The organism is Kiloniella sp. (assembly GCF_048259265.1).
Taxonomy (GTDB): domain Bacteria; phylum Pseudomonadota; class Alphaproteobacteria; order Kiloniellales; family Kiloniellaceae; genus Kiloniella.
In genome coordinates this window covers 115,344-173,014 of record NZ_JBLXHT010000002.1, presented here as the reverse complement: position 1 = coordinate 173,014, position 57,671 = coordinate 115,344, and the positions used below count along the sequence as shown (strand labels likewise).

The following is a 57,671-nucleotide window of genomic DNA, read 5'->3' as shown; positions in this document are numbered from 1 at the left end:
TATTCAGAGACAGCATAATCACCTGATTAACACCGACCATAATACCTGGCGCAGCAGAGGGAACAAGAACCTTCCACATCAACTGTCGCTTGGTGCATCCCGCCATATTACCGAAGTCAATAATCTCGCTTGGCACACCTTTTAACGACATAATCGCAATACGTGTCATTGGCGGCATGGCATAAATAATGGTGGCAATCATCGCCGCAACTGGACCAAAGCCAAACAAGAACAGGATCGGTACCAGATAGGCAAAAACAGGAATTGTCTGCATCAAATCCAGAACAGGAGAGATTGTTTTCTCGAACCAAGGAAAGCGATAAGCCCCTATCGCCAATAGCAAGCCCCCGACAACACCAAAGGGAACGGCAATGACAATGGAGGCCAAAGTCACCATTGCACTATCCCACTGACCAAAAATAGCCAGATAGAGGAAACACGCCCCAATAAAGCTTGCGAGTTTCCAATCCTTGGCATAATGCCCCATTGCAACCACTGCAGCGATCACCGCAATCCATGACATTGGTGGAATAATTTGAATAGCTTGCGACCCTTGGCCTTCCATAAATCCCGTTGAAAAAAGACTTGTGGCAAAAGACAAAGGAAGATCAAGTAAACCAGATATACCCCGCGTTAATTCTTTGAAGGTAAAAAAGCCAAAATTAGCTTCCTGGACTAACCAATTCATAAAATCGGATATGTAATTCTTTACAGGGATTTGTGATTTTCGCGGAACTTTGAACATCCACTTGGGAAACAGTCCCTTGCCTTCTAGATAGAAAAAAACTGTTACAAGAAGCGCCAATATCCAAAAAATTTTCGCTGAACCAAAAGGCCGGACATCCAAAACCTTATTCTTCATTGCTGAAATCACAACGACACCTCGCGCCCCACGAGGACGTCCATAACCCTTTTACGGCTTAAAAGACCAACAGGCGTGTCATCGGCTGTTGTCACAACAAAAGGCTTATCAGAGCGTTCGATATCATCTGCGATATCAGCAATTACAGTATCGTGCGCGACTGTTCCCGACGTTTTAATTGAAGAATCATAAGCTTCTTTCAACAACCCTGCTGTCAGAACCTTTGCCCTTGGGATGTGTTGGGTGAATTCTGCAACATAATCCGTTGCGGGGTTCATCACGAGATCTTCAGGTGTACCAATCTGTATCACCTTACCGTCTTTCATAATTGCAATTCTGTCAGCAAGACGAATGGCTTCGTCAAAATCGTGAGTTATGAAAACAATGGTTTTTTTGAGCACATTCTGCAGGCGGATAAATTCGTCCTGCATCTCGCGGCGGATTAGGGGATCCAGCGCAGAAAAGGGCTCATCCAAAAACCAAATTTCAGGTTCAACAGCAAGTGAACGCGCGATACCAACGCGTTGCTGCTGTCCACCGGAAAGCTCGCGAGGATAATAGTTCTCTCGTCCGGACAAGCCGACAAGTTCAATTATTTCCAGGGCTAACTTTTCACGCTTCTCTTTTGAGATCCCTTGTATTTCCAGAGGGAAAGCAACGTTACCTAGAACAGTTAGATGCGGTAGTAGCGCGAAGTGCTGAAAAACCATCCCCATTTTATGGCGACGGATCTCAATCATTTCATCATCACTAGCCTTTAAGAGGTCTTGTCCATCAAAAAGTATCTCGCCACCGGTTGGTTCAATCAACCGAGATAGACAGCGAACCAGTGTGGATTTACCAGATCCAGATAAGCCCATGATGACAAAGATTTCACCAGAATGGATATCTATATTCACATCCCGCACGCCACCAACAAGGTTGGCTGCTTTCAAATCACGCGATCTAGGTTTGTGATTGTGATTTACGAGAAAGTTTTTTGCATCGGGCCCAAATATCTTCCAGACACCACGGCACGACAATTTAACTGATGAGCTCATACCCACAGGACCTATTACAGAAAAGATTTTATGTTTCGATATTCAATAATTGCTCGGGGATAAGGAGGAGTAAAAAGGATTCCTCCTCTTCCCCGATCAATCTACATCTTATTTAATCCAAGATGCCCAACGGTCTTTATTTGCATCGACCCAATTACTCACGACGGCATCCATATCTTTGCCATCGAGATCGACTTCAATAATCATCTGAGACATTTCATCGTTGGAAATGTTAAAGTCTTCAATTGCCTTATGAGCACCAGGCCATTTGTCTTTCACACCAGACCACGCAACTTTCCAAATCGGTCCCGTAGGCTTACCACAGTCATAAGCAGCATCTTCGTTCGATCCCCATGATGGATCATTATAACATTCAGCTGTATATTTTGGGAATTCGACCCATTCGCCATCAAATTTAGCTGGTGCCCAGTGTGGAGCATAAACCCAGAGCAGCACAGGCGCCTTTCTTTGATATGCAGATTCCAGTTCTGCAAAAAGAGCTGCATCTGTACCCGCATGGATGACTTCAAAATCCATCTCGAGCGCTTCAACACGCTCATCATCAAAGCCTCCCCAAGTTACAGGGGCCCCAAGATAACGACCTTTTGGCGCGGTCTCAGGTGTGGAAAAAGCCTCGGCACATTCGTTGAGAGCTTCCCAATTCGGCAGGCCTGGGCAGACTTCTTTCATATAGGAGGGATACCACCATTCTTCGATGGCCACCATACCTGACTCGCCCAAATTTTCCACCTTGCCAGTCGCGGTCGCTTCATCCATAGCCTCACGACCTGTGGTTTCCCAGATCTCCATAGCAACGTGAAGATCGCCTTCTTTGAGACCTGCAAATTGAGCGATATAATCAGCCTGAACATATTCAATATTATAACCGGCTTCTTGTAGAACTGACCCCATGATTTTGGTGGTCAGAAGCTGTCCCGTCCAATCATGTAATGTCAGTTTAATAGGATCATTTGATTCAACATCAGCAAAAGAAGCTGTTGTTGTAAAATTTGACAGTGCAAGGCTTCCTAGTAAAGCCAATGCAAACCTTGATGTTTTAATCATAAACCTACTCCCTGTAAGGATTTCGAGTTTTTATTATTTATTTTGGACACATCAACACTTTCAATATCCAAAAATATCAACATACATCATCACAAGTCAACACAAAAACAACATTTACACCAAAATCATAACCCCTTCTGACTACATTGTGGATTTTAAAGGATTTAACCAACGCCAAATAAAAAAGGCAGTTCGGAATAATCCAAACCGCCTAAACTTTAGATAGATGATTTTTAATAATTTACGACTAAAAATTTAATGCCTCAGACAGTCACAATCACTTCGATTTCCGCGTCTCGTAAACAGGCGGCCAAATCCGGATCAGGTTCGCCATCAGTGATCAGCACATCAATTACATCCAGAGGCGCGACCTTAACCAGACGAGATCGATTGAACTTACTCTGATCGACCACAACAATAGTTTTTTGCGCCTGTTCCATCACGGTACGTGAAAACTCGGCCTCTTCCAGATGATCAACCATCAACCCCTTGACTGGGTCCACCCCCCCCAGTGACAGGACAGCATACTTCACGTCAAATTGCTTGATAAAAGCTATTGCAGAAGGGCCAAAAGCAGCGGCGTCATCGGCACGCAACTCTCCCCCGGCGATATAAACTCTGTTTCCGTTTCGGGTTGCCAGTGCTCTGGCGGTTTCCACAGAATTGGTCACAACCAGCAAATTTGAGTGCTCTTGCAGCGCATGTGCTGCAATAGCGGTCGTACTCCCTGTATCCATGATCAATGAATCGCCGCTCTGAATTATTTTTGAAAGCTCAAAACCAATACGTTGTTTGGCTTCGTGGTTTTCAACCATCCTGTGCTGAAAAGGAGGCTCATGCCCTTCGTCAGGAACAATAATACCACCATGTACCTTTTCAACCAATCCAGCATTAACCATTGGCTTTACATCACGCCGAATGGTCTCGTCAGATACCGAAAATTGGTTGGCAAGCTCAAGGATGGTACACAACCCTTTTTGCCGAACTGCTTTCAAGATTTCTTTTTGTCTTCTTGTTGGATGCATGAAACCCGCTACCCTCTCTCAACTGATTTAAGCAATAGGTTAATTCACACTAAAAATCAAATTCCGGAAATTACCCAAGCTTTAACCACCCCGTATCAAAGAAAACACACTCGAGGAACACGACCTCCTAACGACGTGTTTTATTCATGTTCTTTTTGGTTTTTGATGTTGGCTCTGCAATCAAGGGATCATCAGGCCAGTAATGTCGCGGATAGCGTCCCTTCATATCCTTTTTCACATCGTGATAGGTATTGGCCCAAAAACCGGCTAAATCGCTGGTAACTTGTAACGGACGTCGCGCAGGGGATAACAAATGGAGACGCAAAAGAATACGACCACCAAAGATTGATGGCGTTACGGATAAACCAAAAAGCTCTTGAAGCCTGACTTCAAGAACAGGCAACATTGAATCACTATAGTTGATTCTGGCTGTATTCCCGGTCGGGAGCTCAATCCGGCTTGGGAAGTTTTCATCCAAAAACTGTCGCTTATCCCAATCCAGAAATGAAAGTAGAATACTTTTAAGATCCAGTGCCTGTAATGCCTTCAGTGTCGTGACATCATCAAGATAAGGCAACAGCCAAGTCTCAACACTAGAGATCAACCCAGCTGTAGAAAAATCAGGCCAATCAACCTTCTCTGCCAGCATCCCAGCAGAGATAACCCGACAGCACAGATGTTCAAAGTCAGCACCTGGGTCAAGGATCGTCAAGCCTTTCCCCCTAACTAACGTCAGAATTTCCTGTTTGATTGCGTCCTGATCAGGTTCCTTAACGCGTGTTTCCTTGAGAATAACTTCGCCACAACGCTCAACCTTTTCCCCCAGAAAAACACCTTTTAAATCATCCAGTCTCACCCGATCTTCGGACACGATGCTTTCAGCATGAAACTTCCGAATTTGACTATCATACACCTCAATAGCCTGATAGACTCGCGCTGAGCCCCCTGCACCTCCAATATTTGTCATCACAAGATAAGATTTTGACGCCAAGGGGTCTAACTCATCCAGCTCGGCCCCCTTACCGCCAGAGAGTTTAAAGCGACCCACTGCATTTTTGCGGAGCTTTCCAATGCGGTCAGGATAGGCAAGAGAAGCCAAACCTCCGGCATACTCTGTATCAATAGCTGTGCCCGGCTTCACACCCAACGCTCTGGCATATTGTTCTGCGGTGCGTTTAACCTGTTTCAAACGATAAGAATCAAATTTGAAACCTCTATCCATCGACTTTCGTGTGAAAGCATCAATCCGAACCAAAAGATCAGTCTGCGTTTTGGTCGATCCATCTTGTAAGATATCCCTTTCAGTTAACAACGCCGCCATAAGGCAACCAAGCCAACCTGCGCCCTCCTCCTTCCCTCTGACAAGCATGTGCGCAAGCCGAGGATGAACAGGAAGTCGGGACATTTTTTTACCGTGATCTGTAATATGATCAGTCTGGTCAATAGCACCTAAAGATCGGAGCAGTTCCAGCGCCTGATTCCAAGATGATTTTGGAGGTACTGTGCACCAATTTAACTCTTCAGGATTTGTAGTCCCCCAGTTCAGCAATTCAAGCACAAGCGAACAAAGATCAGCTTCTTGAATCTCAGGGCGATCCTGTGACACTAACCCGCCATTTTGGGATTCCGGCCACAAACGGTAACAAATCCCCGGTTCCAACCGCCCAGCACGACCAGCTCTCTGATCAGCTGACGCTCTTGAGACACGAATAGTTTCCAACCTCGTTAAACCCGATGAAGGATCAAACCTCGGACTACGCCGAAAACCACAGTCTATTATTATTCTGATGCCCTCAATGGTTAAGCTTGTCTCGGCAATAGAGGTCGCCAAAACAACTTTCCGTTGCCCCCCCTCGACAGGTTCGATTGCTTTTCGTTGTTTCGCCATAGGTAAATCACCATAGAGAGGATAAACCTCGACGTCTGCCGTCGTTTTCTTTGATAACAAAAGGTTTTCTACCCGTTTTATTTCCCCAACACCGGGCAGGAAAGCAAGGATACTTCCTTCCTCTTCCTGAAGAACCCCTTCTATCTTGTCAGCCACATCAAACGGAATATTCTTGCGCTGAGTTTCTCGTCCGTAATTTATATCAACAGGGAAACTCCGACCTTCGCTTGTGACAATTGGCGCATCATCCATCAGGCGAGAAACTGTCTGACCATCCAGCGTCGCAGACATAACAAGAAGCCGAAGATCATCTCGAAGTGCTGCCTGAACCTCGAGACAAAGCGCAAGTCCCAAGTCTACCTGTAAACTACGCTCATGAAACTCATCAAAGATAACCAACCCGACACCAGATAGCTCAGGATCGTTTTGTAGCATTCGAGTTAAGATACCCTCTGTGACAACCTCAATCCTTGTTCTGGCGCTCACTTTCTTTTCCAGTCGGATACGATAACCAACTGTATTGCCAATACCCTCACCCAAAAGCTCTGCCATTCTGGTCGCAGCAGCTCGCGCCGCAAGACGCCGAGGTTCAAGCATGATAATTTTTTTATCACCAAGCCAATCTGAATGGAGAAGGTGCAAAGGAACACCTGTTGTCTTACCGGCACCAGGGGGGGCTTGAAGCACAAGCGAGTTTTTTTCAGCAAGTTTTTGCGCAACTTGTGGAAGAACGGAATCTATGGGTAAGCCAGTCATAACAGGCTTATATCATTACTATCTCTGAGATATCTAGAACTTAGACAAGAAAAGGATTATGCCCTCTACCCAGAGGTCTCAAGACAATTAGCTGTTCCATTGACCTTACAATTAAAGAGCTTGATAGCCTCATCCCCCTTTAAACGCGCTTCATTTTCAATACATTTGGACCAAATATCCAAGCTCTCAAGAAAGTATGTCACTTCTCTTTTGCATTTTTCAAAATCTTTAGCGTCTAAAAACTGAATTTCAATATACTGTTTTGTGCATTTTGGAGGGTCATAACTTGGCTTTTGGCACTCAGCAAGAACGGGGCCAGACCACAATACCCCACCCATAATCAGCGGGAGATACATTTTTTTTAAAATACCTAGCATATCAAGATTTCCGTGGCTTCTGGACAAAAGGAAACCACACATTTCGTACGGCTATCCTTTTCTTGATATCCCAGAATGGTAAAGGAACCGATAACACCCAGATTTCGCCCCCTATATCCATAATGAAAAAAGGGCACCCGAATGGATGCCCTTCTACAATCATCAGCGGTGCAATTAACCAGCTTTTTTTTCTGCTTCCTGCCCACCGGGATTAGGGTTGAAAAATTTCTCGTATTTCCCAGGCAATCCGTTGAATTCATCTGCATCAGAAGGGGGTTGTCCCTGCTCAGTGATATTTGGCCAGATCTCCGCGTACTTGGTATTCATTTCCAGCCATTTTTCAGCTTCTGGATCTGTATCAGGCAAAATCGCTTCTGCGGGACATTCCGGTTCACAAACACCGCAATCAATGCATTCATCAGGGTGGATGACCAGCGTGTTTTCCCCTTCGTAGAAACAATCTACAGGACAAACTTCTACACAATCCATGTACTTGCACTTAATGCAATTATCCGCAACGACATAAGTCATAACGCACTCCAGTAATCAGCCCATTGTCAAAATGACTGAACAATAAAATTAAGATGCTTTATTGTAGCCCAGTTCTTGGTGGCTTTCGATCAAACGCTTACGTAATGAAGACGCCGTTACTTCACCATCCACAGTAGGTTGGTAAAACACATTCACATCGGCAGACTTATTCCGGTTCAAAGAACGAAGCGTCGCATCACTTTTGATCTCAAGCGTATCAAAGCCACAGCGTTGCATAAGCTGGATCTGATCATACAGTACATCACCTATAGCTCTGACCTCCCCTTCAAACCCATAACGCTCTTTTAGAATACGTGCATAGGAATAGGCTCTGCCATCGCCAAAGGCCGGGAAGTTCAAGGCAACCAAAGAGAGTTTATTTAAATCATCCTCGATCAACTCAGGCGACTCATTGCTCTCTAGAAACACACCAAGTTCTAGACCAAGATCGACCAAAGTCTCTTTTTCACTGTTCCAGCGATCAAGTGACACGATGATAGAATCTGCGGCAGGAACTTCAGCTTCGTTATCCAGCTTGGTCCATTTATCAGCAATCTGACGTCCATCTCTTATGAGCGGCATTTTACTCTCTTTTCTTTCAATCTGCCTGACTAGTACGTCCTAAAAACTTCTAAGGACTTTATGCTAGCGATGGCTAGGTTAAACTTTAATCAACAAAAGCTGGCTTGCTTATGCGGTCGTATTCCTTGCGGCACCTGTATCAAGAAAGTGAATACCACACTCGGTCTTATCCTGATTTTTCCAACGTCCGCTTCTTGGGTCTGCGCCTGCCTCAACCTTATCCGTACACGGCATACAGCCTACTGATGGATACCCCTCAGCTTCTAGCGGGTGACGCGGCAGGTTATGCTTGTTGAAATAAGCCGTAATCTCATCACGCTCCCAATAGGCAAGCGGGTTGATTTTAATTCGCGAACCTTCTGCTTCAACAAGCTCCAACTTGGCACGTGTTACAGACTGGAACCTCTTACGCCCGGAAATCCAAGCGTCGAGATCATCAAGCGCACGGTTCATAGGCTCGACCTTGCGCACCCAACAACACATATCTGTGTCTTGATTCCAAAGGATACTCTTGGGATCTTTTTCAGACAGCTTTGCTTCATCGGGCAAGATCTGACGTACATCAGTAAGACCCAAAAACTCGGTCAGTTGACGCCGATACCTATGCGTTTCACCAAATAATTTCCCTGTATCCATAAAGATGACAGGTGTGTTTGGATTAACCTGAGCAACAAGATGCAAAAGGATGGCTGACTCTGTCCCAAAAGAAGAAACAAGAGCAACGCGACCTTTAAATTCATCTTCAATGAGTCGGACAAGGGCATCATGAGTCGACAAATTCCGAACGCTGTCCAGCAATTCTGCTGCGCGGGATTTTGTCGTTTCCATACGCTCTCGTGCGCTTCCTTCTTTTGGTAACAAGGTCGATGCCTTAAGCATAAAGTCTTTCCTTGAACGGAGCCATGCCAACCCGATTATAAGCATCAAGGAAACTTTCCTCGGCACTGTCACGGATTTCCAAGTAGGTGTTCACTACGGTCTCAACCGCATCGACAATTTTATCATAGGCAAATGATGGCCCGATAATTTTGCCGATCGCAGCATTTTCGTTCGCGTTTCCACCCAGCGTAATCTGGTAATACTCTTCACCTTTACGATCGACACCCAAAATACCGATATGACCGACGTGGTGGTGACCACAGGCATTGATACACCCAGAAATCTTTAGCTTTAGTTCACCAATATCATACTGGCGCTCGATATCAGCAAAACGCTTGCTAATGGCCTGAGCAACCGGGATTGAGCGGGCATTTGCAAGGGCACAATAATCAAGACCGGGGCAAACAATCATATCAGAAATCAAGCCAAGATTTCCTGTTGCCAATCCCGCTTCCCGTAAACCAAGGAAAACATCATAAAGATCGTCAAGCTTCACATGTGGCAAAACAAGGTTTTGTTCATGTGTCGCCCGAATTTCATCAAAGCTGTATTTCTCTGCCAGATCAGCAACAACTTCCATCTGATCATCCGTGATATCGCCCGGCGCTTCCCCTTCGGGTTTCAACGAAATATTCGCAATGGCATAGCCAGGCTTCTTATGCGCAATAACGTTCGCACGCACCCAAGTTGCAAAACCGCGATCTTCAAAGCGTTTTACTTCGAACGAACGGGATGTCGCATCAAGCGTTTCAAAAGTTGGTGGCGCAAAGTAATCGTTAATACGATCAACTTCTTCCAACGGTAAGTTCAACGCAGTATCTTTGATCCGGTTCCATTCTTCTTCGACCAGACGACGGATTTCATCAATACCCGTTTCATGCACCAAGATTTTGATCCGGGCTTTGTATTTGTTATCGCGACGACCAATCTGGTTATACACGCGCAAAATGGCTTCAAGATAAGATAACAGATGTTCCTTAGGCAGGAATTCACGAACGACCTTACCAATCATTGGTGTACGTCCCTGACCACCACCAACGTGAACTTCAAAGCCAACTTCACCTTCATCGTTCTTAACAATCGCCAAGCCAATATCGTGAACACGAATGGCAGCACGGTCAGTTGTTGCCCCCGTCACAGCGACCTTGAACTTACGGGGCAAGAAGGTGAACTCTGGATGTAGAGAAGACCACTGGCGAATGATTTCGCAGTAAACCCGCGGATCTTCAATCTCGTCGGCTGCAGCACCAGCATACTGGTCAGACGTTGTGTTTCTTATGCAGTTACCACTGGTCTGGATCGCATGCATCTCAACTTCGGCAAGTTCCTTGAGAATAGCAGGAACATCCTTAAGCACTGGCCAATTATATTGTATGTTCTGACGCGTCGTAAAGTGGCCATAGCCTCGGTCATATTTACGGGCAATATGGGCCAGTTTACGCATCTGCACTGAATTGAAAGTCCCATAAGGAATAGCAACACGGAGCATATAGGCGTGTAGTTGCAGATAGAGACCATTCATCAAACGTAATGGTTTAAATTGATCTTCGGTCAAATCGCCTTCGATACGGCGTTCTACCTGATCCCCAAACTGAGCAACACGTTGTTGAACAAAATCATAGTCAAATTCATCATAGCGATACATTGCGTTATTCCTTAACTGACCCGGATGAAACTGACCCCGATGAATTCGCCGGAGTATTATGACCATACTCAACGGTTGGGCCTTTTGCCCGAATACCTTCCTTGACTGAAAGTGGCTGAAGACCAGATTCATTGCGCCCCACTTTAATCAGGTAAGGACCAACTATAATCTGGTTCGCTTCTGCTTTTTCAGCCTCGGCCAACAACAATGCTTCGCCATCTTTATCTTCAACGGCCTTTGCAGATGAAAAATGATCTGTCCATTCTGCATCTTCACCAAAATAAACAACACCACCACCAAGCAGTCTGTTCGCAGTCATAATTTGCAATGACATATTCTTTACTCTCTCCAAAACGTGCCACTTATTGCGCGGCAACGGCGACTTCATTCAAAAAGGAAGCCGTATTTGTATTTTCCATCGCAGCAGTCGTAATCTGCTGTAAATCTGATGTATCGGCATAGGCCGCAACTGATCCGATAACGATCAGTGAAGGACCAGTCACCTGATGTCGCTTAACCATCTCAGCAGCATCAAAAAGCTGTCCGGGAAGAACCCTTTGATCGATACGCGTACCATTCTCGATGATCGCAATTGGTGTCTTTGGATCCTGGCCGTGTTTAATCAAGCGATCAGATATTTGCCCAGCATTCTTTAGCCCCATATAGAAGACCAATGTTTGGCGACTGTTGATCAAGCTTGACCAATCAGCGGCGGTCATATCATCCCCCGTCTGCCCAGTCACAAAAGTGACCATCGATGCGTGTTCACGATGGGTCAGCGGTATGCCCGATGCTGCTGCGCAACCAACCGCAGCCGTAATCCCCGGAACAACATCAACTTCAATCCCTGCAGATTGCAGTACATCCATTTCTTCACCACCACGACCAAAAACAAATGGATCGCCGCCCTTCAGACGAACAACACGCAGTCCCTTACGTGCTTCACGCACAAGAATGTTATTAATCTCGTCCTGGGTATGGCTGTGATGCCCCGGTTCTTTGCCCACATAAATACGATCTGCATCGCGGCGCACATAGTCGAGAATTTCATCACTGATCAATCGGTCATACACAACAACATCAGCCTGTTGCATAAATCTCATGGCGCGAAAGGTAAGAAGATCCGGATCACCTGGGCCCGCACCAACGATGGCAACATGACCCTCTGCATTTTCCTGTTTCCAGTTCCGGTTAATCAGCCCAAGCATACTCTCGCGGGCAGAAACTTCACGCCCAGACAGAACAGACTCAGCGATGGGGCCATCAAAGAAATTTTCCCAAAACTTTCTACGATCATTACCGTTAGAAATGGTTCCCTTTACCGCCCCGCGAAAACTGTCCGCGAAAGAGGCAAGACGTCCGAGCGCTGGGGGTAACATCCCTTCAATTTTCTCGCGAAGATTACGTGCAAGAATTGGCGCAGAACCACCACTTGAAATACCAATAACAATCGGCGAGCGATCAACAATCGCAGGCATAATGAAATCTGACAGTTCCGGGCGATCAACGGCATTAACCTTAATGCCCAGTGCTCGTGCAGCTTTCGCAACCGCTGCATCAATTTCTTCGATATCAGTTGCCGCAAAAACAAGACTTGCACCTGTAACGTCTTCATTCAGAAATTTACGCCCCAGATGAACAACCTCAGCCTGCGCAACCAGCTCTTCGATCTCGGTACAGAGTGAAGGTGCGATCACAGTTACCGCAGCATCAGCTTTACGAAGCAAACGCAGTTTTCTTGCAGCTAAGTCGCCGCCGCCAACCAAAACAACTTTCTGCCCCTTAAGAGACAGGAAAATCGGAAAGTGATCCATGACACCCTCACACTTATTTCACACATAATTACGAGAAATTATTTTCTCAATCACATTAACTCACAGTGAATAGATGACATGTTTTGAAAAAATTACAAGTAAAAATGAAATTTTTTATTATTTAACACAAAAAATATGTTTTATTTGATTTTAACAATAAACACCAATTATTGAACATAAAATCCATTTTAAAGAATATTTAAATTTCTACAATAAATACAATACACTAGGAAAATTAAACGATTTCAATAACGAATAAATTTACCATACAAGAAAAGGATTTTTCACATTTCTCGTCGGGAAAAAGATAAATACAGGAGAGAAATAAATTTTATATTCACACTTTATTTCGTGTAGTTACTCGCATCAAATCAATAATACACTTCTGGTGTGTGATTACATCCAGTTCTTTTAGATTAGATGTCACAGTGTGCTTTATTATGGAATATACAGCATTCAAAGATAAGTCGGCGGCTTCCATTTCATTTTGCCCCATGAGTATTCTTGCTATGAACATTCCTGTAAACAGATCACCCGCTCCCGAAGGGCCATTTTGTAAAAATGGTGTAGTGTATAACGTTGCATCTTCTCGACGAACGACAAGTGTATGTGTTGTTTCTTTTTCACCAAAATCAGCAGACGTAATCACCACACAACGTAGATTGAAATCTCCCATCAGCTTGCGCGCAGCGGCAACCATATCATTATGGCTCTGGCAACTTGTTGCGGTAAGAGCATCAAACTCAAATTTATTTGGTGTGATAATATCAGCAAGGGGCAACAATTTTTGTGCAATTAATTCTGGTATTCCCGCCTGGACAAAAAAACCTTTTCCGACGTCCCCCATAACAGGATCAAGACAATATATTCCCTTAGGGTTACATACTTTAAACCGCTTTACGGCTTTCTCAATAACATGCCCATTGTCCAGTGTTGCAAGGTAACCGCTCTGAAATCCTGCACTTCCATGAAAAGCGCCACGCTCTTCCAGTCCGGAGAACAGGCCCCGCAAAAGGTCACTCTCTATCGCCTGTCCATAAAAGCTAGAGTGCGCTGGATGGTTGGATAAAATTGTCGTTGGAACTGAATGCACAGATACTCCAAGCTTCTGCATCGGAAATGCCGCCGCAGAATTCCCAACATGCCCATAACAAACATGGGATTGGGCAGAGATAATTGATGGCATAGCTTTTCCCCTACACGAATTCCTCAGGCATGACATGCCTTGCTAAAAGATCTTCTTCAAAAGCCCTTAAGACAAAAATTATTTAAGACAGCGAAACAGGAAAGTCTTCCGTTAGAATAGCTAATTTGATAACCTTTTGTTGATCAATAGTTTCAGCCTCTAATTCAACGACATAATCCGGAAAGTATTTATCGAACCAGCTCTTTACAGGCCCCAGAATACTATTCTGCAAAGAAATGCTCATTAAACCACTCACACGCTTTATATGCTTTAGATAAGCATCCTTTTGATCTCGCGAGTAGAGACGCGTAAACAATCCAAGTACCTTGGCATGGCGCTGCGCAGAAAGAGCATAGTACCACGACATAAAGGCATCTCCCGCGTCACTATCACGATCAATTTCCATCGCCTTGAGATAACGATTGATCATCCTTGTTCTTAACCTGTCATCAATATCACGACGAGCATCTTCAACCAGAGACATCAGATCATAAGGCGCAACACCAAGTACAGCCGTCTGAAAATCCAATAGACCACATGATGCAACACCTTCGCGCCCATTTAAAATCATAAGATTATCAATATGGAAATCCCGCAGAACCAAAGTCGTTGGTAGCAAAGGAAGCGATTTAAAAACCTGACACCAAGCCGACACATAGGCCTGCCGCGCCTCAAGAGACAGAGCTTCACCTTTTATGCTTGGCACATACCAATCCGCCATAATAAGTGCCTCCTTTATCAAAAAGGTTAGGTCATAAGGCGGCATATCGATTTGAGCTAACTTTTCAGATGAATGCATTGTAACCAACACATCAACAGCAAGCTCATAGAGCTTTTCTTCATCCCATCCTGCATTCAAAAGTTTTGCGTAGGTATTATCGCCAAAATCTTCCAGCAACAGAAAACCGTTTTCAATGTCTTCTCGATGGATAACAGGGGTCGAAACACCACAGGATAATAAATGCCGCCCAACCTTTGCAAACACGGCAACAGGTTCAGCAATACCCGGCGGCGCATCCATAACGATCTTTGTCTCATCGCCCTTGGACAACCTGAAGTAACACCGCGCAGAGGCATCAACAGGTAAAGCCTCAACAGCAGCACCTTCCCAACCGGCGTTTTTTATAAAAGCGATTCTCTGCTGCTCTCTTTGATCGGGGATAATGCTCACCAATAGCTCCATTTAACAAAACGCATGTATTCTCAATAGCTTTTCACCTTATATCCGAAAGAGAAAAGGAAAAACAGAAGATGTAACATTCTGGATATTGACAAGATGTATAGACAAGTTATTTTGTATATACATATTCCTGAGTTGGAAAGTTGGAAAAATGAAAAAGAACACACGCACAATCCGCGCGCCACACGGCCCAGAACTTTCATGCGAAAGCTGGTTGAGTGAAGCACCGCTTAGAATGTTGATGAATAACCTCGATCCGGATGTCGCCGAACACCCAGAGGAATTGGTTGTTTATGGCGGGATTGGCCGCGCGGCACGAAACTGGGAATGTTACGATAAAATTGTCGAGAGTTTGAAGAAACTCAAAGACGATCAAACGCTTCTTGTACAATCCGGTAAACCCGTTGGCATTTTCCCAACGCATTCGGATGCCCCTCGCGTTCTGATTGCCAACTCCAACCTTGTTCCAAACTGGGCGAACTGGGAACACTTTAACAAACTGGATAAAGCTGGCCTGATGATGTACGGCCAAATGACCGCTGGATCATGGATCTATATCGGCAGCCAGGGTATTGTTCAGGGCACCTATGAAACTTTTGTCGAAGCAGGACGTCAGCACTATAACGGCGATCTTTCTGGCCGCTGGATATTAACAGGTGGCCTTGGTGGCATGGGCGGCGCCCAACCGCTTTCCGCAACAATGGCCGGCGCCTCTATGCTGGCCGTTGAGTGTCAGGAAGACCGTATTGATATGCGTATCCGTACGGGTTATCTGGATAAAAAGTGCACTGACCTTGATGACGCGCTTAACATTATAAATGATGCCGTTGCCAACAAAAAAGCAATCTCTGTTGGCTTACTTGGCAATGCTGCTGATATCTTCCCGGAACTCGTCAAACGCGGTGTACGCCCTGATATCGTAACCGATCAAACCTCAGCACACGATCCCCTTAACGGATACCTTCCACAAGGTTGGACCTGGGGTGAGTATGTCGAACGATCTCAAAAAGATCCCAAAGGCACAACAACTGCAGCAAAGAAATCCATGGCTGTCCAAGTTCAGGCGATGCTCGATTTCCATGCACAGGGCATCCCGACAGTTGACTACGGTAATAATATCCGTCAGATGGCCCTAGAAGAAGGCGTGGAAAATGCCTTCGATTTCCCGGGTTTTGTTCCAGCCTATATTCGCCCCCTCTTCTGTCGCGGTATAGGCCCCTTCCGTTGGGCTGCACTTTCCGGTGACCCAGAGGACATCTATAAAACGGATCAAAAGGTCAAAGAACTTATTCCGGATGATCCACATCTACACAACTGGCTGGATATGGCGCGTGAACGTATCCACTTCCAAGGGCTTCCATCCCGTATTTGCTGGGTTGGACTAGGGCAACGTCATAAACTTGGCCTCGCCTTTAACGAAATGGTCCGCAATGGCGAGCTTAAAGCACCCGTTGTTATCGGGCGTGATCATCTTGATTCAGGGTCTGTTGCAAGCCCAAACCGTGAAACAGAAAGCATGATGGACGGATCTGATGCTGTGTCAGACTGGCCTTTACTTAACGCGCTTCTAAACACTGCGGGTGGCGCGACATGGGTATCCTTACATCACGGTGGCGGTGTTGGTATGGGCTTCTCGCAACACTCTGGTGTGGTTATCTGTGCTGATGGTACAGAAGCCGCAGACAAACGCTTAGGCCGTGTTCTCTGGAATGATCCCGCGACAGGTGTTATGCGTCATGCAGATGCCGGATATGAAATTGCTAAAAAATGTGCTCGGGATAACAATCTCGACCTTCCTATGGAGTCAGATAAATGAAATCACTAGCCCTGACACCTCGTCAACTAACACTCTCTACTCTTCGCGCCCTTACATTTGATGATGTAAAGATTGAACTGGATCCAGCCTGCAAAGAGCAAATTGCAGCTTCGACCGAAACGGTTCGCGATGTATTAAGAGACGGCAGAACCGTTTATGGCATCAATACCGGTTTTGGACGCCTTGCCTCAACACGCATTGATGACGAGCAGCTGGAAGAGTTACAGAGCAACCTTGTCTTGTCCCACGCGACGGGTATGGGTCCATTGCTTGATGATGAAGTTGTTCGCCTTATTCTTGCACTCAAGGTCACATCACTAGCCCAAGGGTTCTCAGGTATCAGACAGGAAGTTCTTGATTACCTGATCACCTTCTACAATGAAGGCCTTTACCCTTGTATTCCATCAAAAGGATCCGTTGGTGCCTCTGGCGATTTGGCTCCGCTCGCCCATATGTCCGCTTTGATAATCGGTGCAGGAAAAGCCCGTTATAAAGGCGAGATTATGCCTGCCAAGAAAGGTCTGGAGCGCATTGGGTTAAAGCCAATGGTTCTTGGGCCCAAAGAAGGCCTCGCCCTGTTGAACGGAACTCAAGTTTCGACAGCCCTAGCCCTTGTTGGCCTGTTCAGAGCAGAAAACCTGATGAATGCCAGCACACTTATTGGTGCAATGAGTGTTGAAGCGGCCAAAGGATCACATGTTCCCTTTGATCCCCGTATTCAAGAAGCGCGGGGTCAAATTGGACAAGCAGACATCGCATCTGTTTTCAGAACCGTTCTGGATGGTAGCCCGATCAAAGACAGCCACGCAGACTGTTCAAAGGTTCAAGATCCATATTCTCTTCGCTGCCAACCCCAAGTTCTTGGTGCCTGTTTGGACCATATGCGTTTTGCAGCTAGCATTTTCGAACGCGAAGCCAATGCCGTGTCTGATAATCCACTGGTCTTCACAAAAGAGGGCGACATCCTATCAGGCGGCAACTTCCATGCTGAGCCTGTGGCCATGGCATCTGACGTTCTCGCTCTTGCCATTTCGGAAATGGGCGCTCTGTCTGAACGCCGGATTGCTCTCTTGATGGACAGCTCAATGTCAGGATTGCCACCCTTCCTTGTTGCGGGAAGCGGCCTTAACTCTGGCTTCATGATCGCACAGGTTACCGCAGCAGCCTTAGCGTCCGAGAATAAATCCCTCGCTCACCCGGCCTGTGTGGATAGCCTACCAACATCAGCCAATCAGGAAGATCATGTTTCCATGGCAACCTTTGCCGCGAGACGTCTTTCTGATATGGCAAAAAATACGTCGGGTGTTTTGGCTGTCGAGCTTTTATCAGCAGCCCAAGGCATTGACTTTCTCAAGCCACTAAAGACATCACCAACACTTGAAACTGTTATGGAAAGATTGCGCAAAGACGTCGCCTTTTTCGAACAGGACCGTTATTTTGCCGATGATCTGGAAACTGCAGAAAGTTTAGTTTGGGACGGAACCTTTAACAAAATCTCTAAAGCAGACTTCCTACCAAGCCTAGAGAAGAAATAAACGATCATTTTTTCTGCTACGTTTGGCAAAATATTACCCTTAAATATTCATAGCTCCCTTCTAGGGAGCTATGATTGGGTTGGCTATTTATTTTACTGTAATGATACATTCATTTATTTTTCTCAAGCGGCTGACTGATAATAGAAACTTCTCTATCTTTAACAGCATAATAAAAACAATTTGGCCGACCTGTGTGACAAGCTGGCCCGGTTTGATCAACCAACATCAAAACCGTGTCTTCGTCACAATCAAAACGGAACTCGATTAATTTTTGACAATTGCCCGAGGTTTCCCCTTACGCCAAAGCTTTCTACGAGAGCGCGACCAGTAACATACCCGGTTAGTTTCCAGAGTTTCATGGATAGCATCATAATTCATCCAAGCAAGCATTAGCACCTCACCAGTATCATGCTGTTGCGCAATCGCAGGAACCAGCCCTGCATCGTTATAGTTAATTAATTTTGCAATATCAGCACCCATGCCACGACCTTGTATTTATAATTCATCTCAAACTAAAGGTAGAATTTTCTATATTTGGACAGCTCGGTTACTAGTTTTTGGTTGCCAGCCTTCGATTAACTCAATAACAGTACGTTATAACATTACACAACTTAATCAATGGCAAAAAGACATATGACAAAAGAAGCAAAAACCAAGAGCCTCTCAGAAACTCGACAAACTCCTAGTCGTGAGGAGGCTATGCAAGCCGTAAAAACACTCATTTCATGGGCAGGTGACAACCCTGATCGTGAGGGGCTAATTGATACCCCTAAACGCGTCGTAAATGCATATAAGGAATTTTTTGCGGGTTATGAAATGAATCCAGATGAGATCCTTGCCAGAACATTTGAGGAAGTTGAAGGCTATGATGAAATGGTCATCATAAAAAACGTGCGGTTGGAATCACATTGTGAGCACCATATCGTGCCGATACTTGGTAAGGCACATATTGCCTATATCCCTGATAAGCGTGTGGTCGGCATCAGCAAACTAGCTCGTTTAGTTGATGTTTATGCGAAACGCCTTCAAACCCAAGAAACTCTTACAGCCCAGATTGCTGACACACTCGAGCGTGTACTTAAACCTAAAGGTGTTGCAGTTGTCATTGATGCCGGACATCAATGTATGACAACACGTGGTATACATAAGACTGAAACCAGTACGGTCACTAGCCGAATGCTTGGCCTATTCCGTAAAGACCCCCGTACGCGTGCTGAGTTTATGAACCTAATAACTAAAATTTAGAAACTTTATTGGCAAAGATTCTATTCTACATAAGAGTAGCAATTCTGTGGCAGCCTCAATGACTGCGTGCATCCGGAGGAATTAAAATTCACACCCCACCAGATGTGTGCCTCCTAAACCTATCTTTTATTAAACAGAGCTATGGCAAGGCAACAGAAGATGTGACCTTCATTTGCGCAGGGCCGTTATTTTACCGATGATCTGGAAGCTACAGATGATTTGGTTTTGGGCGAAACGTTCAATAGGATTTCCAGCCCTGATTCCCTGCCTAGCTTTGATTATAATGATAAATTGCTCTTTTAAAGTTCCAAATTGAAGCAACTTGTTGACACAAATACAGTGTATTTCCGGTTGAATAGTAAGTTTCGACTGGAAATATGCTGTAAAACCATGCATCTATAGTTTTATTATTAATAATAACAAGAAACGATCAATAACGCTTAAAGCGTGCGGGGACATATAATGGATGCCGACAGCTGCGATAAGAAAGTACCTCTTTACCAAAAGGTAAAAGAGTACATTATCAATCATATTCAATCTGGCCAGTGGCAACCAGGATTTCAAATACCGTCAGAAAACGAACTAACCCAAAGCCAGAATATGTCACGTATGACAATTCACCGGGCTTTACGGGAACTCACCACAGACGGATGGTTGATGCGTGTTCAAGGTGCAGGAACCTTTGTTGCGGAACCCCGCCCCCAATCGGCAGTACTTGCAATAAAAAGCATTGCTGAGGAAGTTAGATCTCGTAATAGCCAATATAGCAACGATGTTATCCTACTTACACAAGAACAAGCTTCTGCAAACGTTGCGGGTGTGATGAATCTGGAATTAAATTCCCCAGTTTACCATTCTGTTATTCTTCACATGGAAAACGGGACACCTATTCAGCTGGAAGATCGCTATATAAATCCTGCGGCAGCTCCCGATTATCTAAATCAGGATTTTAGGGATATCACTCCCTATGATTATCTGGTGAAAGTCGCTCCGTTAGATAATGCCGAACATACTATTTTTGCCATTTCTCCAGAGGAAAACCAGGCTGAGTTACTGCAAATTTCCGAAACTACGCCTTGCTTGTTATTAAGAAGACGCACCTGGTCCGAGGGGAAAGCAGTTACCTATGCCAAACTCATCCACCCCGGGGATCGATATAGTCTGGGTGGGACATTTCAAGGATAGAGATCCTTTAACGTAGCAGCTTTCACTAATTTGTAAGTCACAAACCTTTTTTGATATCTCTCATCAAAAATCGGGCAGGATGTATTGCATCTCTAATATCCGTAGAAATCGGCAGGGCATCACAGCCACATATCAATTTCACCAAATAATTTGCCATCAAAGGTGCCGTCAAAAACCCACGAGACCCAAAACCAACAGCACAAAACAGGTTTTCGTAATACTCACCCCGTGGCCATGAAAGCTTACTTTTCTGCCCATTTTTCAGCCCAACATAATCATGACGATATTGCTGTTCCTGATAGACAGGACCGACAAGCGGCAACCGATCAAAGGTTGTTCCCCGAACGGATGTCCGCCCCCCTAGATCTAGCGGATCTATTTGTGCTGAAATTTCGGGAACAATTTCATTAAGAAGCAACAAGTTATGATCATGGCGCTCTGCTGTAACAGACCTGTCTTTAGCTTCATCGTAACAATAGAGCCGCTCAAAAGTGGCACCAAAGACGTGCTGCCCTTTGATAGCGGGTGTAATATATCCGCTACCATTAACAATGGTCTTTAAATTTGCACTGACCTTGTTCGGCGGGCAAGTACTGACTTGTCCTCGGTTCATAATCACTGACAAGCTTTCAGATTGTGCGAAATTCCTAACATTAAATGCGTTGGCAAGAACAACGCTATCAAACTCAAGATCCTCGCCAGATTCCGACATTGAGAGCTTCCATTTACGCTGTCCTTGATCTGTAAACGGCTCAAGTAATGTCACTTCACAATCGAGCCTGAAATCAATCCCACGGGTTAAGGCCATTGCAAGAGCAGTCGTATTGAGGCATCCCGCGTAGGGATACCAGACACCCGGCGATATCAGATTAATACCAGCGATCTCAGAAGCACGATTCGCATCAACAATACAAAAATGATCCTGTGGTAGAACGTTCGAGGCCACAAAAGACTGTCGGCGTTGAAGCTCTTTGTTATCGCCAATAAGATCCAAAGATCCGCACTGATGATGCCAGATTTCCTGCCCTGTCTGTTCTTCCAGTTTCCGATAAAATCTCAAAGCGTAGAGATAACAAGATGCTAAATACTGCCCCAATACAGTACCGCTACGCATCAACTTAGGTTCAAATACCGCAGCCGGGTTTCCTGACGCCCCTTCGGCAATAGAAGATGCCTTATCAATCAAAGTAACATCGACACCTGCACGTGACAGGCTATAGGCCAGACAATTCCCGACAATTCCAGCGCCAACAACGGCTACTTTTTTAGGTTTGCTTTGTACTTTAGGGATATCAAACCAAGGTAGCGATCCGGGATAAAATCTTCTTTTATCCTCATCAACTTTATCAGGCGAGAATACCCCAACGATGCGTTCTCGTTTAAAAGCGTACCCTTTGCGTCTATCAATCTTAAAACCAGCATCTTCTAATCCACGGCGAACATGTCCAGCCGCTGTAAAGCTGGCCAACTTTGTACCCGATTTGGATTTCGCCGCCAGCAATTCATAAACCTCTGCATTCCACATGTCGGGATTTTTCTTAGGAGCAAAACCATCCAAAAACCAGGCATCAGCCTGCCCCGAAAAACACGTTAGAACTTCCCTAACGTCGCCAAAGAGAAGAATGAGCGTAACATTATCTCGTTCAAACTCCAGCGTGTGAAAACCAGGGCTAAGATCTGGGTAAGCCTTAATAAGCTCATCACGATTTTCTCCAAGCTCATCCCAAGGCTTCAACGATTTTTGCAGCTGAGTACGGCTAAGGGGAAAACCTTCAACAGAAACAAAAGTTAGATGCTGATCTGGTCGAGAAGTTTTTTTCCACTCTTTCCAAGTAACTAAGAAATTTAATCCCGTTCCGAACCCTGTTTCACCAATAACTGTATTCTGTTGATTCTTCCAAAGTTCACTCCCACCAACAGCATTTAGAAAAACAAACGCGCTTTCCGCTAATCCATTAGAAAGGGAATAATACACATCATCATGTTTGCTAGATACCGGAACAAGATTATCCCGCCATTCCAGTTCGGCTGTACTAAATTCAGTCATTCAAAAAACCGTTAAAAGAGTTCATGACTTTTAGCTTTTTGGGATCTTAAAGAAAAGTACTGTCGTCAGAAATAGAAAAAGCCAGCTACTTTGGTTAGTAGCTGGCTCTTTTTTACGAAATAAAAACTTAGTTACCAAAAAGCTTTTTCAAAGCATCTTTTGGCTTTTCAATAACTTCATCGACACCGCCGGCAGCATCACCATCGCCAAGAGGTAATTTTACTCCCCCTTCGCCACTCGTAACACCTTCGATAAGAGCGGATGGATCTTTCAGTTGGTCAGTCAAGGCCCCTGCAAGATCTGGAGCAACTTTAGGGTTACTCCACGTGCCCGTAATCATTAACGGTACAGCAAGCCCTTTGGCACCACTATCGCCACCTTGCCCTTCGAGATCACCGACAAGTTTAGGTTCGACACGATAATTCAATGTTTTGGGCGGCATTGGAACTGTGCCTTTACCAGAAAGACGGAACAAAGGTGCAACCATGCTCAAGTCCTGGTTATTCACAACACCTTGCTGAATTGTATAGCTACCAGATAGTTCAGCAAAGTCAGTAGACTGAGCTTCATCAAAGGAATTTTGCAAAGCATCCAAAGAAACATTGCGGATCAAGCCAGGAATATTCACGCCCTTGACGGCCCCGTCCTGAAAAATGAAATCTCCGGTTCCGTTGAGATTAGAAACCATCGCTTTCTGAGAAGCCCCCTGTGTCGTCAGGTTTGCTTTGGAACTAAGAGTTCCCAAAAGTTTTTCGAAATCTGCACTATCAGACAACAGTGGTTCAGCCTGAACACCGGAAAGATCAAAATTAATTGCAGTTGTCGGCGTTGCTTTTGAGCTATCCAAAACAACTTTACCACGGGCTTGACCATCATAGAGCGCAAGTTGTTTCAAGTCTGCGGTTAACTTGCCACCTTGAAGTAGGATACCAAGCTCACTGACACCAATTGTAATCTTGCGGATTTTTACACCCTCGGATTTAAGGGCTAGATCAGCATTCACAGATTTCAGCCCAGAGAAATCAATTGGCGTATCATCCCACCCCTGATCAGCACTTGCACTCTGCGCCGTTGCAGCTTCACCAGATGTGTTTCCAGTAGACGCATCATCCGTAGCTGCTGTTTCTGGCGGTAGGTAAGGCGTAATATCCAGAACCCCCGTAGAAAGTGCGGCAACTATATTTGGTACAGCACCAGAACTATCAATTTTCAACGCACCCTGAGCAGTCAGCGCATCAAATGCAAGAGATACATCATCAAACGCAACCACAGAACCGTTTAGATCAAGTTGCCCTTTCACGGACAATTGACCAAAGGTTTCTTCATTTTGACGCTCAATCGGTGCACCGACCCAATCGGTCAAACCTTTAACAGATGGAACATCAAGATCAAGAGCGCCAGCAAGAGCAAAAGCACTTGCCTGTTGCGCTGTTCCATTGAAGCTAAAGTTTACCGGGGATGAACTAACAGATGCTTCAAGAGCTGTACTTGCACCGTTCATCAGGCTTTCAAGGTTAGCAATATCTGCTTTTAAATTAATCGTTTCTGCTTTCCAGTCCAAACGACCATCCACAGACAAAGGTTTGCTCAAGGCATCCAGAGAAATTTCAAGGTTTAACGCCTCAATATCTTCTTTTGTTCCTGAAGAGAGGTCTGTGAAGTGCAATTCACCATCCTGAATACGAACATCGCCTAGAGATAGTCCACTTAGGCTAGTACTGCTTCCACCTTCTGAAACTTCAGAGCTTTCAGCCGCTGCGGTATCACTTGCTGGATCTTGAGCTCCCTCAAGTTCCCAGTTTGGTTTCCCGTTTTTGTCAACTTCAAGGTTAATAACAGGCTTCACAAGTACAAAGCGATCAATAACAACTTCACTAGATAACAACGGCATGACCTGTAACTCGAGCGCCATCTGCTCAAGAGTTACCATGTCTTTACTCTGTCCTTGTTCATAGTTTGCCAAGGCAACATCGTTAACTTCAACGGCAACAGTCGGGAATAGGCTGAGAGAAATTTTCCCTCCAATTTTTAAATCGCGTCCCGTCGCCTCTTTCGCTTTTGCTGCAATTTCAGGCTTATAATCTTCAAGAGAAATAAAGAAGGGGGCAACCAATAGAACAGCAATGACCAAAAGAATTAAGCCGCCGATTGATAAGAGTATTTTTTTCATTTTTTAGTCTCCATTACACGATTTAATAAAAATCATGCAAATGACACGATTATTGAAGGATATAGACGAATAACAATAAGGCGGTACCCGCATTAAGCCAGTACCGCCTTTTGATTCTGGCATAGATTAGCCAGACATGTGAATTACTTCACGAGTGTCACAATAACACGACGGTTTCTGAATTCAGAAATGCCATCACCTGTGTCAACCGCAGGAGCATTCTCGCCAACACCTTGGCTTTGAACGATAGAAGCAGCAACACCGTGGCTTTCAAGTGCACTTACAACAGCAGCGGCACGTCTGTTAGCTAGGTTCTGGTTGTATTCAGAAGAACCAGCTGTATCAGTGTGACCAGCAACAATCACTTTTGAGGGTGAATGTTTCTTCACAGCTGCAACGATCACAGAGACTTCTGCCTGTGCATCAACAGTCAGCACATCAGAGTCGAAATCAAAGTAAACTGCATAAGGCGCTGGTGCAGGAGCTGGCGCTGGTGCAGGAGCTGGAGCCTTGGCTTTAGGTGCCATTGCTGCATCAACTTTAGCCATTGCAGCTAAGAAACCGTCACGACATGCAGCGATATGGTCAGGCTGAATATTCTCTTCTTGCTCTTGGATCCAGCAATCGAACATAACCTGTGCGTTTGCAGCGGATGTAGGCGCTACGTTACCAGCGCCATTTGCCAAAGCAGAAGCAAGACGGTCATGTGCAGAAGAAAGATCATCAACAAACTCTGCGCCAAGATCCCAGTTTGCTACCTCTTCAGGAGCAACAACTTTACCATCCGCAGAGGCCAATGCTTTATTTGCAAACAGGTCGGAATCACCCCAATCCTGTTCGGATTTCTCATCACCAGAAAGGCCTACGTAACCTTTATATAGCTCTCTTGTAAAAGAGGAGCCTGAAGGCTCTGCATCGCTGGCCATTTGATAACGATCAGCACAAGCAGATAAAGATACAGCCGCAACACCGGCCAACAAAGCAAACTTTAAACCCCGCATGATATTCTCCCTTGAAGGTTTAGATATTCATAAAAAAACGAGACAAACAACAAACTAATTCAGGTACTAAATTATTTAGAACAATCCAAACTTAACTGTATGATATTTGCACAAATAAGAGTGAACATATTACCGCTTCTTTTTTGTAAATACTAGAGACCACATTCCCAGCCTCATTATTAACACAAAGAAAGTAACACAAAATCAGATAGATACCAAAAGGAATCAATACTTGTCGCTGTCAAATCTTCTCCCAAAATCAGGTTGACACTAGAATAGAACAAACAAAACATCAACCTGAGGTAATTAAAAACATTGTTTGTTTAATGTCTTGTTAAGAAGAATACAGACCTAAAATAAAAACACATCTTGGTAAAATTACGTACCTGTATAACGTTGTTCTAATTAGAGTTTTGCAGGTCCTAGATCTCTCATAAATTATTACGCCTTGCCAGAAAAAGCATATCACTCTTCTATGACACTTTCATTATCTTCTTTCTTTGAGAGCAAGAATTTACACCCGCTAAACCCTGAGGCTATAAAGATAACAACAAAAACAATCAAATATGATATTGTGTCCCAAGAAGATCGGAAAAAGGTCAGGAGAAATAAAAATGGAAACACCTCAAATAGCTGACACCACACCATGCATTATCCAGCTAGAGGAAGGGAAAACTTACTTTTGGTGTGCTTGTGGGCGATCTAAAAAACAGCCTTTTTGCGATGGTAGCCATAAGGGAACCAATTTTCAGCCTTTATCATTTAAAGCCGACAAATCAAAACAATACTTCCTATGCCAATGTAAACATAGTTCGAACAAACCTTTTTGCGACGGCAATCACAAGCACCTGCTTTGAATAAAGGATTAATACTCACCTCTAAAGATTATAACTCTCATACTTTTGCCAATCAGCCTTTTGAATACCAGACAAAAGTTCCTCTTGAGTAAGCAAGCCTGATTGCGTATCCATAACAGAAACAACCGAAGCAGAATTAATAGAAGCAGCTTTCAGCGCTAACTCTTCCTCTTTACCAAGACCGATAAAAGACGCAAATGTTGAGGCAAAGGAATCCCCTGCACCCGCTGTCCCCATAACTTTTGCTTTTTGCGCCGGACAGAACATAATTTGCTCATTTGTCCCTAAATAAGCACCTTCTTTGCCATTCGTGACCAACAATCTCTCTGGTCCAAGACTGTTAATTATCTTGGTAAATTCGCGGAGGCCCATCATTGTACCAGAAACGCCAACGCCTTTTTTTAATAACTCAGGAAGTTTTTTATCATCGGAGTAAGCACAAGGATGGATCGCATCAATCTCTGATTTCGCCGAGACAAATGGAACCAACTGCCCAGCTTCGACCTCGTTCATAACTAAAACGTCAATATACTGCAACGAGTTCCAAAATGATTGAGTTCTCGAAGAGAGTTGGCGAATTCCAGGGTTGGCAACAACAAGACTTCCTGCGGCCTTCGCCAATTTTACAATCTTTGGAAAGCAGTCCGCTGAAGCTCCACTCAAGCCCGTTACGTATGTAAGCTCGATACCTTCGAACATTTCAGGCTTGATTTCATCGGGAGTGAGTAACGTGTTGGCCCCACGCGCAACAAAAATCGTTGGGTTTCTGACATGCGAAGAAACCATAACCGCACAGCCTGTAGGCAAATCAGCATTAGATAAAACCCATTGGCTACCAATTGATTTTTCTTTCAAACGCTTCAGAACCATCTGGCCTTCGATGTCATCAGCCAATTTCACAACACAGGAAACATCTATGCCCAATTGCGCCATAGATACAGATGCGTTGATAGCACCGCCACCGGTGTGAGTTTCAATGTTCTCTGCATCCACTTTTTTGCCTTCTTCCAAAAGCAAAAAATTTGTGATTGCGTTGTGCATTGTCATACGTTCGATTTCATCGTCAGATACTGATGCGATAATATCGACAGTAGCCCCACCCAGTGTCAGTGCCTTCATTATACCCGTCCTACCTGTTAATCTTGCGCGAGAGACTTGCCTACAGATCCCAGCACAGAGAAAATTTCGTCCAGCTTTGTGCCGACACCTAGTTCAGCCTGACGCACCCATTTACGTGGGTCGTATTTGCTCTTTAGCGGCTTGCCTGTTTCTGGGTCTATCTGCGCAACAAATGCATTTTGGTTCGCATTTACATAAGCCCCAACAGGTTCGGAGTACGCGTACTGAAGATCCGTATCAACGTTCATTTTAAAGACGCCGTAAGAAACAGCCTCTTTAATATCTGCCTCAGAAGAACCCGATCCACCATGGAAAACAAGATCAAGAGACTTGTCCTCCAAGCCATAACGATCGGACATTAGTTTTTGAGAGTCTTTTAGGATTACAGGGCGAAGTTTAACATTCCCTGGCTTGTAAACGCCATGAACATTCCCGAATGATGCAGCAACAGAAAAATCACCCAGCGGGTTTAGCTGTTCGTAAGCATAAGCCACATCTTCCGGTTGAGTATAAAGTTTTGGATTATCCGCACCGGTGTGCTCGGACCCAACACCATCTTCTTCACCACCAGTAACACCCAATTCAATTTCCAGGCTCATATCAAGTGGTGCCATTTTCTTGAGATAATCAGCACATGTACCAACGTTCTCTTCCAAAGGCTCTTCAGAAAGGTCGATCATATGAGATGTATACAGAGGCTTTCCGTTCTTTTCACGGAACTTGGCACCTTCGGCCAACAGACCGTCGATCCATGGCAAGAGACCGCGATTTGCGTGATCTGTGTGCAAGACGACACAAACCCCATACCCCTCGGCAAGAAGATGAACGTGCTGAGCCAAGGAAACAGCACCAAGCACTTTACCCTGAAGACCATCCGGATAAGCCGCACCAGCATAAAATCCTGCGCCACCGTTTGAGACCTGAATAATCACATCCGATTTGTTACGGGCCGCAGCCTCTAGAACAGCATTTACGGTACTACTGCTAGTAACATTTACCGCTGGCAACGCGTAGTTTCCGGCCTTACAAGCCTTGACGAGTTTCTCATAGTCCTTACCGGTAACAACACCCGGGCGAAGTTTTTCAGACACCGCCGATCCTCCCTGTTTTCTAGATCACAAAACGCATCTTAGCGCTTCAAATGTACGACTTGACCGCTTCGAACCGATTCATCCGCAGCCAAAACAATTTTCATACTGTTCACAGCATCCCGCATGTGAGATGTCAAATCTAAATCGTCGATAATGGCCTTTAACAGGAACTCCTGTTCTCTTTGGCAAAGGGCATCATGATCAGGCTCATCATCCATTCGTATTAAATTATCTTTGTGTGTGAATGACTTATCATCATTTAACTTTGCAGAATGACATAATAACGCGGATGTTTTGGTATGTGCATCAATATCGTCAGATTCCATTGCTTTGTTTTGATCTTCCGCAACAATAGATACACAGCCTTTGGGACCAATTACATCCTTAACGAAGAATGCCGCTTCACTCATCATTGGTCCCCAACCTGCTTCATACCATCCCACAGACCCATCATCGTAGGTAACCTGTAGCTGGCCATAGTTATACATGTCAGAATCAATTTCATCGCTTAAGCGAACACCGATTGCATGCACCTTGATCGGTTGGGCCTGTGTCATCAGACACATCATATCAACATAATGAACACCGCAATCCACGATCGGAGAAATGCTTTTCATAAGCTGCTTATGAACCTGCCAAGTTTCGCCACTGCTTTGCTGGTTAAGGTTCATCCGCATCACCAAGGGCTTTCCTAGCTTTTGTGCCTGAGATACGAACTCTTGCCACGAAGGATGATGACGAAGAATATAGCCAATAACGAGCTTAAGTCCCTTTTTCTGCGCAGCTTCAATTACCCGTTCGGCTCCCGCGACCGTATCTGCAATTGGTTTTTCAAGAAAAACATGCGCCCCGGCGTCAAAAGCTTTCAAGGCATAGGCTTCATGTGTATCCGGCCAGGTATTGATAGAAACCACATCCGGGTTTGATTTTTTAAGAGCTTCATCGTAATCAGAAAATCTGTCGTAACCGGAAAGTTCCGTGGGTAATGATGTTTGACGGCTAAGGCTTCGACTACAAAGCCCAACAACCTCAAATCCATCCAAATTGTGATAGGCTTTGGCATGGGATTGCCCCATGTTCCCCAAACCGACAACAAGAACCTTTTGTTTATTATTCATTACCCATTCCTCTGCGAATACCGCTAGACCTTTAGGCCATCCATTTCGGTGTCACGTCCATCAACCCAAGTCTCAAGAACACGTCCAGCATCATCCAGTAAAACCATTGATGCTCTGTACCCTTTTTCAATACGTCCCAACTCCCCCCCTAACCCTAAGAAATTTGCGGGATACAAGGACGCCATGCGCAAAGCTTCATCATGGGAAAGATTTAACATATCTACAGAATTTTGGACGGCGGATGCCATATCTAAATGTGCCCCAGCCAAGACGCCGTCTTCTGTTGTGCAGCGCCCTTCTCGGCTATAGATTTTTTGCCCATAGAGCTCGAAGAAATCCTCATCGCTGCCCACAGTTGCCATCGCATCTGTGACCAACATCATCTTCCCATGCTTCTTCGCTTTAATAGCATTCCGCAGCGTAGCTGGATGAACGTGGTATCCATCAACAATTAAGCCACACCAACTATTATCATCATCCAAAGCGGCGCCAACGGCACCCGGTTCTCTACTATCCATTGGCGTCATGGCATTAAACAAATGTGTAAAACAGCTAAGACCTTCGGAAAAAGCAGACTGGTAATCAGCATAGACACCGGCAGTATGCCCTGCAGCAACCAAGACACCGCGCTCAACAAGTTGTCGAATAACCCCAGAAGTATTCTTTTCGGGAGCAAGCGTGACCAATGTCTTGGCTCCCTTGAGGCTCGACAAAAGATCCAGAGCATCAGATTCCATTGATCTGATTTTATCTTCCTGATGCACGCCTTTTCTTATCTGGTTAAGATAAGGCCCCTCTAAATGTATCCCCAAAATTCCGGGTTCATTGTTATCCACAGCCCCCTGCATTGCAGAAATAGCCGCTTCCATCACAGGACGGTCATCTGTAATCAAGGTAGGAAGCATCCCCGTTGTACCATACCGACGATGCGCTTGGGCTATACGCCTTAGCCCCGTCGGTGATGTATCCTGATTAAACATGACACCACCACCGCCATTGACCTGCACATCAATAAAACCAGGGACAAGTTTCGCACCGTGTAAGTCTCGGACCAGATTAACATCGTCAGGAATAGAAACTTCTTGCCCTACATAATCAATAACAGCACCGTTGATTATAACTGTTGCAGCACCCAACCACTCTTCCCCGGTGAACACCTGTGCGTTGGTCAACGCAGTTTTCATCAAACTGTCTCCGTAACTTTTTTCAGGTGACGAGGATTGTCAGGATCCAAACCGCGTAGCTGAGTAATTTTCTCTGCCATGACATAAAAACTTTGAATCATCACAGGCAACTGACAGAACGGGTGAATGTTAGTTTCTATTGGCAATATACCTTTGTTCAAACTGCCTTCTTGAACGCTAAAAACCGCACCGCCTTTTTCCCGGAAATTTTCAGCAAGCTCTCCGACTGAATCCCAAGACTGATCACGCTGCCTGAACAACAGTACAGGATAGCCATCTGCAACAAGTGACATTGGTCCGTGTTTTATTTCTGCGGCGCTGAAAGCTTCCGCATGAATATAAGATGTTTCCTTGAACTTCAGCGCAGATTCCAAGGCAACACCAAACCCGGGGCCACGGCCAACTGTAAACAGATTGGAAGATGAAGCTAACAGCTCAACTGGTTCGGACCAATCCGCAGACAAACCCCGATCCAATTGATCCGGAAGCCTTTCCAAAGCAGGTAACAACCCGCTATCAAAATTCCAAATAGCACTAAGCTGAAGCAAAGCAGTCAAAGACGCAATATAGCTTTTTGTTGCTGCAACAGAGTTTTCAGGACCAGCATGGAGTGGCAGATAACAATCAGCCAATGCCACCAGTGGTGATGTTGCATCATTACAGATACAAAGAATAAAAGCGCCTTGATCTTTCGCCTGTTGCGTTGCCTGTACCAAATCAGGACTTTGCCCCGACTGTGACACCGCAATAAACAAACTATCTTGTAGTTTTAACGTTACCCCATAAAGAGTAGACACAGACGGTGCAAAAGAAACCACAGGAAGTCCGGTACCAATTTCCAATACATACTTCGCAAAAGCACAAGCATGATCAGAACTGCCCCGGGCACAAGTTGCAATAAACCGGAATCTTTTCTCACGGATCCGACTTGAAAGGTCTTCGAGCACATCTCGGTTTGCTCTAAGCTGCCTTGAAATCACAGCTGGCGTTTCAGCCGTCTCTTTTGCCATCAGGCTCATTTTATTCGTCATTATTCATTTCATTCGTATTAATCACGGCTATCCAAATAGAGTTCAGCAATAAAATCATAGCTGTCTCCACGATAATGAGAGCGGGTAAATTCAATAGGGCGCATGTCGGGCAGGAAAGAACGTCTTTCTATATAAAGGGTTGGCCCGCCAACCGGGACATCTAACAGGTCGGCTTGCGTTGGCTGTAGCAATTCAGCTCTTAGCCTCTGCAGGGCTCTTAGAGGTCGCAATCCGGATTTATCCAGCACACTGTAAAGAGAGTCTTCAACAACCAAAGGATCTGGCAAGAATTCCTGTGGAACTGTGGCCAGCTCAATCGCAAGCGCTTTGCCATCCGCACAGCGTATCCGATGTAAACGAGAGACCCCGACACCCGGTGACAAATTAAGCGCCATAGCTTCTTCGGGTGTCGCAAGTCCAGTGGCACGCTCGACCCAAACCACAGAAGGCTGCATCCCTCTGGCTGTAATATCCTCGGTAAAGCTGGTCAACTTGGAAAGAGGTTGTTCCATTCGCGAAGCAACAAAAGTTCCCGCCCCGTGACGCTGAACCAGCAAACCATCCCTCACCAGCCCCTGCACCGCTTTGCGCACGGTTACTCGGGATACTTCCAGCTCAGACGCGATATCACGTTCACTTGGCAATGCGTCTTCAACCTTAAACGCCCCGCTTTCTATTGCCTGTCTGATTAGCGTCTGCAATTGCTTATAGAGTGGCGTCGGATTACTACCATCAAGTCTGGATTTAACTTTCAGAGCGCGAAAGGTACTTACTTTCATTTTGAATCCTCCTGCTCATCAGAGGCCGATTTTCTTACCATTCGTATCGCACCATCCATCGCATCGCCGCGTGGTTTACTTAGAATTTTTTGGTATTTTTCTGGCAACTTAGGAGCAATACGTTTTGAAACACCCCCCATAAGACAAACAGTCTCAACACCTCTATCAAGCAGAGCCTGTATCATACACCCTGCTTCATGCACGGATTTGGCGACAATCCGGCACGCCAGTTCATCGCCTTCATTAGCATGATCAAAAATAAGCGGCGCAAAAGAACCGTAGTGATGTGGTTCTGCTTCTTCTGCCCACTTAACCATCACTTGGCGATCATTCTTAAAGTGCGCCATAATAGCCTTTGTTAATGGCGTTTCCGGGCGACATCCTTCAGCGGCGAAAAGAGAACTGCGAACAGCCGTTAAGCCAAGAACAGCGCCACTGGCATGATCCGAGATTTCAAACCCCCAACCGCCAACATTAATAACTTCGTCCTTAACAATACCCAGTCCGCAAGATCCCGTTCCCAAAATTAGAATACCCCCATCCTCACCAGCGTGGGCACCCAAACATGCTGTATAGGCATCCGTGGCTCCAGAGACGGATGCAAAGGAATGCGGGAAAGAAAGCATCGCCTGAAGCTCACTTTCCAATCCGAGACCAGCAAGCCCCAGCCCTACATGAAGGGACGCAAAATCTTCCCTGCCTCTACCAGATTGATGAAGTGCCTCAAGACAGGCTTTCTCGATTTCGTAGTAAACACGAACAGCTCCGAGCCTAGAATTTGACGGACCGGCAAAACCTTCACCCAGTATGTCACGATTCGCATTCTCAATCCGAACACGACAGCTCGTTCCGCCACCATCAACACCTGCATAGAGCATTTCGCTTACCACTTATCACCCCAGAACCAATAACAGACCAATACACAAAACCAATCGAATACCAATTTATGGCATTTTCTAAGAAAGGTAAATTCAAAAGATTTTATTTTTTTATAAAAATTATATTTTTTATTATTTTATCATTAAAAATCAGAATGTTAAATAAAACAAATGATAAATAATCCATTAACCCTTTCAAATACTACCTATAAAAATTGAAAAAATTGATTTCAAATTGGTTTCTTTTTGGTATTGTCAAATCAATCATTCATGAATTTATAGGTTTAAAAGCTTGGCGAAAGATATCCAGGGCACAGAAAAACATAGTCCCCGTTATCATAATATAGATACTTGGCCTGCTGAGGACATGCTTGAATCGCTTTGGGCTTCTCAGCTCAGAGCTATCTCTTGCATACAACAATCAATCCCGGAAATTTCTGCAAGTGCAGAAGCAATCGCCGAGCGATTATCCCACGGTGGACGACTTTTCTACATTGGCGCGGGATCTTCCGGGCACCTTGCTATTCAAGACTGTGTAGAAATCAACCCGACCTACGGCTGGCCTCTAGACAAACTAATTCCGTTGATTGCGGGTGGCAAAGATGCCCTTCTCGCCCCCATGGGTGGCGCAGAAGACGATGAAAGAATATCTGTTAAATCCCTAAAAGCGCATGCAATAAGTGCTCAGGATGTCATCATCGCCGTCGCAGCAAGTGGCTCTACCCCCTATACATTGGCGGCTGTAAAGCATGCGCGATCACAGGGAAGTCTGGTAATAAGCGTCGCCAACAATCGACACGCACCGATTTATGATCACGCACATCATTCGATTTTCTTAGATAGCGGCAGTGAAGTCATCGCTGGATCAACCAGGATGGCCGCTGGTACAGCACAAAAAGCAGCCCTGAACATGCTATCAACTCTAACGATGACAAAGCTAGGTCACGTTCATGACGGTTTGATGGTCTCCATGGTGATCAACAATGAAAAGCTGGAAAATCGTGGTGCAGCAATTATTCAGGAAATTACTGGAAGCGACAGTGAAACAGCAAAGAAATGCCTGAACGAAGCAGATAAAAACATAAAGCTCGCCGTTCTTCTGGCAATGAACCACCCCAAAGCTGAGGCAGAAAAAGCCCTCGCCGATAATCAGGGTCACCTGCGACAAGCAATGGAAAAACTTAAAGTAACCTATTAATAATTTTAACAAAAACCGGGAAAAACCCGGGCTCTTTATTAACTCGGAGGATAAGATGAAAAAAAGTAATCTAACATTAGGCACAAGTGTTGCTGCGATCGCTTTCGCAGCGGCTTCACTGACGCCAACTGTATCTGCTTTTGCAGATGAATTGATTATTGAAAGCTGGCGTACAGATGATTTGGACATCTGGGAGAGTCAGATTATTCCAGCATTCAACAAATCACATCCAGACATCAAAGTTCGCTTCGCGCCGTCACCGCCAACAGAATACAACGCCAACATGAATGCCAAGCTAACAGCTGGGACAGCTGGCGATCTTATTACCTGTAAGCCCTTTGACGCATCACTTGACCTATATAACAATGGTCATTTGACAAAAGTTGATGATCTTCCCGGTATGGAGAACTTCTCTGGCGTTGCGAAGTCCGCTTGGCAAACAGATGACGGCTCTACAACATTTTGCCTGCCAATGGCATCTGTGATCCACGGTTTCATCTACAACAAAGAAGCCTTTAAAGAGCTTGGCCTGGAAATTCCAAAAACAATTCCAGAATTTATGGCTGCCCTTGAAAAGATCAAAGAAGATGGCACTTATATTCCAATGTCAATGGGGACTGCTGATCAATGGGAAGCAGCGACCATGGGCTTTCAGAATGTTGGTCCAAATTTCTGGGCGGGCGAGAAAGGGCGCAAAGGCCTGATCGACGGCACAGAAAAACTGACTGATCCGCAGTATGTAAAAGTGTACAAGCATCTTGCTGAATGGGGGCCATATCTAGGCAAAGGCTACAAAGGTCAGTCTTATCCTGATAGCCAAAATCTCTTTAGTCTAGGTCGTGCAGCGATTTACCCGGCAGGGTCATGGGATATTTCGACCTTTAATGGTCAAGCTGATTTCGAATTTGGCGCTTTCCCACCACCCGTTCCGGCTGGACAGGACACTTGCTACATCTCTGATCACACAGACATTGGGCTTGGTATCAATGCAGCATCTAAAAATGTAAAAGCAGCCGAGACCTTCCTTAGCTGGATGGCATCTGCTGAAGCTGGTTCCATTTTCTCAAATGCACTGCCCGGCTTCTACGCATTGTCAAAGCACGAGCTAACCATTAACGACCCTGTTGCACAGGAATTCGTAAGCTGGCGTGGCAAATGTGAATCTTCTATCCGTAACTCCTATCAGATCCTTTCACGTGGCACACCAAACCTCGAAAACGATCTTTGGAATACTTCTGTTGGTGTTATCAATGGTAGCATGACAGCTGAAGAAGCAGCCAAGAAGGCACAGGACGGACTTGCTAGCTGGTACAAACCACAGCAATAAATCTGGTATAATAAAACGCCGGTACCTGAGCGGTACCGGCGTTTTACATATAAATTATGTCCCAATCGAAGTGAGTACCTATCCATATGGCCTTAAAAAATCAAAGGGGATCGTTCTTTCGAACACATATCTTAGTGTTCCTTTTGCCTGCGGCCCTGATCTATACCCTTTTTATGATCGTACCGCTGATCGATACTGTCAGATACAGCTTTTACGGTGAAACTGCCGAGGGCATTACGTCCTTTGTCGGTTGGGATAACTACATCCTCATTCTTACTGACGAACGTTGGTGGACAGACTTTAGTAATGCGCTAGAGAACAACTTTATCTTCTTTGTCATTCATATGTTTGTTCAAAACCCGATTGGCCTTCTCCTCGCTGCTTTATTGAGCTTGCCAAGATTAAAGATGGCAAACAGCTATCGCACCCTAATCTTTATGCCGACAATGCTCTCAGTTGTAATCATTGGCTTTATATGGAAGCTGATCCTCAGCCCACTTTGGGGCGTTGGCGATACTTTGGTTGGTTTTGTCGGAATGACAGATGGTCTTCCTGCCCTTTTAGGGGAAGAGTCCACAGCCTTGATCACCTTGTCATTTATATCTGTATGGCAATTTGTCGGGATCCCCATGATGTTGATCTATGCCGCCCTACTCAATGTCCCGGACGATTTAGTCGACGCAGCCATCGTTGATGGCGCGAACCAATGGACCGCCTTCTGGCGCATCAAGCTTCCCTTAATTTTACCAACTATTGCAATGGTTTCCGTCTTAACTTTCGTTGCAAACTTTAATGCATTTGATCTAATTTATGCAGTCAAAGGTGCCCTTGCTGGACCAAATTTTGAAACAGATATAATGGGTACAATGTTCTACCGCACCTTCTTTGGCTATCAACTTCAACCCGGCAGTGCCACCTTGGGCGCAACAGTTGCCAGCTTGATGTTCCTGGTCATTCTTTGCGGTGTCATGCTTTATCTTTTTGTTGTTCAACGTCGCTTACAACGCTATCAACTTTAGGAGGACGGACTGATGAAACTCACAAAACGCGTCGGCCCGTTAGGCGTTCATGCCGTCCTTATGTGCTACACCCTTATCGCGCTTTTTCCGATCTATCTCGTGATTATGAATTCCTTCAAAAGCAAAAAAGGAATTTTCAGAGACCCCCTCGCCCTACCAACAGGTACGACTTTTGACCTCGTTGGTTTTGAAAAGGTTATCGCCAGATCATCATTTGATGTCTATTTCACCAACTCCATATCTGTCACTGTCATTAGCTTAGTATTTGTATTACTACTTGGCGCAATGGCGGCATGGGCCTTGGCCGAATACGATTTCCCCGGCAGTGACATGATGGCGCTTTACCTTGCCATTGGTATTATGATCCCTATCCGTTTGGGCAGTGTTAGTTTGCTGAAGATGATTGTCGGCATGGGATTGGTGAACACCCTCACCGCTCTTGTTCTGGTCTATACAGCCCAAGGATTACCCCTGGCGATATTCATACTCAGGGAATTTATCGCGCAGATACCCAACGACCTCAAAGAAGCAGCGCGTTGTGATGGCGTCTCTGAATATAGAATTTTCTGGTCTATAATACTGCCGCTTATTCGTCCGGCTTTAGCAACTGTTGCGGTCTTTACCATGATACCAATCTGGAATGACCTCTGGTTTCCGCTAATTCTTGCACCAAGTCAGGAAACAGCAACTGTAACACTCGGTATCCAGCAGTTCATCGGCCAGTATGTTACAGACTGGAATGCAGTATTGGCATCACTGACACTGGCAATCGTTCCTATTTTGATCCTTTACGTCATCTTCTCTCGACAGTTGATACGTGGATTAACATCGGGGGCCGTCAAATGACCTTGCGCTTACAACAAACAAAAAACTTACAAATACTCATAAAGACATGCACAGCTGTGCATCAGGAGAGGTAGATTCATGGCTGATATCAAGCTTTCAGGTATCAAGAAATCCTATGGCAAAGCCGAAGTGCTACACGGGATAGATATCGACGTCAAAGATGGCGAGTTTGTGGTTTTTGTCGGCCCGTCAGGGTGCGGAAAATCAACACTTCTTCGGTTGATTGCTGGCTTGGAAACCATTTCAGACGGCGAACTGCAGATTGATGGAAAAACCGTCAATGACATGACTCCTTCGCAGCGAAAAATCGCCATGGTTTTCCAGTCATATGCGCTTTATCCGCATATGACAGTTTACAAGAACATGGCATTTGGTCTGACACTTGGCAAAAAAGGGTCGCTCGGCGGACTTCTCGGTGGTGGAGAAAACAAAAAACTGATTGATGAAAAAGTTCAAAAAGCAGCTAAAAGTCTTAAACTGGAAGACTATCTTCACAGATATCCGCGCGAACTTTCCGGCGGACAGCGCCAACGAGTTGCCATTGGCCGCGCCATTGTTCGCGACCCCAATGTTTTCCTTTTTGATGAACCTTTAAGTAACCTTGATGCAGCTCTACGCGTGAACACACGACTAGAGATTGCCAAGCTTCATCAGGATTTAGAAGCAACGATCATTTACGTTACCCATGACCAGGTCGAAGCCATGACGTTGGCGGACAAAATCGTTGTGGTAAACGGCGGCCATGTTGCCCAGTGTGGCTCTCCACTAGAACTTTACCACCACCCAGCAAACAAATTTGTTGCTGGTTTTATTGGCTCCCCTTCAATGAACTTTCTTGAAGGAACAATCTCTGCCGTTCATGCCGGAACCCTTGATGTATTACTCGATTACGATAACAGCACAGTCAGCATTCCAGTTCATCCGGACAAAGCCAAGCTCGGAGACAAAGTCACCATCGGCATTCGCCCAGAGCATATGAAAGAAGGTAATGATCAGGCCTTTAAACTCGCGGCTAAGGTAAATGTTGTCGAACGGTTGGGTGAAGCCAGTTATCTCTACTTGGAAAATGGGGAAAACGATCCTCTTTGCGTTAAAACCGACGGGCACAGCACCACAAAAACGGGTGACAAAGTTGATTTATGCGCAGATCTCTCTGCCGTTCATGTTTTCGACGCCGGAAGTAATGCTCTGGTACGGACAACCAGCAACGAAAAGTATACCGCTCCCCAATTTACAACATAAAACCAACAACAGTTCGTCCATACATTAACAGGTCCTGGAACTTATTTGATTCCAGGGCCTTTTTTTGTGTTACTATTTGCCAAAAACAAACATGCCAAATGCAACACAATTTGATCCATATCAAAGATAATTTTTGCCCGATCTATAAGATGTATCAAAACAATATCTATAGAGACGACGAGAGAGATGAGACAGTTAACTGAAAATAACCGAACGACTGGACCTGATCCGGTCATAAACGCGACAGTTAACAACGGCCTTGGGACCTACGATAACATGACCGATGATACTCAGTTATTTATTTCAAGCCACATCGCTCAGACACCACCAGAGCACCTTGAAGAAACTCTACGAGCAATTATGGAACACCCTCATGCAGATGTCCCCATGGTTGATGACAAGGGAAAGCTGGTTGTCCTTATAGACGCCCCCACAAGTAAAGATGCGATTAAAACCATAGAAAGCATCCAAGCTTTGGCGAATATCTATTCTTTCACGCCCGTCTACCAACACGAAGAAGTTTGAAAATTCAATCTGAAATTCAACAGATTAACTGAGGAACCTATGTCATGAAGTTATCAAGACGTGACTATATCAAGGCCAACGCCGTCGCTGTCGCCGCGGGTGTTGCGGGAATGACCGCGCCAAGTGCTGCGAGCAATCTGCTTACAGAAAGTTCTAAAACAGCATTAACCTGGTCCAAGGCTCCCTGCCGCTTTTGTGGTACAGGCTGTAGCGTTATGGTTGGCACCAAAGAAGGTAAAGTTGTCGCGACACACGGTGACGTTAAGGCTGAAGTCAACCGCGGCTTGAATTGTGTAAAGGGGTATTTCCTGTCCAAAATCATGTACGGGAAAGATCGCCTAAAGACACCCCTTCTTCGTATGAAAGATGGCAAATACCATAAAGAAGGCGAATTCACCCCCGTATCTTGGGATGTTGCCTTTGACACAATGGCTGACAAGTTCAAATCTGCCATTAAAGAAAAAGGGCCAACCTCTGTTGGTATGTTTGGTTCTGGTCAGTGGACTGTCTGGGAAGGTTACGCTGCATCCAAGTTAATGAAAGCCGGCTTTGCGACAAACAATATTGATCCAAACGCACGTCACTGTATGGCCTCTGCCGTAGGCGGTTTTATGCGTACCTTTGGCATTGATGAGCCAATGGGCTGTTACGATGACATTGAAGCAACAGATGCTTTTGTACTTTGGGGCTCTAACATGGCAGAGATGCACCCCATCCTCTGGACACGTGTTGCAGATCGCCGTCTAAGTGCGCCAAACACCAAGGTTGCTGTTCTCTCTACATATGAACATCGCTGTTTTGATCTTGCAGACATTCCAATGGTTTTCACACCACAGACTGACCTTGCAATTCTGAACTTTATTGCGAACTACATCATTCAGAACGACAAAGTAAACCAAGACTTTGTTTCAAAGCACGTCAATTTCCGTCGCGGCAATGACGATATCGGGTATGGTTTACGTCCAGAGCACGAATTACAGAAGAAAGCGAAGAACGCAGATAAAGCTGGTGGATCTTCTGAAATGAGCTTTGAAGAGTTCAAAGCATTTGTTGCAGATTACACAGTAGAAAAAGTATCAAAGCTTTCTAGCGTTCCTGAAAATCGTTTGATCGAACTCGCCGAACTTTACGCTGATCCTGATCGTAAAGTTGTTTCCTTCTGGACTATGGGTTTCAATCAGCACACACGCGGTGTTTGGTGTAACAACCTGATTTACAACATTCATCTACTTGTTGGTAAAATCTCTACACCAGGTAATTCTCCTTTCTCATTAACAGGCCAGCCATCCGCTTGTGGAACAGCCCGTGAAGTCGGAACCTTCTCACACCGTCTTCCTGCCGATATGGTGGTTACAAATCCAAAGCATCGCGCTGCAGCTGAAAAAATATGGAAGATTCCAGCTGGCGTTATTCCGCCTAAACCCGGCTTTCATGCTGTACTACAAAACCGTATGCTCAAAGATGGCAAACTTAATGCCTATTGGGTTATGTGTAACAACAACATGCAAGCCGCACCAAATTTCAATGAAGAAGGCTATCCCGGATATCGTAACCCAGAAAACTTCATTGTCGTTTCAGACCCTTATCCTACAGTAACTGCCGAAGCTGCCGATCTTATTTTACCAACAGCCATGTGGGTCGAAAAAGAAGGTGCTTATGGTAATGCAGAACGTAGAACTCAATTCTGGCACCAACTAGTGGATGCACCGGGCGAGGCCCGCTCTGATTTATGGCAGCTAATGGAATTCTCCAAACGCTTCACCACAGATGAAGTGTGGCCTGCTGACGTTCTAAAAGATAACCCGGAGTACAAGGGAAAAACTCTTTTTGAAGTGCTTTATCAAAACGGCAATGTAGATAAATTTCCGCTTTCAGAAACACATCCTGATTACAACAATGTCGAAGCAAAACATTTTGGCTTCTACGCTCAGAAGGGACTCTTTGAGGAATACGCAACATTTGGACGGGGTCATGCCCACGATCTCGCACCATTTGAAACCTATCATAAAGAGCGCGGCCTAAGATGGCCTGTTGTTGATGGTAAAGAAACTAAATGGCGCTTCAAAGAAGGATCTGATCCTTACGCGAAACCGGGGAGTGATTATGACTTCTATGGCAAGCCAGATGGACGTGCCGTTATCTTTGCCCTTCCCTACGAGCCGGCAGCAGAAAGCCCTGATGAAGAGTATGATCTATGGCTATCAACTGGTCGTGTTCTAGAGCACTGGCACTCAGGGTCTATGACACAACGTGTGCCAGAGCTTTATAAAGCATTCCCGGATGCCGTTGTCTTTATGCATCCGGACGATGCAAGTAAGCGTGGTCTGAGACGCGGTCAAGAAGTGAAAGTTATTTCCCGGCGCGGTGAAATAGTTACCCGTGTAGAAACCCGTGGTCGAAACAAACCACCAAAAGGGCTGGTGTTTGTACCTTGGTTCGATGCAAGCCAGTTGATCAATAAGGTCACATTGGATGCAACCGATCCACTGTCAAAACAAACAGATTATAAAAAATGTGCTATTAAAATAGTTGCAACGGGGAGAGCATAAAATGAAACGCCTTCTTGTAAACATCACTGCTGCTGTCGGCCTTATGTCACTTGCAAGTACTGCTGCATTTTCTGATGGAGCGGCAACCTTGAGACAGGGAGAACCTATTGCTTCCGAAGCACAAGCCCCGAAAATGAACAAGGTAGAAAACAACGATGTAAAGCGTGTTCGAAACTATCCTGAACAGCCGCCGACCATCCCGCACCAAACCAGAGATTATGAAATATCTTTGAATGCGAACAAGTGCCTTTCCTGTCACGCAAGAACACGTACAGGTGAATCTCAGGCGCCGATGGTAAGCGTGACCCACTATATGGATAGGGACAATCAGGTTCTGGCAACGGTTTCACCACGTAGATATTTCTGTAATCAATGTCACGTTACTCAAGTCACAGCACCACCGCTCGTAGAGAACGAGTTCATTGACGTCGAACACATCATAAAGGGTGAATAGGCAAAACCATGTTGACACCAATCAAAAAATTATGGGGATTTGCCTGTAGGATCTGGTCCAGTGCCAATCGCCCAGCCAAGCATCTTTCTATTGGGTTTCTAACCATTGGTGGTTTTGTTGCCGGTGTCATGTTCTGGGGTGGTTTCAACACCGCCCTCGAATTGACCAATACGGAAGAATTCTGTGTTAGTTGTCATGAAATGGGCGACAACGTTTTTGTTGAACTCAAACCAACCATTCACTACAGCAATAGATCTGGCGTAAGGGCAACATGTCCGGACTGTCACGTTCCTCATAATTGGACGGACAAAATTTCTCGTAAAATGCAAGCTTCCAAAGAAGTGTGGGGCAAGCTATTTGGGACGATCAACACCCGTGAAAAATTCCAGGCCGAACGAAGACGCCTTGCCGGACACGAATGGGAGCGCCTGAAAGCGAACAACTCATTAGAATGTCGGAACTGCCACTCTACTGAATCAATGGACATCACAGTACAGTCTACCCGGGCCGCCGAAGCGCACCAAGCGTTCCTGTTTACTGGTGAGAAAACCTGTATCGATTGTCACAAAGGTATCGCACACGAACTACCGGACATGACAGGTGTTGAAGGCTGGGAATAAAAAATAATCTTATTACACAGATCTTACGATAAAACGGGCCTTTTAACGGCCCGTTTTTTTTAAGCAAATTAACCACAAAAAACTCAGATGTTTCCATCTGAGTTTTTTTACTTACACAAACCAGTTTGCCTTTATTGTGTTGGTGGGCCTGAGATAAAAATCTGATACATCCAGATTGAAAAGCCATAGGCACCGACCAAGGCAATTGTTAGCGCAGGAATAAGACCTGCGGCCAAAAACATGAACAATGACACTTCTTGTGTCTTGGTTTTCTCATGTGTTGCAGTTGGAGCTTCTTGCACGTTACATCCCTCTGGTTAACATCGCTTGAGAAAACGTCTTTGCAGACGCACGAAAAATTTTAATTCAGTTTTCCATAATACACTTACAAACAAAACCTGTTTTGATTCATATCAATTTGGGATCAATAAATCTATCTTAGCTAAAATTACAGCCTATAAATAATTCTTACTATAAATCAAACGCAAATACACCGGAGACCAATTTATAAATATATTGAGTCCAAGCCTAACATGCTTGTCTATTGAAGCTCTATCTTTTATAAACTTTAGTTTCCTAGGGGTGCCGTATAAATACGGCTGAGATTGTAATCATTAAGTACAGGACCCTTCGAACCTGATCCGGGTAATGCCGGCGAAGGGATTGGAATATAGGCAAAAACGACTCTCAATTCAGAGCAGTATCAATTTGTCAAAACCTCCCCAAGCTCCCCGGATCTCCATTGTGACTAAAACACAGGAGATCTATTTATGCCGATACAAAGCACTATCCACGAGACTACAGTTGGCCACGAGACTACAGTTGGCCACGAGACTACAGCTGGACACAAGATTACAACAGGCCCTCTAACAGCTTCCCAAAAAGTATATACGACACCACAGCATGATGCTGATTTACGGGTTCCTTTTCGTGAAATACAAACAAGTGATCAACAAGAACCCTTTGTACGCGTATATGACGCGTCTGGCCCCTACACAGATCAGCAACAAACAATTGATTTAAACAAAGGCCTTCCACGTCATAGATTGCCTTGGTTTAAAGAACGCTCTGTTGAACAATACACGGGCCGAAACCTATTACCAGAAGACAATGGCCAAGCACAGGGAGATTATCTTGCTGATGCTTTCCCCCTCAAACATAATCCCAATCGCAGTACGGGAGAAAAGCCTCTAACTCAATATGAGATGGCCCGTGCCGGTATTATCAGCAAAGAAATGGTTTACGTTGCAGAGCGCGAGAACCTCGGCAGAAAAGAAACACATCAAAAAGCCCGACAATCCCTTGATCAAGGGGAAAGTTTTGGCGCGGCACTCCCCGAATTTGTCACACCAGAATTTATCCGAAGTGAAATTGCAAAAGGCAGAGCAATCATTCCTGCCAATATTAACCATCCTGAATTGGAACCGATGATTATCGGGCGAAATTTTCTTGTTAAAATTAACGCGAATATCGGTAACTCAGCTGTCAGCTCTTCGGTAGAAGAAGAAATAGAAAAGATGGTATGGGCAACGCGTTGGGGTGCCGACACCGTGATGGATCTTTCCACGGGAAAGAACATTCATCACACCCGAGAATGGATTATTCGTAATAGCCCGGTACCTATTGGTACCGTTCCAATGTATCAGGCATTGGAAAAAGTAAACGGGGTTGCTGAAAACCTTACCTGGGAAGTGTTCAAAGACACCTTGATTGAACAATGCGAACAAGGCGTTGATTACTTTACTATTCATGCCGGAGTTCGACTTGCCTATATACACTTAACGGTCGATCGGGTAACTGGCATTGTATCCCGTGGAGGGTCAATCATGGCCAAATGGTGTTTACATCATCACAGAGAAAGTTTCATTTATGAAAATTTCGAAGAGATTTGCGACATCATGCGCCAGTACGATGTATCGTTTTCTCTTGGTGATGGATTTCGTCCTGGGTCAATTGCAGATGCCAATGATCGCGCTCAGTTTGCCGAGCTTGAAACCCTTGGAGAACTAACCCAAGTTGCTTGGGCAAAAGGTTGCCAGGTTATCATCGAGGGACCAGGGCACGTACCTATGCACAAAATTAAAGAAAATATGGATAAACAGCTTGAAGTATGTAAAGAAGCACCATTCTATACTTTAGGCCCATTGACCACAGACATAGCTCCGGGTTACGACCACATAACCTCTGGTATTGGGGCCGCAATGATTGGTTGGTATGGAACATCAATGCTTTGTTATGTAACGCCGAAAGAACATCTAGGCCTACCGAACAGAGATGACGTAAAAACAGGAGTTATCACTTATAAGATTGCAGCACATGCAGCAGACTTGGCAAAAGGACATCCTGCCTCACAAATCAGAGATAATGCCCTCTCCAAAGCGCGATTTGATTTTCGCTGGGAAGACCAGTTCAATCTTTCCCTTGATCCAGACACTGCTCGTTCATTTCATGATGAAACACTCCCGAAAGAAGCGCATAAGGTCGCGCATTTCTGTTCTATGTGTGGTCCTAAATTTTGTTCCATGAAAATTTCCCAAGAAGTCAGGGATTATGCCAATAAGCTCAATGACAAAACTCAGGGAATGGCACAAATGAGTGAAAAATACAAAGAAATGGGCAGTGAACTTTACGTTGATATAGACCAACAAAGCGACCCTACTAAGGAGCCTGTTTGACTATGAAAATTGAAATTATTGGATCTGGCATTGTCGGTCTTTCCTGTGCTGCATTTTTCGCAGAAAAAAAATGTGACGTTACCATTATCTCATCCAGTAATGGACCAGATGAGAATTGTTGTTCTTGGTGGGCGGGCGGCATGCTGGCCCCTTGGTGCGAGATGGAAAGTGCGGAACCACTAATCCGTGAACTCGGCTTGGAATCTATGAAATTCTGGGAGAATTTCACATCCTCTTACCAAAAAAAAGGAACACTGGTTGTTGCAACATCTCGTGATTTACCAGACCTGAAACGCTTTGGCCGCAGGACAGAAAATTGGCAAGAGGTCAAACAAGATCAAATAGCAGTATTGGAACCCGATCTTGCAGACCGCTTTAGCTCCGGACTTTATTATCCAGAAGAAGCACACTTTGACCCCAGGCAGGTATTACCTGAACTAGTAAATTATCTCGAAAATATGGGCGTTAAATTTCAGCCAAACACCTCTTTTTCAGCAGAAGAGCTTGATGCTCCCTCGAAAGCAGATCATAGGATTGACTGTCGCGGGTTGGCAGCAAAAGATCATTTAGATGAATTGCGTGGCGTAAAGGGCGAAATGATATTGATCAAAAGCAATGAGGTAAAACTCTCTCGGCCAGTTCGTTTGTTGCATCCCAGAATTCCGCTCTATATCGTGCCCAGAGACAACGGACTTTTTATGGTCGGCGCAACAATGATTGAAAACGAAAATAGATCCGGCGCCACGGTTCGTTCCATCTTAGAGCTTCTATCAGCGGCCTACGCCTTACATCCAGCCTTTGGCGAGGCAGAGATTGTTGAAATAGGTGTTGATGCTCGCCCTGCTTTCCCCGACAATCTGCCAAAGATAATTCACAAGGGTCATACCAGTTATTTAAATGGTATGTATCGACACGGATATCTAGCTGCACCCGCAATGGCAAAACGTCTTATGGAACAAGTTCTGTGCCTAAACTCAACAACTGAGCATCCCAATGAACCTGCGCTATCAACAGGAAATATAGAATGAATATTGTATTAAACGGGCAACCTGTCGCGACACATGCCGCTTCACTCGCTGAGCTATTGGCAGAACAGGGATATGGAACGGCAAAAGTGGCAACAGCCGTTAACGGTACTCTTGCCCCGGCAAGTATACGTCATGAACAAAAAATTGAGGACGGCGATCAAATTGAGATCGTCGCCCCAATGCAAGGTGGTTGAGGATGACAATTAAGTTTTACGACGAAGAGATAGCATCACGGTTTCTTATCGGCACAGCTCTCTACCCCTCACCGGCAATCATGCTCGAAGCCATCAAGGCTTCTCAAGCCGAAATCGTCACGGTTTCACTCCGCAGAGAATCAGGCACAGAACAAGCCGGGCAAAATTTCTGGTCTTTTATCAAAGACAGCGGTGCAAAAGTACTTCCCAATACAGCTGGATGTAAAAGCGTTAAGGAAGCAGTTACCACAGCCCACATGGCGCGCGAAATTTTTGAAACACCCTGGGTCAAACTTGAAGTTATCGGTGAAGATGATAGCCTGCAGCCTGATGTTTTTGGCTTGGTCGAAGCTGCGCGAATTTTGACCGAAGAAGGCTTTCAGGTATTCCCGTACACAACGGAAGATCTGGTTGTGGCTGACAAGCTAATCGCCGCTGGTTGTGAGGTTTTAATGCCATGGGGTGCCCCTATCGGTAGCGGGCGGGGTTTGAACAATATCTACGGCCTTAGATCCTTACGGGCACACTTTCCGGACATTCCACTGATTGTTGATGCCGGTATCGGGTTGCCATCACATGCAGCTGCAGCAATGGAACTTGGTTACGATGCTGTGCTGTTGAATACAGCAGTGGCAAAAGCAGGCGATCCTGTTCTTATGGCCAAAGCCTTTGCCCTTGCAATTGAAAGTGGCCTGCAATGTTATCAGGCAGACCCCATCGAAAAACGTGATATGGCGACCCCTTCAACCCCCGTTACCGGACTACCTTTTTGGAACCAAGATCATGCTTAATCCCTTTTATCAAATCGTCGATGATGCCAAGTGGTTGCCAAGGTTTTTGCCTCTGGGGCTTAAGCTTGTCCAACTTCGCATAAAAGATGCATCAGAAGAACAAATCAGAGAACAGATCACCTACGCACAGGAACAGTGCAACGAATATGGTGCACAGTTGGTCGTCAATGACCATTGGGAATTGGCGATTGAACTTGGCTGTGATTTCATCCACTTGGGTCAGGAAGATTTGGATGATGCCGATATCGGCGCTATTCGAGACGCAGGACTAAAACTTGGTATCAGCACCCATGACGAAGGTGAACTGGAACGTGCATTGGACCTGGAACCTGAATATGTTGCATTAGGCCCGGTCTATCCGACCATTTTGAAGAAAATGCATTGGGCCCCGCAGGGGGCTGAAAATGTTAGTCGCTGGAAAGAGATGGTTGGCGATACGCCTCTTGTTGCTATCGGGGGACTATCCGTGGAACGTGCGCCGGATATCTATGCCGCAGGTGCCGATATTATCTGCGTTGTGACAGATGTTCTTTACAACGACAGTCCCGAAGAACGCCTTCAAGAATGGCTTGAGTTAAGCGCATCACAACTCGAAATAGATTAGCTTCGTAAAATAGCCTCACTCACAAATATGAGTGAGGCTATTCTTTTAATCTTCTATAATTGCCAATAAATCTTTGGTTTCAACTTTTGATCCCGGCGCAACAAGAATCTTGTTCACCGTGCCTGACTTTTCAGCAAGTACAGAGGTCTGCATCTTCATGGCCTCAATCGACATCAGAACATCGCCCTGTTCGACCTGATCACCTTCACCAACAGATACCGTCACGATCAAACCCGGCATTGGTGCACCCAGATGATCCGAATTCCCTGAATCAGCCTTAGGATGAGCCTCTTTTGCAGAAGTCCTACTACGATCCAGAACCTTCACGTTCCGAGGCTGACCGTTGAGTTCAAAGAAAACAGTACGAACGCCCTCATCATCGGGATCACTGATCGCTCTGAAACGAATGATCAAGGTCTTGCCCTGATCAATATGAACAGAAAGTTCTTCTCCAACGTCCATTCCATAGAAAAATACCGGTGTTGGTAAAACAGAAACGCTGCCGAAATTCCGTTGATGTTGAGCAAAATCAATAAAAACCTGCGGATACATCAAGTAGGATGCAAACTCATTGTCAGTAATTGTTCGCTCTACTTTTTTCTCAACTTCAGCCCGTTCTGCGTCAAGATCAGCTGCTGGCATCAAAGACCCCGGACGCTCTGTGATTGCAGTATCGCCTTTGAGTACTTTTGCCTGTAAAGAAGCAGGGAACCCACCCACAGGCTGCCCCAAATCACCTTTGAAAAAAGAGACGACCGATTCAGGAAAGGCAATCTCTTTATCCGGATTTTCAACATCAGAACGGGAAAGGTCACTTGTCACCATCATCAATGCCATATCACCGACGACCTTCGAGGACGGCGTTACTTTTACAATATCGCCAAACATATCATTGACGTTGGCATAGGCCTTGGATACTTCCGGCCAGCGTTCTTCAATACCAAGAGATCGAGCTTGCTGGCGAAGGTTCGTATATTGGCCACCTGGCATTTCGTGATGATACACGTCAGACGTACCGCTTTTGATATCACTTTCAAAGCCAATATAATTTGCCCTCACCTGTTCCCAATAGCTGGAAAGTTCCTGTAGGGAACCATCGTCCAAACCTGTATCTCGCTCTGTATTACGGAGTGCAGCTGCGATAGACCCAAGACTTGGTTGGGATGTCAGCCCACTCATAGAATCAATACAGGCATCAACCGCATCCACACCTGCTTCGGCAGCAGCCATCACGGTCGCAGCAGAAATACCGCTGGTATCGTGTGTGTGGAAATGGATTGGTAAACCAACTTCGTCCTTAAGCGCTTTGATCAGAACTTTGGCTGCTGCTGGCTTCAAAAGGCCGGCCATATCCTTGATACACAGAATATGTGCACCAGCAGTTTCCAACTCCTTAGCCATATTCACATAGTAATTCAGATCGTATTTGAGTCTTGAGGGGTCTAGAATATCCCCTGTGTAACAGATCGCAGCCTCACAGATTTTCCCTGTCTCACAAACAGCATCCATGGCAACACGCATATTCTCAACCCAGTTCAGGCTGTCAAAGACACGGAATACATCCATTCCTGCATCTGCGGACTGCTTTACGAAATACTTGACGACATTATCAGGGTAGTTGGTATAGCCAACGCCGTTAGAAGCCCGGAGTAGCATCTGCGTCAACAGATTAGGCATTGTGGCTCTGAGCTTCTCCAAACGTTCCCAAGGACATTCCTTTAAGAACCGCATTGATACATCAAATGTCGCTCCCCCCCAGCACTCCATAGAAAAGAGATTACTCAGATTTTCTGCATAGTATGGTGCAATAGAGGTTAAATCACTGGTCCGGACTCTGGTTGCAAGCAAAGATTGGTGTGCATCACGAAAGGTTGTGTCCGTTACCAGTAAACGCTTTTCTTCCTTCATCCATTTGGCAACAGCCTCTGGTCCTTGTTGATCCAAGATCTGCTTTGCCCCGTCGGGGACCTTATCACCTGACATCATAGGAAGACGTGCAACATGCGGATTTTCGGGATGAAAACGCCCAGCAACTTCATCGTTACCGTTCACCATTACGTCGCCAACGAAACGTAACAGTCTTGATGCCCGATCTCGCCTTTTTGGCATGTGAAAAAGTTCCGGGGTATCATCAATAAACTTAGTCGTATATTCCCCGCCTCGGAACTTCGGATGTGACAAGACATTTTCCAAAAATGTCAGGTTGGTTGAAACCCCCCTAATTCGGAATTCCCGTAGCGCACGGTCCATACGTGCAATTGCCTCATCAGGTGTCCCGCCCCAGGCCGTCACCTTCTCAAGCAAAGAGTCATAGTGACGGGTAACAACAGCACCAGAAAAGGCTGTGCCCCCGTCGAGACGAATACCAAATCCAGTCGCGCCTCGATAGGCCAAAATTTTACCGTAATCAGGAATAAAGTTGTTTTCCGGATCTTCCGTCGTCACACGACATTGAATTGCATTGCCATTAAGCTTGATATCCTGTTGCACAGGGACACCGGAAGAGGCATCGCCAATTTTGCCCCCAGCCGCAATTTTGATCTGTGACTGGACGATATCAATTCCAGTTACTGTTTCAGTTACGGTATGTTCAACCTGAACCCTTGGGTTAACTTCGATGAAATAGAAGTTATCCGTGTCCATATCCATCAGGAATTCAACGGTTCCCGCATTGCCATAATCTGCGGTTTTGGCAATGGCCAGAGCAGCATCACAAAAGGCTTTACGTTGTTCTGCGCTTAAATAAGGAGCTGGTGCACGTTCAACAACCTTTTGATTACGGCGTTGGACAGAACAATCCCGTTCAAACAGGTGAACGACATTTCCATGGCTATCACCGATAATTTGAACTTCAACGTGACGCGCCCGGCGCACCAGCTTCTCTAGATAAACCTCATCACTGCCAAAAGCCGCCAGAGACTCTCTTCGTGCTGCATCAACTTGCTCTAATAGCTCTTCGGCTGTTTCGATAACCCGCATACCGCGACCACCACCGCCCCAACTGGCCTTCGTCATCAAAGGATATCCAATTGCAGCAGCCATTTTTGTGATTTCAGCATCATCTTGGGGCAAAGCAATGGTTGCCGGCATCACAGGCGCACCAGCCTTCTCCGCCAAATTACGCGCCGACACCTTATTTCCAAGGCTGCGCATTGTATCACCTGTAGGGCCAACAAAAATAATGCCCGCAGCCTTACATGCATCAGCAAATTCAGGATTTTCAGATAAAAATCCATACCCTGGGTGAATAGCATCAACACAAGCTTCCTTGGCGACTCTTAGAATATCGTCAATGCCCAGATAGGCCTGAACAGGTCCCTGCCCTTCGCCAACAAGGTAGCTTTCATCTGCTTTAAAACGGTGCAGGGCAAAACGATCTTCATTCGAATAAATAGCGACCGTTTCAATACCGAGCTCTGTTGCAGCCCTGAATATACGAATAGCAATCTCACTGCGGTTAGCCACCAGCAATTTCTTGATTTTGTTATTTTTGAGATCACTCACAACTTTTCCCCTTGATCGGTAAGATTTCATACTAGCTATTTTTTTAGTTGCTTTAGCCATGAATGATTTTCAGAAAGAGCTCACGACTGCTGTCTCGGATGCGACACAGATACAGACTGTTCAAAAGACAGCAATCGTTGATAAAATCGCAAACATTGAAACACAAAAATTTCAGCTCAATATTTTTGATGTACATATCACAAAAAATCAGAAGGAAACATTAGGAAACGTTATAATTATAAAGATATCAAAGTTGTACTAGTACAATAACATCTACAAACAACTAAAAGAGAATATAATATCCATCCGAAATTTTTTTCATATCTCATACTATGTGAATGAGACGAATACTGCACCAGTACTTAATGGGCATATCTTGAAAAAGAGGATTGCTTGACAGTTGGCTCTAATTCAACGATTGCTCTAAGTATCATATTTACCTTTTTTCCATCTGCGGCCAATGGTAAGAGCAAACGCTTGTATTTCCGATACTCTTTGTCTTCGACGCCCCAAGTCACTTCGCAGAAATGAGGGCACCCAAACTCAACAACAGATTCAAAAGCATTTTGAATAGTTTGTAATTGATTTCCGGAAAACAAGTTATGAATAAACTTCCCTGTACAGTCCTGTCCCATAATTTCGGTCATAATTGATCCCCATAATCGATATTGGAATTGTATTTCATTTTCTTTGTGATGAACATCAACTAGGGCAATCCGACCTAACAGATCGGTTATATCAGCAGGGTTTATATGCTGACGACTGGGAAGCATCCTGCCGTTGGGGGTAACAGAACGCCAATAATCATAAAGGCGACAAAAGCTCTCTTCTGCCGCGGCTTGTTCGGGGAGTTCTTTTCCCCTGATTATATCAATCAACTATCTCATCCAATAAGACAGAAGTAACCCCGGCGTATGTATAACATAATAATCACTAAGAATAACTTACTTTTAAAATAAGCTTATGGAGTTACACAGATTTGTGATTTCAAATAGGGATTAAAACAATTCAGACTGTAGAAATGTGGCATAAAATTCTATTCTTATTTTTACTGTTCGCTTCGCTTTCCCAAACTTTTGAGAACAGCGCCAAAGCTGATCAAAAAGATGATCGGTTGCCAACATTGTTTAATAAACTTTTGACAGCCCCGCCAGGGGCTTACAGTGTTATAATTGAAAGCAAAATTTGGCAAATATGGCTGGAAAGTTCTGACCCGAAAATTACAAGATTAATGGTGTTAGGATCCAAAGCCACTCACAATACAAAATACGAAGAAGCCTTAGGGTATTACACAGAAGTCATACGACACAATCCGAACTACGCTGAAGGCTGGAACAAGCGTGCCCTTATTAACTATCTGATCGGAAATTACGAAAAATCCCTATCTGATATCAACCGGACTCTGACACTGGAACCTAAGCATTTTGGAGCAATTTCTGGACAGGGTTTGATTTATTCTGCTCAAAAGAAATGGAGCCTTGCCAAAGAAGCTTTTGAAAGTGCGTTGCTCATCCATCCTAACATGCAAGGCCCAAAAACAAACTTAGACGTTTTGAATACTCAAAACTTAGAAGAAGAAATCTAACGTCTTTACGCACCCCAGAAAGGAATTTGGTCAAAAACGATCAATATCGCGGCACCAATAGAGACACCATAAGGTACACCCCCATTTCGTTGCAGCCACTCAGGCAAAATAATATTAAACTTTGCTAATAGATATTCAATTTGTGGCGCAGCTTTTCTTAACATCAAAATAAGAAGAACCTGTACTCCCCCGATTAAAGTCATAACCACAACAAAGATTGGTAACACCCCCAATCCCGTCCACAGCGCCAGACTTGCCATGAATTTCACATCCCCACCCCCTAAAATTCTGAACGCGAATAGAAGAAGACCAGCAATAAGTACAATCCCAAAAGAAATAAGATGATCAAGAAAAGGGGTCGGCATATTGCTGCCAAGGTAGGCAACGGGAAAAAGTAAAATAACTGCCAAGGACAAAATGTTCGGGATCCGCATCTGAATAAGATCCATCAGCATTGCCAAAACAACAAATGCAACAAAAACAATTTTGGTTATAAATAGTGGATCCATAAACGCCTCAGCATGACTTCATTTTATAGTTATTTATTTGTTCTGTACCGGACCAATCAAAAACCGTTCCACTAACGCCCTATATAATCATCGCACGAGAGTAAAATCATCGTTAAAATTCATACCATCATATTCAGGCAGTGTATTTTATTTTTATTGATTGAACGTCCAATTAAAATAAAATACACTGCCTGATCAGAACATCAGCTACGCAGGACACCTAGAATGCCCAAAGTGGGAATGGAAGCCATACGAAAAAAACAGCTCATCGAGGCAACTATTTCCGCTATTCACGAGCGAGGGTATGCCGATACTACCATAAGATTGATTAGTCAAAAAGCCGGCGTTTCAACTGGAATAGTCCACCACTATTTTAAAGATAAAGACGACCTGCTTCGGGCAACAATGCAGAGCATGCTCTCTGATTTAAGGCTTTCTGTATTAAAACATTTGGAACAGGCGACTACACCAGAAGATAAGATTAAAGCTCTTATATCTGCCTATCTGGATGCTCATTTGTTCGAACCTGAAACAGTTTCTGCTTGGCTCGCTTTCTGGGCACATGTCCCGCATTCTGAAGAAATGTTACGTCTTCAACATATTTATGAAAAACGACAGATGAGCACATTCAAACATATCTTTAAGATGATACTGCCCTCTAAAGATGTCGAAAATGCTGCTCTTGGAATAGTCGCACTAATTGACGGTTTGTGGGTTAGAACCTCACTTCAAGATCATACCAGTGGACGCGAAAAAGCACGTGAAGTTGCATTCGATTACTTTGAGATGCTGCTATACAAAGCAAATAAATAACAATCTTTTAGGCCAGACCTTTAGATTAAAATAACGAAGGGGGATATCCCCCTTGATTGACTGGAGTTACTAACAATGTCAGACGATACCTTTGACTACATCATTGTCGGTGCCGGATCAGCGGGCTGTGTCCTTGCCAATCGCTTAAGCGCAGATCCCGACAACTCTGTATTACTGATTGAAGCTGGCGGCAGTGATAGTTCTATTTTCATCCAGATGCCGACAGCATTGTCTATCCCTATGAATATGCAAAGGTACAACTGGGATTTTGAATCCGAACCAGAACCCTATATGGATAACAGACGCCTTCACTGCCCTAGGGGTAAAGTGCTTGGTGGCTCATCATCTATTAATGGTATGGTCTATGTTCGCGGCCATGCCTGTGATTTTGACGAATGGGAAGAGCAAGGTGCGGCAGAGTGGGGATATAAAAACTGTCTTCCTTACTTCCAACGGGCTGAAACATGGAAGGGTAGTCGCGACGAATATCGGGGCAACAACGGTCCGCTCGCCACCTGTAACGGGAACGAGATGAAAAACCCGCTTTACGAAGCCTTTATCAAAGCAGGTGAAGAAGCTGGTTATGGACCGACAGAAGATTACAATGGCTACCGCCAAGAAGGGTTTGGCCCGATGCACATGACGGTTAAAAATGGTGTGCGTTGGTCAACGGCAAACGCCTATCTCAAGCCCGTCATAAAGCGTCCTAACTTAAAGGTCATATCAAACGCCCTCACTAAACGCATTATTATGGAAGGCAAAAAAGCAACAGGCATTGAGATAGAAGTCGCTGGTGTCAACCAAACAGTTAAAGCGTCAACCGAGGTTATTCTCTCATCAGGTTCTGTCGGCAGCCCTCAACTTCTGCAAGTTTCAGGTATAGGTCCATCAGCCGTGCTGAAAAAAGCGGGTGTTGAGGTTATTCATGATCTACCAGGTGTTGGTGAAAACCTACAAGACCATCTGGAAGTTTATTTCCAATTCCGGTGTAAAGAACCCATCACCCTGAACGGTAAACTGGATCTTTGGAACAAGTTTTTAATCGGCGCCCGCTGGATGCTATTCAAAAATGGACTAGGTGCAACGAACCACTTTGAATCCTGTGCCTTTATCCGCTCTAAAGCTGGTTTAAAGTGGCCTGACATCCAATATCATTTCTTACCTGCAGCCATGCGATATGACGGACAGGCTGCTTTTGAAGGACATGGCATTCAGGTTCATGTCGGCCCGAACAAACCCAAGAGTCGGGGCCATATTCGCATTAAATCAGGCGATGTAAACGATAAACCAGAAATACTGTTCAATTACAACGAACACGCAGATGATCGCGAAGCTTTCAGAGCATGTATCCGCCTGAGCCGTGAAATCATGGAACAGCCGTCAATGGCACCTTACTGCGAAGATGAAATCCAACCTGGTGCCGCACTACAATCAGATGAAGAGCTTGATGCATGGATCAGGGAAAATGCCGAGAGTGCCTATCACCCGTCCTGTACCTGTAAAATTGGGGCAAATAACGACCCGATGGCAGTTCTGGATAACGAATGTAAGGTTCGCGGCATTGAAAATCTACGCGTTGTGGATAGCTCTGTCTTCCCAACGATTACCAACGGAAACCTCAATGCGCCAACCATCATGGTCGCAGAGAAAGCAGCCGACATAATATTGGGAAATAATCCTTTGCCAGCATCAAATGCCCCTACTTGGCTTCATCCAGAGTGGGAAACTAAACAGAGATAAATACTCTACTTAACAACAAAAAGGCTGCTCAAATTGAGCAGCCTTTTTACTTTTGTAACACGTTTAGTGCTTTATGTCTTAAACACAGCCGCAATCGGGTGAACCACAGCCACGTGGTGCTTCATGACGATGTTCAACAACAGCGCCTTTTTGCTCTGTTTCCAAACCCAACCGGGCAAACAAAGCCATGTCTTCGTTTTCTTCCGGATTGGCCGTAGTTAAAAGCTTATCCCCATAAAAGATTGAGTTCGCGCCAGCCATAAAGCACATGGCTTGGCCTTCGTCCCCCAATGAGCGACGCCCGGCGGACAAACGTACGTAGGATTTTGGCATCATAAGACGAGCAACTGCAACCGTCCGGATCATCTCAAAACTATCAATACGCTGCATATCACCAAATGGCGTGCCCTTAACAGGTACCAGCATATTAATCGGCACAGATCCCGGATGCTTTGGAAGATTAGCCAAAGCCATCAAGAGACCAACGCGATCTTTGCGTTCTTCGCCCATCCCGATAATACCACCGGAACAAACGTTAAGCCCAGCATCACGAACATTACCC

Annotated in this window: 51 protein-coding genes, 1 pseudogene and 1 riboswitch (2 of these 53 cut by a window edge); of the genes and pseudogenes, 22 read left to right on the top strand and 30 right to left on the bottom strand. The window is 45.1% G+C overall.

Annotation, left to right across the window (positions count from 1 at the left end):
- The 14 genes from ACN0QW_RS03990 to ACN0QW_RS03925 all read right to left on the bottom strand — a co-directional run.
- Positions 1-862, bottom strand: partial view of an ABC transporter permease gene (locus ACN0QW_RS03990; protein ID WP_417428986.1) — the start only. Its footprint begins 1,160 nt before the window's first position; only the first 862 of its 2,022 coding nucleotides appear in the window; its start codon is at positions 860-862; its stop codon lies off the left edge, out of view.
- 8 nt (positions 863-870) lie between these two features.
- The gene (locus ACN0QW_RS03985) at positions 871-1,902 is read right to left on the bottom strand and encodes a quaternary amine ABC transporter ATP-binding protein (protein WP_417428984.1); all 1,032 of its coding nucleotides are present in this window, start codon (positions 1,900-1,902) and stop codon (positions 871-873) included.
- A gap of 108 nt (positions 1,903-2,010) precedes the next feature.
- On the bottom strand, positions 2,011-2,967 hold the full coding sequence (locus ACN0QW_RS03980) for an ABC transporter substrate-binding protein (protein WP_417428982.1): 957 nt from the start codon (positions 2,965-2,967) through the stop codon (positions 2,011-2,013).
- 263 nt (positions 2,968-3,230) lie between these two features.
- Positions 3,231-3,992 (bottom strand): DeoR/GlpR family DNA-binding transcription regulator, encoded by a 762-nt coding sequence (locus tag ACN0QW_RS03975; RefSeq protein ID WP_417428980.1) that lies wholly within the window; start codon positions 3,990-3,992, stop codon positions 3,231-3,233.
- Positions 3,993-4,119: 127 nt separating this feature from the next.
- The gene (hrpB, locus tag ACN0QW_RS03970; protein ID WP_417428978.1) at positions 4,120-6,636 is read right to left on the bottom strand and encodes an ATP-dependent helicase HrpB; all 2,517 of its coding nucleotides are present in this window, start codon (positions 6,634-6,636) and stop codon (positions 4,120-4,122) included.
- Positions 6,637-6,701: 65 nt separating this feature from the next.
- Positions 6,702-7,013, bottom strand: coding sequence for a hypothetical protein (locus tag ACN0QW_RS03965; RefSeq protein WP_417428976.1), 312 nt, complete (start codon positions 7,011-7,013; stop codon positions 6,702-6,704).
- A gap of 174 nt (positions 7,014-7,187) precedes the next feature.
- Positions 7,188-7,544 (bottom strand): ferredoxin FdxA, encoded by a 357-nt coding sequence (gene fdxA, locus ACN0QW_RS03960; RefSeq protein WP_417428974.1) that lies wholly within the window; start codon positions 7,542-7,544, stop codon positions 7,188-7,190.
- Positions 7,545-7,592: 48 nt separating this feature from the next.
- Entirely contained in the window at positions 7,593-8,126 is a 534-nt protein-coding gene (locus tag ACN0QW_RS03955; RefSeq protein ID WP_417428972.1) for a DUF934 domain-containing protein, read from the bottom strand.
- A gap of 108 nt (positions 8,127-8,234) precedes the next feature.
- Positions 8,235-9,005, bottom strand: a complete 771-nt coding sequence (locus ACN0QW_RS03950) for a phosphoadenylyl-sulfate reductase (RefSeq protein ID WP_417428970.1) — start codon at positions 9,003-9,005, stop codon at positions 8,235-8,237.
- The gene (locus ACN0QW_RS03945) at positions 8,998-10,650 is read right to left on the bottom strand and encodes a nitrite/sulfite reductase (RefSeq protein WP_417428968.1); all 1,653 of its coding nucleotides are present in this window, start codon (positions 10,648-10,650) and stop codon (positions 8,998-9,000) included. The genes ACN0QW_RS03950 and ACN0QW_RS03945 overlap by 8 nt, the downstream gene beginning before the upstream one ends.
- Positions 10,651-10,654: 4 nt before the next feature.
- Positions 10,655-10,984, bottom strand: a complete 330-nt coding sequence (locus ACN0QW_RS03940) for a DUF2849 domain-containing protein (RefSeq protein ID WP_417428966.1) — start codon at positions 10,982-10,984, stop codon at positions 10,655-10,657.
- A 28-nt stretch (positions 10,985-11,012) separates the two neighbouring features.
- The gene (gene cysG, locus ACN0QW_RS03935) at positions 11,013-12,464 is read right to left on the bottom strand and encodes a siroheme synthase CysG (protein ID WP_417428965.1); all 1,452 of its coding nucleotides are present in this window, start codon (positions 12,462-12,464) and stop codon (positions 11,013-11,015) included.
- 337 nt (positions 12,465-12,801) lie between these two features.
- Complete coding sequence (pdxY, locus tag ACN0QW_RS03930) at positions 12,802-13,650, bottom strand: pyridoxal kinase (protein ID WP_417428963.1); 849 nt, start codon at positions 13,648-13,650, stop codon at positions 12,802-12,804.
- Between the two features lie 82 nt (positions 13,651-13,732).
- Positions 13,733-14,821: an aminoglycoside phosphotransferase family protein gene (locus ACN0QW_RS03925; protein WP_417428961.1), complete on the bottom strand. Its 1,089-nt coding sequence runs from the start codon at positions 14,819-14,821 to the stop codon at positions 13,733-13,735.
- Positions 14,822-14,981: 160 nt separating this feature from the next.
- Between ACN0QW_RS03925 and hutU the strand changes: the two genes are divergently transcribed.
- Together hutU and hutH are read left to right on the top strand one after the other, a co-directional pair.
- Positions 14,982-16,646, top strand: coding sequence for a urocanate hydratase (gene hutU / locus ACN0QW_RS03920; protein ID WP_417428959.1), 1,665 nt, complete (start codon positions 14,982-14,984; stop codon positions 16,644-16,646).
- Positions 16,643-18,181, top strand: a complete 1,539-nt coding sequence (hutH, locus tag ACN0QW_RS03915; protein ID WP_417428957.1) for a histidine ammonia-lyase — start codon at positions 16,643-16,645, stop codon at positions 18,179-18,181. Before hutU ends, hutH begins: the two co-directional genes overlap by 4 nt.
- 109 nt (positions 18,182-18,290) lie before the next feature.
- Here hutH and hisI read toward each other — a convergent pair.
- Positions 18,291-18,661: pseudogene (gene hisI, locus ACN0QW_RS03910) on the bottom strand (phosphoribosyl-AMP cyclohydrolase).
- Positions 18,662-18,814: 153 nt separating this feature from the next.
- On the opposite strand from hisI, the gene folE reads away from it, so the two are divergent.
- The gene (gene folE, locus ACN0QW_RS03905) at positions 18,815-19,426 is read left to right on the top strand and encodes a GTP cyclohydrolase I FolE (RefSeq protein WP_299378931.1); all 612 of its coding nucleotides are present in this window, start codon (positions 18,815-18,817) and stop codon (positions 19,424-19,426) included.
- A gap of 462 nt (positions 19,427-19,888) precedes the next feature.
- Positions 19,889-20,611: a histidine utilization repressor gene (gene hutC, locus ACN0QW_RS03900; RefSeq protein WP_417428955.1), complete on the top strand. Its 723-nt coding sequence runs from the start codon at positions 19,889-19,891 to the stop codon at positions 20,609-20,611.
- Between the two features lie 37 nt (positions 20,612-20,648).
- Here hutC and mnmC read toward each other — a convergent pair whose 3' ends face one another.
- From mnmC to ACN0QW_RS03885, 3 genes are all read right to left on the bottom strand, one after another.
- Positions 20,649-22,658, bottom strand: coding sequence for a bifunctional tRNA (5-methylaminomethyl-2-thiouridine)(34)-methyltransferase MnmD/FAD-dependent 5-carboxymethylaminomethyl-2-thiouridine(34) oxidoreductase MnmC (mnmC, locus tag ACN0QW_RS03895; RefSeq protein ID WP_417428953.1), 2,010 nt, complete (start codon positions 22,656-22,658; stop codon positions 20,649-20,651).
- 127 nt (positions 22,659-22,785) lie between these two features.
- Entirely contained in the window at positions 22,786-24,828 is a 2,043-nt protein-coding gene (locus ACN0QW_RS03890) for an AsmA family protein (protein WP_417428951.1), read from the bottom strand.
- Between the two features lie 143 nt (positions 24,829-24,971).
- Positions 24,972-25,829, bottom strand: a complete 858-nt coding sequence (locus ACN0QW_RS03885; protein ID WP_417428949.1) for an OmpA family protein — start codon at positions 25,827-25,829, stop codon at positions 24,972-24,974.
- A gap of 566 nt (positions 25,830-26,395) precedes the next feature.
- Between ACN0QW_RS03885 and ACN0QW_RS03880 the strand changes: the two genes are divergently transcribed.
- Positions 26,396-26,686 (top strand): CDGSH iron-sulfur domain-containing protein, encoded by a 291-nt coding sequence (locus tag ACN0QW_RS03880; RefSeq protein WP_417428947.1) that lies wholly within the window; start codon positions 26,396-26,398, stop codon positions 26,684-26,686.
- A gap of 21 nt (positions 26,687-26,707) precedes the next feature.
- Here the strand turns inward: ACN0QW_RS03880 and ACN0QW_RS03875 are convergent, their stop codons facing one another.
- From ACN0QW_RS03875 to ACN0QW_RS03845, 7 genes are read right to left on the bottom strand one after another with little or no spacing between them, the layout of a single operon-like run.
- Positions 26,708-27,805 (bottom strand): carbohydrate kinase family protein, encoded by a 1,098-nt coding sequence (locus ACN0QW_RS03875; RefSeq protein WP_417428945.1) that lies wholly within the window; start codon positions 27,803-27,805, stop codon positions 26,708-26,710.
- Positions 27,806-27,822: 17 nt separating this feature from the next.
- The gene (gene fbaA, locus ACN0QW_RS03870; protein ID WP_417428943.1) at positions 27,823-28,896 is read right to left on the bottom strand and encodes a class II fructose-bisphosphate aldolase; all 1,074 of its coding nucleotides are present in this window, start codon (positions 28,894-28,896) and stop codon (positions 27,823-27,825) included.
- 38 nt (positions 28,897-28,934) lie between these two features.
- Complete coding sequence (locus tag ACN0QW_RS03865) at positions 28,935-30,014, bottom strand: Gfo/Idh/MocA family protein (protein WP_417428941.1); 1,080 nt, start codon at positions 30,012-30,014, stop codon at positions 28,935-28,937.
- A gap of 23 nt (positions 30,015-30,037) precedes the next feature.
- Positions 30,038-31,198: an N-acetylglucosamine-6-phosphate deacetylase gene (gene nagA, locus ACN0QW_RS03860; RefSeq protein WP_417428939.1), complete on the bottom strand. Its 1,161-nt coding sequence runs from the start codon at positions 31,196-31,198 to the stop codon at positions 30,038-30,040.
- Positions 31,198-32,229 carry an SIS domain-containing protein gene (locus tag ACN0QW_RS03855; protein WP_417428937.1) on the bottom strand — a complete coding sequence of 344 codons (1,032 nt, stop codon included), beginning with the start codon at positions 32,227-32,229 and terminating at the stop codon, positions 31,198-31,200. Before ACN0QW_RS03855 ends, nagA begins: the two co-directional genes overlap by 1 nt.
- Positions 32,230-32,246: 17 nt before the next feature.
- On the bottom strand, positions 32,247-33,008 hold the full coding sequence (locus ACN0QW_RS03850) for a GntR family transcriptional regulator (protein ID WP_417428935.1): 762 nt from the start codon (positions 33,006-33,008) through the stop codon (positions 32,247-32,249).
- Positions 33,005-33,898, bottom strand: coding sequence for a BadF/BadG/BcrA/BcrD ATPase family protein (locus ACN0QW_RS03845; protein WP_417428933.1), 894 nt, complete (start codon positions 33,896-33,898; stop codon positions 33,005-33,007). The genes ACN0QW_RS03850 and ACN0QW_RS03845 overlap by 4 nt, the downstream gene beginning before the upstream one ends.
- Before the next feature lie 280 nt (positions 33,899-34,178).
- On the opposite strand from ACN0QW_RS03845, the gene ACN0QW_RS03840 reads away from it, so the two are divergent.
- The 9 genes from ACN0QW_RS03840 to ACN0QW_RS03800 all read left to right on the top strand — a co-directional run bounded on the left by ACN0QW_RS03840 (position 34,179) and on the right by ACN0QW_RS03800 (position 43,666).
- On the top strand, positions 34,179-35,084 hold the full coding sequence (locus ACN0QW_RS03840) for an N-acetylmuramic acid 6-phosphate etherase (RefSeq protein WP_417428931.1): 906 nt from the start codon (positions 34,179-34,181) through the stop codon (positions 35,082-35,084).
- 55 nt (positions 35,085-35,139) lie between these two features.
- Entirely contained in the window at positions 35,140-36,411 is a 1,272-nt protein-coding gene (locus tag ACN0QW_RS03835; protein ID WP_417428929.1) for an ABC transporter substrate-binding protein, read from the top strand.
- Positions 36,412-36,497: 86 nt separating this feature from the next.
- Complete coding sequence (locus ACN0QW_RS03830; protein ID WP_417428927.1) at positions 36,498-37,430, top strand: carbohydrate ABC transporter permease; 933 nt, start codon at positions 36,498-36,500, stop codon at positions 37,428-37,430.
- Positions 37,431-37,442: 12 nt separating this feature from the next.
- A complete protein-coding gene (locus tag ACN0QW_RS03825; protein ID WP_417428925.1) occupies positions 37,443-38,276 on the top strand; it encodes a carbohydrate ABC transporter permease in 834 nt (277 codons plus the stop codon).
- A gap of 78 nt (positions 38,277-38,354) precedes the next feature.
- Positions 38,355-39,518, top strand: coding sequence for an ABC transporter ATP-binding protein (locus ACN0QW_RS03820; RefSeq protein ID WP_417428923.1), 1,164 nt, complete (start codon positions 38,355-38,357; stop codon positions 39,516-39,518).
- 186 nt (positions 39,519-39,704) lie between these two features.
- Positions 39,705-40,043: a chaperone NapD gene (locus ACN0QW_RS03815; RefSeq protein ID WP_417428921.1), complete on the top strand. Its 339-nt coding sequence runs from the start codon at positions 39,705-39,707 to the stop codon at positions 40,041-40,043.
- Positions 40,044-40,087: 44 nt separating this feature from the next.
- Positions 40,088-42,592 carry a nitrate reductase catalytic subunit NapA gene (napA, locus tag ACN0QW_RS03810; protein ID WP_417428919.1) on the top strand — a complete coding sequence of 835 codons (2,505 nt, stop codon included), beginning with the start codon at positions 40,088-40,090 and terminating at the stop codon, positions 42,590-42,592.
- 1 nt (position 42,593) lies between these two features.
- Positions 42,594-43,046 (top strand): nitrate reductase cytochrome c-type subunit, encoded by a 453-nt coding sequence (locus ACN0QW_RS03805; RefSeq protein ID WP_417428917.1) that lies wholly within the window; start codon positions 42,594-42,596, stop codon positions 43,044-43,046.
- Positions 43,047-43,054: 8 nt separating this feature from the next.
- Positions 43,055-43,666: a NapC/NirT family cytochrome c gene (locus tag ACN0QW_RS03800; protein ID WP_299380688.1), complete on the top strand. Its 612-nt coding sequence runs from the start codon at positions 43,055-43,057 to the stop codon at positions 43,664-43,666.
- A 131-nt stretch (positions 43,667-43,797) separates the two neighbouring features.
- On the opposite strand, the gene ACN0QW_RS03795 is transcribed toward ACN0QW_RS03800, so the two are convergent.
- Positions 43,798-43,968: a periplasmic nitrate reductase, NapE protein gene (locus ACN0QW_RS03795; protein WP_299380687.1), complete on the bottom strand. Its 171-nt coding sequence runs from the start codon at positions 43,966-43,968 to the stop codon at positions 43,798-43,800.
- Positions 43,969-44,234: 266 nt separating this feature from the next.
- Positions 44,235-44,347: riboswitch (TPP riboswitch) on the top strand.
- A gap of 89 nt (positions 44,348-44,436) precedes the next feature.
- On the opposite strand from ACN0QW_RS03795, the gene thiC reads away from it, so the two are divergent.
- The 5 genes from thiC to ACN0QW_RS03770 are packed head-to-tail and all read left to right on the top strand — an operon-like array spanning position 44,437 to position 48,958.
- The gene (thiC, locus tag ACN0QW_RS03790) at positions 44,437-46,341 is read left to right on the top strand and encodes a phosphomethylpyrimidine synthase ThiC (RefSeq protein WP_417428914.1); all 1,905 of its coding nucleotides are present in this window, start codon (positions 44,437-44,439) and stop codon (positions 46,339-46,341) included.
- A 2-nt stretch (positions 46,342-46,343) separates the two neighbouring features.
- Positions 46,344-47,369, top strand: a complete 1,026-nt coding sequence (locus ACN0QW_RS03785; RefSeq protein WP_417428911.1) for an FAD-dependent oxidoreductase — start codon at positions 46,344-46,346, stop codon at positions 47,367-47,369.
- The gene (gene thiS / locus ACN0QW_RS03780; RefSeq protein WP_417428909.1) at positions 47,366-47,563 is read left to right on the top strand and encodes a sulfur carrier protein ThiS; all 198 of its coding nucleotides are present in this window, start codon (positions 47,366-47,368) and stop codon (positions 47,561-47,563) included. Before ACN0QW_RS03785 ends, thiS begins: the two co-directional genes overlap by 4 nt.
- A 2-nt stretch (positions 47,564-47,565) precedes the next feature.
- Positions 47,566-48,354 (top strand): thiazole synthase, encoded by a 789-nt coding sequence (locus ACN0QW_RS03775; RefSeq protein WP_417428907.1) that lies wholly within the window; start codon positions 47,566-47,568, stop codon positions 48,352-48,354.
- Entirely contained in the window at positions 48,347-48,958 is a 612-nt protein-coding gene (locus ACN0QW_RS03770; RefSeq protein WP_417428905.1) for a thiamine phosphate synthase, read from the top strand. The genes ACN0QW_RS03775 and ACN0QW_RS03770 overlap by 8 nt, the downstream gene beginning before the upstream one ends.
- A gap of 45 nt (positions 48,959-49,003) precedes the next feature.
- Here the strand turns inward: ACN0QW_RS03770 and pyc are convergent, their stop codons facing one another.
- Positions 49,004-52,492 carry a pyruvate carboxylase gene (pyc, locus tag ACN0QW_RS03765; protein WP_417429653.1) on the bottom strand — a complete coding sequence of 1,163 codons (3,489 nt, stop codon included), beginning with the start codon at positions 52,490-52,492 and terminating at the stop codon, positions 49,004-49,006.
- 332 nt (positions 52,493-52,824) lie between these two features.
- Positions 52,825-53,340: a PAS domain-containing protein gene (locus ACN0QW_RS03760; RefSeq protein ID WP_417428903.1), complete on the bottom strand. Its 516-nt coding sequence runs from the start codon at positions 53,338-53,340 to the stop codon at positions 52,825-52,827.
- Between the two features lie 143 nt (positions 53,341-53,483).
- On the opposite strand from ACN0QW_RS03760, the gene ACN0QW_RS03755 reads away from it, so the two are divergent.
- The gene (locus ACN0QW_RS03755; protein WP_417428901.1) at positions 53,484-54,047 is read left to right on the top strand and encodes a tetratricopeptide repeat protein; all 564 of its coding nucleotides are present in this window, start codon (positions 53,484-53,486) and stop codon (positions 54,045-54,047) included.
- 5 nt (positions 54,048-54,052) lie between these two features.
- On the opposite strand, the gene ACN0QW_RS03750 is transcribed toward ACN0QW_RS03755, so the two are convergent.
- Positions 54,053-54,556, bottom strand: coding sequence for an A24 family peptidase (locus ACN0QW_RS03750; RefSeq protein ID WP_417428899.1), 504 nt, complete (start codon positions 54,554-54,556; stop codon positions 54,053-54,055).
- Between the two features lie 225 nt (positions 54,557-54,781).
- Between ACN0QW_RS03750 and betI the strand changes: the two genes are divergently transcribed.
- Both betI and betA read left to right on the top strand, forming a co-directional pair.
- The gene (gene betI, locus ACN0QW_RS03745) at positions 54,782-55,369 is read left to right on the top strand and encodes a transcriptional regulator BetI (RefSeq protein ID WP_417428897.1); all 588 of its coding nucleotides are present in this window, start codon (positions 54,782-54,784) and stop codon (positions 55,367-55,369) included.
- A gap of 75 nt (positions 55,370-55,444) precedes the next feature.
- Positions 55,445-57,109 carry a choline dehydrogenase gene (gene betA, locus ACN0QW_RS03740; protein ID WP_417428895.1) on the top strand — a complete coding sequence of 555 codons (1,665 nt, stop codon included), beginning with the start codon at positions 55,445-55,447 and terminating at the stop codon, positions 57,107-57,109.
- A gap of 78 nt (positions 57,110-57,187) precedes the next feature.
- On the opposite strand, the gene bioB is transcribed toward betA, so the two are convergent.
- A protein-coding gene (gene bioB / locus ACN0QW_RS03735; RefSeq protein ID WP_417428893.1) for a biotin synthase BioB crosses the window boundary here: on the bottom strand, positions 57,188-57,671 show its 3' portion. It continues 665 nt past the right edge of the window; 484 of the gene's 1,149 nt are visible here — the last part of the coding sequence; its start codon lies off the right edge, out of view; it ends in the stop codon at positions 57,188-57,190.

Coding starts and splice junctions, on each gene's coding strand:
- ACN0QW_RS03985 (WP_417428984.1), bottom strand. CDS start 1,902: ATGAGCTCATCAGTTAAATTGTCGTGCCGTGGTGTCTGGAAGATATTT.
- ACN0QW_RS03980 (WP_417428982.1), bottom strand. CDS start 2,967: ATGATTAAAACATCAAGGTTTGCATTGGCTTTACTAGGAAGCCTTGCA.
- ACN0QW_RS03975 (WP_417428980.1), bottom strand. CDS start 3,992: ATGCATCCAACAAGAAGACAAAAAGAAATCTTGAAAGCAGTTCGGCAA.
- hrpB (WP_417428978.1), bottom strand. CDS start 6,636: ATGACTGGCTTACCCATAGATTCCGTTCTTCCACAAGTTGCGCAAAAA.
- ACN0QW_RS03965 (WP_417428976.1), bottom strand. CDS start 7,013: ATGCTAGGTATTTTAAAAAAAATGTATCTCCCGCTGATTATGGGTGGG.
- fdxA (WP_417428974.1), bottom strand. CDS start 7,544: ATGACTTATGTCGTTGCGGATAATTGCATTAAGTGCAAGTACATGGAT.
- ACN0QW_RS03955 (WP_417428972.1), bottom strand. CDS start 8,126: ATGCCGCTCATAAGAGATGGACGTCAGATTGCTGATAAATGGACCAAG.
- ACN0QW_RS03950 (WP_417428970.1), bottom strand. CDS start 9,005: ATGCTTAAGGCATCGACCTTGTTACCAAAAGAAGGAAGCGCACGAGAG.
- ACN0QW_RS03945 (WP_417428968.1), bottom strand. CDS start 10,650: ATGTATCGCTATGATGAATTTGACTATGATTTTGTTCAACAACGTGTT.
- ACN0QW_RS03940 (WP_417428966.1), bottom strand. CDS start 10,984: ATGTCATTGCAAATTATGACTGCGAACAGACTGCTTGGTGGTGGTGTT.
- cysG (WP_417428965.1), bottom strand. CDS start 12,464: ATGGATCACTTTCCGATTTTCCTGTCTCTTAAGGGGCAGAAAGTTGTT.
- pdxY (WP_417428963.1), bottom strand. CDS start 13,650: ATGCCATCAATTATCTCTGCCCAATCCCATGTTTGTTATGGGCATGTT.
- hutU (WP_417428959.1), top strand. CDS start 14,982: ATGAAAAAGAACACACGCACAATCCGCGCGCCACACGGCCCAGAACTT.
- hutH (WP_417428957.1), top strand. CDS start 16,643: ATGAAATCACTAGCCCTGACACCTCGTCAACTAACACTCTCTACTCTT.
- folE (WP_299378931.1), top strand. CDS start 18,815: ATGACAAAAGAAGCAAAAACCAAGAGCCTCTCAGAAACTCGACAAACT.
- hutC (WP_417428955.1), top strand. CDS start 19,889: ATGGATGCCGACAGCTGCGATAAGAAAGTACCTCTTTACCAAAAGGTA.
- mnmC (WP_417428953.1), bottom strand. CDS start 22,658: ATGACTGAATTTAGTACAGCCGAACTGGAATGGCGGGATAATCTTGTT.
- ACN0QW_RS03890 (WP_417428951.1), bottom strand. CDS start 24,828: ATGAAAAAAATACTCTTATCAATCGGCGGCTTAATTCTTTTGGTCATT.
- ACN0QW_RS03885 (WP_417428949.1), bottom strand. CDS start 25,829: ATGCGGGGTTTAAAGTTTGCTTTGTTGGCCGGTGTTGCGGCTGTATCT.
- ACN0QW_RS03880 (WP_417428947.1), top strand. CDS start 26,396: ATGATATTGTGTCCCAAGAAGATCGGAAAAAGGTCAGGAGAAATAAAA.
- ACN0QW_RS03875 (WP_417428945.1), bottom strand. CDS start 27,805: ATGAAGGCACTGACACTGGGTGGGGCTACTGTCGATATTATCGCATCA.
- ACN0QW_RS03865 (WP_417428941.1), bottom strand. CDS start 30,014: ATGAATAATAAACAAAAGGTTCTTGTTGTCGGTTTGGGGAACATGGGG.
- nagA (WP_417428939.1), bottom strand. CDS start 31,198: ATGAAAACTGCGTTGACCAACGCACAGGTGTTCACCGGGGAAGAGTGG.
- ACN0QW_RS03855 (WP_417428937.1), bottom strand. CDS start 32,229: ATGACGAATAAAATGAGCCTGATGGCAAAAGAGACGGCTGAAACGCCA.
- ACN0QW_RS03850 (WP_417428935.1), bottom strand. CDS start 33,008: ATGAAAGTAAGTACCTTTCGCGCTCTGAAAGTTAAATCCAGACTTGAT.
- ACN0QW_RS03835 (WP_417428929.1), top strand. CDS start 35,140: ATGAAAAAAAGTAATCTAACATTAGGCACAAGTGTTGCTGCGATCGCT.
- ACN0QW_RS03830 (WP_417428927.1), top strand. CDS start 36,498: ATGGCCTTAAAAAATCAAAGGGGATCGTTCTTTCGAACACATATCTTA.
- ACN0QW_RS03825 (WP_417428925.1), top strand. CDS start 37,443: ATGAAACTCACAAAACGCGTCGGCCCGTTAGGCGTTCATGCCGTCCTT.
- ACN0QW_RS03820 (WP_417428923.1), top strand. CDS start 38,355: ATGGCTGATATCAAGCTTTCAGGTATCAAGAAATCCTATGGCAAAGCC.
- ACN0QW_RS03815 (WP_417428921.1), top strand. CDS start 39,705: ATGAGACAGTTAACTGAAAATAACCGAACGACTGGACCTGATCCGGTC.
- napA (WP_417428919.1), top strand. CDS start 40,088: ATGAAGTTATCAAGACGTGACTATATCAAGGCCAACGCCGTCGCTGTC.
- ACN0QW_RS03805 (WP_417428917.1), top strand. CDS start 42,594: ATGAAACGCCTTCTTGTAAACATCACTGCTGCTGTCGGCCTTATGTCA.
- ACN0QW_RS03800 (WP_299380688.1), top strand. CDS start 43,055: ATGTTGACACCAATCAAAAAATTATGGGGATTTGCCTGTAGGATCTGG.
- thiC (WP_417428914.1), top strand. CDS start 44,437: ATGCCGATACAAAGCACTATCCACGAGACTACAGTTGGCCACGAGACT.
- ACN0QW_RS03785 (WP_417428911.1), top strand. CDS start 46,344: ATGAAAATTGAAATTATTGGATCTGGCATTGTCGGTCTTTCCTGTGCT.
- thiS (WP_417428909.1), top strand. CDS start 47,366: ATGAATATTGTATTAAACGGGCAACCTGTCGCGACACATGCCGCTTCA.
- ACN0QW_RS03775 (WP_417428907.1), top strand. CDS start 47,566: ATGACAATTAAGTTTTACGACGAAGAGATAGCATCACGGTTTCTTATC.
- ACN0QW_RS03770 (WP_417428905.1), top strand. CDS start 48,347: ATGCTTAATCCCTTTTATCAAATCGTCGATGATGCCAAGTGGTTGCCA.
- pyc (WP_417429653.1), bottom strand. CDS start 52,492: ATGAAATCTTACCGATCAAGGGGAAAAGTTGTGAGTGATCTCAAAAAT.
- ACN0QW_RS03755 (WP_417428901.1), top strand. CDS start 53,484: ATGTGGCATAAAATTCTATTCTTATTTTTACTGTTCGCTTCGCTTTCC.
- ACN0QW_RS03750 (WP_417428899.1), bottom strand. CDS start 54,556: ATGGATCCACTATTTATAACCAAAATTGTTTTTGTTGCATTTGTTGTT.
- betI (WP_417428897.1), top strand. CDS start 54,782: ATGCCCAAAGTGGGAATGGAAGCCATACGAAAAAAACAGCTCATCGAG.
- betA (WP_417428895.1), top strand. CDS start 55,445: ATGTCAGACGATACCTTTGACTACATCATTGTCGGTGCCGGATCAGCG.